This is a genomic window from Candidatus Liberimonas magnetica (assembly GCA_020523885.1).
GTDB lineage: Bacteria > Elusimicrobiota > Endomicrobiia > Endomicrobiales > JAFGIL01 > Liberimonas > Liberimonas magnetica.
Genome location: JAJAPY010000023.1, coordinates 1 through 53411, shown reverse-complemented (window position 1 = coordinate 53411; position 53411 = coordinate 1). Strand labels below are relative to the sequence as shown.

The 53411-nt window shown below is 37.0% G+C and carries 36 protein-coding genes and 5 tRNA genes; 14 read left to right on the top strand and 27 right to left on the bottom strand.

The features are described from left to right. The 14 genes from tuf to LHV68_12795 form a co-directional block, all read right to left on the bottom strand. Positions 1–137 (bottom strand): elongation factor Tu (gene tuf / locus LHV68_12860; protein ID MCB4792754.1); only part of this gene is annotated, 137 nt, incomplete at its 3' end. A gap of 110 nt (positions 138–247) precedes the next feature. Beyond that, a tRNA-Thr gene (locus tag LHV68_12855) sits at positions 248–319 on the bottom strand. Between the two features lie 63 nt (positions 320–382). After that, positions 383–453: transfer RNA gene (locus LHV68_12850), tRNA-Gly, on the bottom strand. A 92-nt stretch (positions 454–545) separates the two neighbouring features. Continuing rightward, positions 546–629, bottom strand: a tRNA-Tyr gene (locus LHV68_12845). A 627-nt stretch (positions 630–1256) separates the two neighbouring features. Beyond that, a tRNA-Thr gene (locus LHV68_12840) sits at positions 1257–1328 on the bottom strand. A gap of 269 nt (positions 1329–1597) precedes the next feature. Further along, positions 1598–2707, bottom strand: a complete 1110-nt coding sequence (locus LHV68_12835) for a hypothetical protein (GenBank protein ID MCB4792753.1) — start codon at positions 2705–2707, stop codon at positions 1598–1600. Between the two features lie 121 nt (positions 2708–2828). After that, positions 2829–3266 carry a hypothetical protein gene (locus tag LHV68_12830; GenBank protein ID MCB4792752.1) on the bottom strand — a complete coding sequence of 146 codons (438 nt, stop codon included), beginning with the start codon at positions 3264–3266 and terminating at the stop codon, positions 2829–2831. Positions 3267–3284: 18 nt separating this feature from the next. Beyond that, complete coding sequence (locus LHV68_12825) at positions 3285–3563, bottom strand: hypothetical protein (protein MCB4792751.1); 279 nt, start codon at positions 3561–3563, stop codon at positions 3285–3287. Between the two features lie 229 nt (positions 3564–3792). Further along, positions 3793–4014: a hypothetical protein gene (locus tag LHV68_12820; GenBank protein MCB4792750.1), complete on the bottom strand. Its 222-nt coding sequence runs from the start codon at positions 4012–4014 to the stop codon at positions 3793–3795. A gap of 12 nt (positions 4015–4026) precedes the next feature. Next, positions 4027–4629 carry a DUF6338 family protein gene (locus tag LHV68_12815; GenBank protein ID MCB4792749.1) on the bottom strand — a complete coding sequence of 201 codons (603 nt, stop codon included), beginning with the start codon at positions 4627–4629 and terminating at the stop codon, positions 4027–4029. 90 nt (positions 4630–4719) lie between these two features. Continuing rightward, complete coding sequence (locus LHV68_12810; protein ID MCB4792748.1) at positions 4720–5340, bottom strand: hypothetical protein; 621 nt, start codon at positions 5338–5340, stop codon at positions 4720–4722. A gap of 67 nt (positions 5341–5407) precedes the next feature. Beyond that, entirely contained in the window at positions 5408–5890 is a 483-nt protein-coding gene (locus tag LHV68_12805; protein ID MCB4792747.1) for a hypothetical protein, read from the bottom strand. Between the two features lie 70 nt (positions 5891–5960). After that, positions 5961–6434 carry a hypothetical protein gene (locus LHV68_12800; GenBank protein ID MCB4792746.1) on the bottom strand — a complete coding sequence of 158 codons (474 nt, stop codon included), beginning with the start codon at positions 6432–6434 and terminating at the stop codon, positions 5961–5963. An 80-nt stretch (positions 6435–6514) separates the two neighbouring features. Next, positions 6515–6748, bottom strand: coding sequence for a hypothetical protein (locus tag LHV68_12795; protein MCB4792745.1), 234 nt, complete (start codon positions 6746–6748; stop codon positions 6515–6517). Positions 6749–7188: 440 nt separating this feature from the next. Here LHV68_12795 and LHV68_12790 point away from each other — a divergent pair, with 440 nt between their 5' ends. Continuing rightward, entirely contained in the window at positions 7189–7485 is a 297-nt protein-coding gene (locus tag LHV68_12790) for a hypothetical protein (GenBank protein ID MCB4792744.1), read from the top strand. A gap of 229 nt (positions 7486–7714) precedes the next feature. Here the strand turns inward: LHV68_12790 and LHV68_12785 are convergent, their stop codons facing one another. The 11 genes from LHV68_12785 to LHV68_12735 all read right to left on the bottom strand — a co-directional run bounded on the left by LHV68_12785 (position 7715) and on the right by LHV68_12735 (position 16607). Further along, positions 7715–7894 carry a hypothetical protein gene (locus LHV68_12785; protein ID MCB4792743.1) on the bottom strand — a complete coding sequence of 60 codons (180 nt, stop codon included), beginning with the start codon at positions 7892–7894 and terminating at the stop codon, positions 7715–7717. A gap of 1 nt (position 7895) precedes the next feature. After that, on the bottom strand, positions 7896–8366 hold the full coding sequence (locus LHV68_12780) for a PIN domain-containing protein (GenBank protein MCB4792742.1): 471 nt from the start codon (positions 8364–8366) through the stop codon (positions 7896–7898). A gap of 296 nt (positions 8367–8662) precedes the next feature. Further along, the gene (locus tag LHV68_12775) at positions 8663–10165 is read right to left on the bottom strand and encodes a glycosyltransferase family 39 protein (protein MCB4792741.1); all 1503 of its coding nucleotides are present in this window, start codon (positions 10163–10165) and stop codon (positions 8663–8665) included. Further along, the gene (rlmB, locus tag LHV68_12770; protein ID MCB4792740.1) at positions 10137–10862 is read right to left on the bottom strand and encodes a 23S rRNA (guanosine(2251)-2'-O)-methyltransferase RlmB; all 726 of its coding nucleotides are present in this window, start codon (positions 10860–10862) and stop codon (positions 10137–10139) included. The genes LHV68_12775 and rlmB overlap by 29 nt, the downstream gene beginning before the upstream one ends. Continuing rightward, positions 10855–12270: a cysteine--tRNA ligase gene (gene cysS / locus LHV68_12765; GenBank protein MCB4792739.1), complete on the bottom strand. Its 1416-nt coding sequence runs from the start codon at positions 12268–12270 to the stop codon at positions 10855–10857. Before cysS ends, rlmB begins: the two co-directional genes overlap by 8 nt. A 5-nt stretch (positions 12271–12275) precedes the next feature. Then, a complete protein-coding gene (locus tag LHV68_12760; GenBank protein MCB4792738.1) occupies positions 12276–12863 on the bottom strand; it encodes a hypothetical protein in 588 nt (195 codons plus the stop codon). 13 nt (positions 12864–12876) lie between these two features. Further along, entirely contained in the window at positions 12877–13344 is a 468-nt protein-coding gene (ispF, locus tag LHV68_12755) for a 2-C-methyl-D-erythritol 2,4-cyclodiphosphate synthase (protein ID MCB4792737.1), read from the bottom strand. Between the two features lie 8 nt (positions 13345–13352). Beyond that, complete coding sequence (gene ispD / locus LHV68_12750; GenBank protein ID MCB4792736.1) at positions 13353–14024, bottom strand: 2-C-methyl-D-erythritol 4-phosphate cytidylyltransferase; 672 nt, start codon at positions 14022–14024, stop codon at positions 13353–13355. A gap of 38 nt (positions 14025–14062) precedes the next feature. After that, complete coding sequence (locus LHV68_12745; GenBank protein ID MCB4792735.1) at positions 14063–15058, bottom strand: hypothetical protein; 996 nt, start codon at positions 15056–15058, stop codon at positions 14063–14065. A gap of 222 nt (positions 15059–15280) precedes the next feature. Continuing rightward, positions 15281–16108 carry a shikimate dehydrogenase gene (locus LHV68_12740; GenBank protein MCB4792734.1) on the bottom strand — a complete coding sequence of 276 codons (828 nt, stop codon included), beginning with the start codon at positions 16106–16108 and terminating at the stop codon, positions 15281–15283. Then, a complete protein-coding gene (locus LHV68_12735) occupies positions 16089–16607 on the bottom strand; it encodes a tetratricopeptide repeat protein (protein MCB4792733.1) in 519 nt (172 codons plus the stop codon). The genes LHV68_12740 and LHV68_12735 overlap by 20 nt, the downstream gene beginning before the upstream one ends. A 351-nt stretch (positions 16608–16958) precedes the next feature. Here LHV68_12735 and tpiA point away from each other — a divergent pair, with 351 nt between their 5' ends. The 10 genes from tpiA (at position 16959) to LHV68_12685 (ending at position 28225) form a co-directional block, all read left to right on the top strand. Then, a complete protein-coding gene (gene tpiA, locus LHV68_12730) occupies positions 16959–17717 on the top strand; it encodes a triose-phosphate isomerase (protein ID MCB4792732.1) in 759 nt (252 codons plus the stop codon). A 78-nt stretch (positions 17718–17795) separates the two neighbouring features. Next, a complete protein-coding gene (locus LHV68_12725) occupies positions 17796–18218 on the top strand; it encodes a hypothetical protein (protein ID MCB4792731.1) in 423 nt (140 codons plus the stop codon). A gap of 67 nt (positions 18219–18285) precedes the next feature. Continuing rightward, positions 18286–18933 (top strand): deoxyribose-phosphate aldolase, encoded by a 648-nt coding sequence (deoC, locus tag LHV68_12720; GenBank protein MCB4792730.1) that lies wholly within the window; start codon positions 18286–18288, stop codon positions 18931–18933. Positions 18934–18942: 9 nt separating this feature from the next. Beyond that, the gene (locus LHV68_12715; protein MCB4792729.1) at positions 18943–20025 is read left to right on the top strand and encodes a glycosyltransferase family 4 protein; all 1083 of its coding nucleotides are present in this window, start codon (positions 18943–18945) and stop codon (positions 20023–20025) included. 158 nt (positions 20026–20183) lie between these two features. Beyond that, on the top strand, positions 20184–21935 hold the full coding sequence (gene dnaA, locus LHV68_12710) for a chromosomal replication initiator protein DnaA (GenBank protein MCB4792728.1): 1752 nt from the start codon (positions 20184–20186) through the stop codon (positions 21933–21935). Positions 21936–22028: 93 nt separating this feature from the next. Next, positions 22029–24998, top strand: coding sequence for a GAF domain-containing protein (locus LHV68_12705; protein MCB4792727.1), 2970 nt, complete (start codon positions 22029–22031; stop codon positions 24996–24998). 59 nt (positions 24999–25057) lie between these two features. Continuing rightward, the gene (locus LHV68_12700; GenBank protein MCB4792726.1) at positions 25058–26053 is read left to right on the top strand and encodes a HEAT repeat domain-containing protein; all 996 of its coding nucleotides are present in this window, start codon (positions 25058–25060) and stop codon (positions 26051–26053) included. Positions 26054–26326: 273 nt separating this feature from the next. Next, a complete protein-coding gene (locus tag LHV68_12695; GenBank protein ID MCB4792725.1) occupies positions 26327–26626 on the top strand; it encodes a YbaB/EbfC family nucleoid-associated protein in 300 nt (99 codons plus the stop codon). A gap of 74 nt (positions 26627–26700) precedes the next feature. Next, positions 26701–27168 (top strand): cyclic nucleotide-binding domain-containing protein, encoded by a 468-nt coding sequence (locus LHV68_12690; GenBank protein ID MCB4792724.1) that lies wholly within the window; start codon positions 26701–26703, stop codon positions 27166–27168. Positions 27169–27178: 10 nt separating this feature from the next. Further along, on the top strand, positions 27179–28225 hold the full coding sequence (locus LHV68_12685; GenBank protein MCB4792723.1) for an AI-2E family transporter: 1047 nt from the start codon (positions 27179–27181) through the stop codon (positions 28223–28225). Between the two features lie 143 nt (positions 28226–28368). On the opposite strand, the gene LHV68_12680 is transcribed toward LHV68_12685, so the two are convergent. Both LHV68_12680 and LHV68_12675 read right to left on the bottom strand, forming a co-directional pair. Further along, positions 28369–29028: an N-glycosylase/DNA lyase gene (locus LHV68_12680; protein ID MCB4792722.1), complete on the bottom strand. Its 660-nt coding sequence runs from the start codon at positions 29026–29028 to the stop codon at positions 28369–28371. Positions 29029–29049: 21 nt separating this feature from the next. Next, on the bottom strand, positions 29050–30156 hold the full coding sequence (locus tag LHV68_12675; protein MCB4792721.1) for an outer membrane protein assembly factor: 1107 nt from the start codon (positions 30154–30156) through the stop codon (positions 29050–29052). Positions 30157–30246: 90 nt separating this feature from the next. On the opposite strand from LHV68_12675, the gene LHV68_12670 reads away from it, so the two are divergent. The 3 genes from LHV68_12670 to LHV68_12660 form a co-directional block, all read left to right on the top strand. Continuing rightward, positions 30247–30320, top strand: a tRNA-Arg gene (locus LHV68_12670). A gap of 252 nt (positions 30321–30572) precedes the next feature. Next, on the top strand, positions 30573–31118 hold the full coding sequence (locus LHV68_12665; protein ID MCB4792720.1) for a hypothetical protein: 546 nt from the start codon (positions 30573–30575) through the stop codon (positions 31116–31118). 25 nt (positions 31119–31143) lie between these two features. Then, positions 31144–53411 (top strand): 6-phosphofructokinase (locus LHV68_12660; GenBank protein ID MCB4792719.1); only part of this gene is annotated, 22268 nt, incomplete at its 3' end.

The following is a 53411-nucleotide window of genomic DNA, read 5'->3' as shown; positions in this document are numbered from 1 at the left end:
CTTATATAGCTTGCCAGCCCCTTGCTTTCCAATACCTTTGTTATCGCTGCTGTCAGCGTAGTTTTGCCGTGGTCTACGTGCCCGATCGTACCAATGTTTACATGCGGTTTTGTCCTGTCAAATTTTGCTTTTGCCATGCTATCCTCCAAAGTCGTAACCCGCTTTTCGTAACCTGTAACCCGCAAGGGCGGGTTTTGGGTCACTGGTTACGGATTACGTTTTATACTTTCCTCTCTATAATTTTATAAGCCGAGGATGGGAATTGAACCCACGACCACTCCCTTACCAAGGGAGTGCTCTACCCCTGAGCTACCTCGGCAATAACATCAGCAGATAGTTTTATGATGTTACTATGAACTAAGCACTTTGTACTGTAGTTATCAGCGGGAGACGGGAATCGAACCCGCATAACTAGCTTGGAAGGCTAGCGCACTACCACTGTGCTACTCCCGCATTTACAGTGACCAGTGAGCAGTAAACAGTTACCGAAAATCATGACTTTGTTGTTATGGTCACTGGTCATTGGTAACTGTTCACTGTAAAAGTGGACGGAGATGGATTTGAACCACCGAAGGGCGTAGCCCGCCAGATTTACAGTCTGGTGCAATAGACCGCTCTGCCATCCGTCCATCTTCGCTAAAGCTACGATGGACACGTACCACCCTTTAGCGAATACAGATATTAAATATTTTAATGATAGTCCTCCGTAGCTTTTAAGCGAAGGAGGGCCATCCGTCCAAAAATTAATAAAAAAGAACAAGTAAAATAAGGATAAATCTGGCTGGCAGCCCGTCCGCCTAGATTCAGTGGCGGATGCAATAGACCGCTCTGCCATTCGTCTTATATTATACATAATATGCGTATAATATTAACGTAATAGATTTGCTATTATATATTAATAATTTAAAAAAGTCAATTGATTTATAAATAAAATTTTGGCTTGGTAAAATCTGTAAGAATGGCTTAAAATTTGATAGGTTTTAGCGTAATAAGAAAGAAAATTTATTTATAAAGCTTTCTTTTGATTTTTTTTTCAATATTTATACGGCTTTTTCAACTATATTTGATTCATTGGTGTAAAAAAAAGCCGACGAGAGGATTTGTTGAGCACATATTCAATAATTAAATTGCCTTTTGCGAAATCCTCCGAAGCCTTGCTCGTCAACCGAAGCTTTAGGGAAGGCTGGGCGTAGGAGGAATACCTGGGGCAGGAAACAAGGAAAGGGTTGAAAAAATGATAGGATATAATAAATATTAGCCGACGAGAGGATTTGAACCTCCGACCTACCGCTTACAAGGCGGTTGCTCTACCACTGAGCTACATCGGCATTTTGCGAGAATGTTTTTATGGGTATTATATTTACGTCGACAAACAGCTAAAAGGCCGCAATAATTGGAAACTTATGACAACTCCTGAAAACTCAAAAATAACCGTTATTTTGCTATGACATCGGACAAATGTCGGACACTTTATGCTTGCTAATTCGGACACATTATACTTATTAATATAGCCCAAAGCAAGAGTTATTTGTAAAATAATACATTTACAGACTGCTTTTTTAAGATTTTGACAAAATATAGATATTGTCGCATTCGTTTAAAGTATGGAATTTGGATCATCCATAATAGGATAAAATCTATACTTAAAATAAGAGATAATATCATCTTCTTTTATTAAATCCAATCGTTTTTCATTAATAAGATAGTAAAAATGTTCTGATCGTTTATTCTTCTTCCCATTTTTCAGAAAATATTTTGCAATATACTCTAATTTATGAATAGGGATATCAAGAATAGTTCCAGAAACATGACATTTTAAATTTAATAATTTTAAATTCAGTCTGTCCATGTTTGTTTCATCATAAGCAAACCCTAAAAAACATAGGTATTGTGCATCTGTTAAAATTTCCTCCGACAATACTGGAGTCTTTGAATCTCTTTCTTCTCCAATAACCTTAATTCTATTCAATAATAATCTATCTGCTTCGCTTGAGTAATTTTTTAGCGTGTCATCCGAAACTTTTCCATATTGCCAAGCATGCGTATCATTATTAAAAATAAACCTTAAGTCATCTTCTTCTTTAAAATCTCCACTAAAATCATAGTATGGTTCATTTCCAACATAAAAAATTGGAGCTATACATCCATATACATGAGAATAGTTTATGTGCTTAAAAAATAAATATATGTCAAAATCTGATGCTCCATATGTATTCTTAAGATGATTATAAGTAAAACACTCAAAAGATCTATCATAATTAAAAGTTACAATTGTTACATTGTTTTTAAACAAATCCTTGAAAGATTTCATTGCCAATATATTGTTAAAAAAATATCCGTACCATTTTTTATTTTCATCTTTATTATCCTTATTTCTTGGTAAAGACAATTCTTCAATTCCGCCGATTTTTGTCCCGGCATCTCTGTACTCTTTTTTTAGAAAATATCTAATTATCGCTGCCTTGCCATATTTAATGAAAGACTGATTATCTTTGTTTTGCATTAAAAAATAATCTATAGATGAAGGATATGCATATCTCAGAGTTTTCCTAAATACATTAATATTAACATCACCTAAATCAAGAATTGGATATACATTTATAATGTTTTTATCTACTAAAGCATCCAACAATTCTGCACCTGAAGGATAGCCATACGGCATACTTGCACCGGCACCTAAAACAAATATTGTTTTCTTTTCAATCACCTTAGTTCCTTTTTTATGAAATAATGTATCTATAGACTGCTTCTCTAAAATTTTGACTATTTATAGATATAGTCAAAATCTCGCTTAACTATCTTACTGCCGCCCCTTTTTGGTCACAGATTCAATAAACGCTTAAAATAAACAATATGCCAGCAGTTATTGGCATTACAATTTTAATAATGTGAATAAATAATCCTAAATTATTTATACAATTATTATAAGGCCAGGGGGAACTTAGTTTTTCAGCTGCTTCAAATTCTTTTGCCCATCGATCCTTATCACCATCTATATAGTTTATTCTTTTGTTATATAGTAAAGTCATCGCGCCCGTCAACAATAAATTAAGCCCAAGGAATCCAATTGAAATTAATACTGACCATTTTGCATTTTCGTTAGAAATAATATCAGATGTTTCCTTATAAACTGCCCAATTCGCTGCAATTATTGCAAAAATAGTTTGTATACTGTAGGATGATATGCCTTGGGACCAAGAATTGAACCCATCAAATATTTCTTTTGCTGCTTCTCCTTCATTTGTAAACCTACGTTTAATTGACATTTTTCATACCTCACAGGATTATGGGCGTCCACCACCACTACCGTCCCCTTTATGTTTTCCTTTCCTTAACTGTTTTCCTCTCCTTACCATCTTTGCTCTAGACACATCGCCTGCTTTATCCACAAAATAGAGATAACCATCAGCTTTTTTGACTCCAACTCTCGCAACCTTAGTTGGCTTTCCACCCTTCTTTCCGCCTCTTACCATTTTCGCTTTGGAAACATCACCTTGTTTATCAATAAAGTAAAGAAAACCATCTTCTCTTTTCACACCAGCTTTTGCAACTTTTTCTGCCATAATCAGCCTCCAATATTTAACTATCTAGATTTAGGGGACAGCTTAACGTTTTAACCGACCCGCTATCTCTGTTTGAGTCTATCTATAGACTGCTTCTCTAAGAACACGTCAATTTATAGAATATGACTCAATCTTTGCTTATATTAAGTATTGTCCTCAGAATTCTACAACATCCGAAATCAGAGAATTTGTCGGAGTCAAATTCCACTAGATTGATTTGTTAGAATAATTATTTCTTTTTATCTTTTGAAGTATTATTTGCTTCACTATTAGTTGTAGTATCGGAACCAGCACCAGAATTATCTGAACTACTTTCACCTGAACCACCTTCAGGTATTAAAGTTATAGGTTTCTCTGCTACGATAGGCTGGTAACCTTCTGTAATTGGTTGATATCCACCTTTTTTCCTTATTTCAGGGGTCTTTGAATCGCCATCTTTTGGTTTGCACATTTTTTTTCTCCTTTATTTATAATTAGGGTCTTCAAAAAATTCTATTAATTCATAATCATTATTTTTTACTAATAAGCCTTTCGAAGATGTAATAATTCCCTTGAATTTACCCGTCTCATCAACTTTAACAACTTTTTCTATATAAATGTCTCCTTCTTTTGGATAAGAAGTTGCATATGAATCTGTCCCAAAATATCCACCAATTTTCTTGCCATTTTTACGATGTATTAACACAAATACAGGTATTCTTTTTTGAAAGAAATAATCCCATGCCGTTGGATATGGTAACTGTAAGTATTTTGCAAATATCTTGTTTTTCATTATTTGCACCCAAAGAAAAGGCCATAGGATTGGAAAGATAATTATGGTGGAAATAAAAAGAATTGAATACCAAACTGGATAAAGGTTGATAAATGTGCCTCTATTAATTGGAATCAATATAGGTAGGCATAAACCAAAATTTATGGAACTGTAAAATAATGCTTCAACAACAGAATTTTTCCAATCTATATCCTTTGCAGGCATAAAGAGTCGATAAATGTGCATAGATATTAGACCAGGAAAAACTAGTAAAACAAACAACATCATGTTGTTAATATTTGGAGCAATCTCCATTCGTCTCTCCTTTTAATATACTTTTCTAACATCCAAAATCAGCTACCCAACCCATAGGGGAGGGTCAGTTGAATTGACTTTTTAGAGGTTTTATTTTAGTTCAAGATTGTCGATATTCTCTATTAAGTATTTTGAATGCTTTGCAGTGTCCAAATAAGTATTTTTTAAATTTATATTTACTATTTTGTGGTTATCAGGACTTAGAGAATTAAAAGTTAAGAAAAATAGCTTTCTGCTGTACAAAATATCTTCATTAATTATATTTAAATCTGATCTAATTTCAGAAATTGATAATTGAGATTTAGAGCTAAATAATAACAAGTATGATGTTTTAGATTCAAGGAATGGTAAAAAATATGTTTTTAAGTATAAATTCGTACCGTCTTGAGTTTTTTCAATTGCATCTTGAAGCATTTTATCATCTAATTCTAACATTTTCTTTATATCTTCTGATATTTTACTGGTAGGATATGCGCCATGATAATTATCCATATGATGTTTTATCCATATTAAAATTGGTTTATCCAAGGAGCCATAATTTAACATAATTTGGAAATAATTCATTACTAATCTAATTGAAACTTCTTTTAATTCTGAGATAATTGAATTTTTTATATCATTTTTATGATACCTTTTACTAATTGAGTTTATAATCTGTGGCCCTAGTAAACCAAACAACCAACCTAAAATTAAATATAATATATTTTCCATTTTATTCCTCTAACATCCGAAATCAGCTGCGCCGCAGGGGATGGTCAGCTGCATTGTGTTAGGCATTTTATTCAAAAATGATGGGAGCTGCATCATTTAATTCCTGACCTATCGCCATGTATTCTTTGACGGTCATCTGATAAATCTTTTCTTTCTGCTGAAACAATTCCCAAGTCATTGGATTTCTTGGTCCGCCCCTGCTTCCGTCATTCAATAAACGTTGCCGATCAATTAGCGCAGCGACAGTTTTGCGGACAGCATCCACATAGCGTGATAGAATGTCAAAATAATGTTTTTCATCTTTCGATAATGATGAGTAGTTTGACTGCCGGAAAACCTCTACCTTCTGATCAATGGTATCCCATAACGGCAGAAGTCTTTCAGAATCTTCAAGCAGTTTCGACATAGGTACACCCCACCCGAAGAGGTTTTTCAGAAAACTCTTGAAGGTGGCAGCATCCCGAAAAATTGCGTTATGAATAGCGATATAGACCGTTAATCCATTGTTTACGGTTATTGCGATGTCTTTAATTTCTTCTTTGTAATTCATTTAGTTTCTGCCTAACATCCGAAATCAGCTACCGTGCGAAGCACAGTCAGCTGTATTACGTTATTCGGCTTTATTTTAGGTAGTTTTCAATTTTATCCCACCCACCTCTGTGGGTAGAAACATGAGTATATTTTAGATTTGGAACGTCACCCTTAGAGACATCGTAATTATGTCCATGTCTAAGTTTATAGCCATCCATATATTCTTTGTAATAATGACGAGTTAATTTTGTGATTTCCGCTCCGGTAAAAACATGGTATTCGGGTACAAGATTTGCGTCATTAGGCAATCTAACCAATACCCAAAATATTCCTATCTTTTCATTTTCTTCAGACATTGCGCGGTGACCCACTGGCCATTGTGATTTTTCTGTTGCCTTTACTTCTATTTTTGCAAGTTTATTTCCTGACCTAGAAAACACATATATATCTGCACTTTTCGACGGACCATAAGTAATAGATGCGGCAAGACGTCTTCTATTCAGCTCGCCCGCAACTAAGAATTCTCCTGCGAGATTAATAAATGATTTTTCTTCCTGACTCATAATTTATCTCCTTTGTTGCCTTTCCGAACATCCGAAATCAGCTACCCAACCCATAGGGGAGGGTCAGCTGTATTGATTTGCTAATATTTCTTTTTTAATAAATCTGAAATGAGTCCAAGTAAATCGGCTACAAAACCAATTATGATTCCGATAACAACTGCTTTGTATGTGATAGACCAATTAAATTTGTTGAACATAGCAATTATTATACCCAGAACCAGGCCGATAGTTGCACCACCCCATACTGCATTTTGTTTTCTAAATAAAGATAGAATTATTGAAATCGTCGCTATTATTGTTAATATTTTCCACACAAAATATATCTTTTTTGCGTTAATTATGTATCTATAGACTTAAGACTTATTCTTCTTAATAATGTGACAAATTATAGCATTGTGGCCTAAGTATGTCAAAAATGTAATTAACATATAAGTTAACGTTTTGACAATTGCAGTTTACTTTCACTCTTTGGACATTCATAACCTGCCAACTACACTCCGAAATGATCAGAAATCCAATCACCATTTATCTCGAAAATTGTTGAACTCAGGTGCGGAGTCGGCTCAAAAAGGCATTGTAAGCCTCTGTCACTTTCGGAAACCGCAAAGATACTTAAAAATATCTCAAAAGAAGGTGTAAGAAAGATTTTACAGAAAACATTAAATTATCTCAAATCGGCTTAGTTGCCGATTTGAGATATGCTGTTTACTATATTGGTGAAGCAGGTCACTAAATCGAAGGAGGGCTAAAGGCTATGAAGAAAGGATTCATTATCAAAGATTACTGTAAATATGTAATGCCATGCTTTGGCGGATATGGTGTTGTAATGCACGAGATATCCGGTACTAATAATGACTGTGAGCCGGTTGCTTTAGATCATACTTTCGGCCAGGATGAAAGTATAGACCAGTCAATTAAACTAGGGACTATTGAACAGGCACACAAGATATTCCTTCACAAAAAAGAACCGGAACGCAGTAACGATTACAGCTTTTTTATAGCATCAAAACAAGCATTTCGAAAGACCAGAAACAGTGCCTGGCTTCTCTAACTTCACTAACTATTTTATTCTGGATTCCCGATTACAAATTTCGGGAATGACATCCTTTTTGCGATTAATTGTATCTATAGACTTAAGACTTATTCTTCTTAATAATGTGACAAATTATAGCATTGTGGCTTAATTATATGTTCCAAAAACCACTATATGGATAAAATAAAAGAGCTGTTTGTAAAAAACGGCTCTTTTATACATCCCAAATTAACGATGAAAATGAAATTTAGGCAGCTTTATGCTTTTTAGTCTTAAATTTAATGCCATATTTTTTTATTGCTTCCTGAGCTTCTTTATGTATTTTAGCTATCTTTTCTTCAATGCTTAAATTCTTCTCTTCTTCGTGAAGTTTTAAACGTATTTCATGTATCTCTCTCATAGATTCCGGCTCTTTATACTTATACATGTTAATCTACCTCCTGCGGTGTAATTATCTCTATAGCTTTATATCCCATCAGTTCATTAACAGCTATGACTCCCTTTCGTGTTTTTAATTTAACCATATGTTCAAAATTCCAGCTAACTATTACGTCAAGGTCATTAATTGATGCTATGGCTATATGAATTGCATCTTCCTGATACTTTTTGGGTATAAGCCCTTCTTCAATATACTTCTCTGCTAACATTTCAATTTCTTTAACTATAACCAATGACTCAAGGTTTAAGTCGTTTATAAGATTTATTAATGCAGTTCTTTTTAGTTCCGGTGCTCTGATCACCTCGCGCATAACCAGTTCAGATATATATCCATCATAAATGTCCTGCTTAATTTTTTGCAGAAGCTTTTCTGTTGCTGTCTTGGCGTTTTCATCACCGGTCCTATCGCTTAAAGCGAAGTTAAAAACAGACGTGTCTAAATATAGTTTTAGTTTCTTCAAATAATTCTCCTGAAAATTTATATCTTATGTTCATAATTATACTTTGAAAAGAAGCAAAAAGCAAGATGTAAAAATATGAAAAAGGAAATCTTTTAAATTGAATTACATCGGCATACTTCCAAACTCTTGCCCGCCAAATTTTGCGGCGGAAGCTGAATAGGCACTAATGCAAAATATATAGCAGTTTTTCTGAATAATTGTCAAATTTTAAACAAAATACATTATTTATCCAACGGTCTTGAAAATATAGGTTTACCAGTACATTAAGGCGGGATCCTCCGTTTGGCTCAATGTTTTTATTTTGTTTTTGACCTAAAAAGCCATATTTCGGACTTAAAGAATTTTCTGTATTCAAGTAGTTTAAAGTGATCCTTAAGTGAATTCAACAGATTTAAATCAATTGGTTTGTCAACTCTAAATAACCAGACATATTCTATTTTCTTTTCAGATATAATTTTGCTGATTTTTTCATAAGAGGGGTCATTTTCGTTCGTCCATTCAATTGTTTCTTTGGATAAATCAGAGTTTCTAAAGTAATAATTAAACAGAAACGGTGACCAACTATACCTTATTACCAAAGAGTTCTTGTAGGCATGAATATTTTCCATTAAAAATTGCGCAGATTGTCGCCATTGGGGTCTGTTAGGATATGTATAGTAACCCTTTATGAAGATGAGTTGATAAAGGAATAAACAAATCAATGCTGTCTGAAATATTATATTTATTTTTATGTTTTTTATAAATGTAGTGATTGAACGCGCAAATAGCAGGTATATGCCAGGCAGGGATATTATTAGAAGGCTGTAAGTAAATAAAGGGGATGTTATCTCGGATTTTGCATAAATAATTGAAAAGGGCAAGCCAGCCCATAAGAAAAGAAAAAAATCAGTGCTCAGAAAAAAATCTTCTATTTTTGTTTTTTTTATTCTGAAAATGATTTTAATAAAAAAGAATAAATATATCGGCAGTATAAACATTAAGACTTTAGTAGAGTTGTTAAAGGCAGCTCTGAGGAATAGAAAATAATCAAGAAACACAGGATCATAAAGATCGCTTATATATGTTAAATTGTGCCTCAATTGAAACAACATGTACGGCAGCCAAAATAGGTATGCTAATAGTACGCAAGAATATGTTTTTAATATAAATTTTATATTACTTACTTGTTTAAAATAAAGCAAAACCATAAATCCCTGGAGTAATATGAAAAACAGTCCAAAATAATGCAAATAGGAAGTTATTATAGAGCTTAAAACATAACATACAGCTATAGTATATAAAGATCTTGTTTTCTCAAAGGTACTTTTTATCAGCAGGACCCCGAAATAAGATGACACTAGGCTAAAAAGCAAAAGCAGGGAATACGCCCGTGCTTCCTGGCTATAATATATCGGTAAATGTAAAAAAGCTATTAAGGCTGATGCTAAGAGCCCTTCTTTATATGAATAAAGTTTACTGCCCAAAAGGAACATGATCAGTATTGAAATGCTTCCTGCAACAGCAGAGGGCAGCCGTAAGGCTTTTTCTGAGTCTCCCAATACTTTTTCAGTAAAATAAACTATTACGTGGTATCCCGGGGGGTAAACATCGGAATTGATAACATCGGTAAAAACTTTTGAAAGGGTTTGTTTATTGCTCATATACCAGGATGTGATCTCATCGTTTTTTAACGACTGGAAATCGAGTTTATAAAACCTCACGGCAGTCCCTGCCAATAGAACGGTTATTAAAACAGCCCATAAGAAGTTTTTAGAGTTAAACAGGTTTGGATTAATTATTCCTGGATTTGGAAATTTCATATAAAATTACGGCAGAAGCACAGGACGCATTCAGAGATGAGATGATTTTATTCTGAGGGATAGAGATCAGTATGTCGCATCGTTCTTTTATTAAATGCCTTAAGCCGGTTCCTTCACTCCCGATCACAAGTGCCATAGGGAAAAGAAATTCAGTTTCCCGGATAGACTTATTATTGTTTTCTGCGCCTGTAATCCAGAATCCTTCTTTTTTTAGGGTATTTAAAGTGTCAGCGATATTTGTGACCCGGGCTACCGGTATGTGCTGGATTGCCCCGGCAGAAGTCCTGCTTACGGTTTCTGTCAGGTTGGCGGAATGCCATTTTCCTATTACCACACCGTCTGCTCCGAATGCTACGGCATTTCTTATTATCGCGCCGAGGTTATGAGGGTCTTCAATGCTGTCTAAAATTACTATTAAAGGTTTTTTTATATCTTTTACTTTTTCTATTAAAGAATATATGTCTAAGTATTCTGCTGGTGAAATTTCGGCTATTATTCCCTGGGTTTTTTCAGATGATAAAGAATCTATCTTTTCAGGAGGCACATGATGGACAGGAATCTTCATTTCCCTTGCAAGTTTTACGATATCCTTTAATAAAGATCCGTGTGCCTGGGTCGAAATAAGAATTTTGTTTATTGTCTTTTGAGATTTTAAGGCCTCAAAAACCGGGTTTCTGCCTGAAATTATTTCACTCATTGGCTTTATCTGCTCGAACAAAGATTGGACTGTCCGGAGATGCGGAAGAAATAGATTTGCCTTCAGGCGTATCTATGACAAAAACAGCCCCCATTTCAAGGAGTTCTTTTTTCTGTTTGTCCGCTTCGGCCCAGTTTTTCTCAAGCCTGGCTTTTTCTCTTTTTTCTATTTTTTCTTTTACTTCTCTGGTATAGCCGTTATTTTGAATTTTAATGCCCAAGGAAGGCTCTATCATTTTAACAAAAGTATTGTGAGCTTTTGATATCCAGAGAATGTCTGCTTTATAAAGGTTATTTAATATTGAGTTTTTCAAAATGTGCATGACAGACAGCGCTTTTTCGGTGTTAAAATCATCGTCTAAACAAGAGTAAAACTCTGAAAGCACATCTTCAAGATAACCAGCCTTAAGGTCGATATTTTTTATCTTTATTTTATTGTAAGTGGAGTCAAGCTCGTCAAGAGTAGCCTTTGCCTGTTTTAGGGCTTCCTCGGAAAAATCAAGCGGCATCCTGTAGTGCTGGGAAAGAAGAAAATACCTGACGACCCTGGGTTCATATTTTTTAAATATATCTTTCAAGGTAAAGAAATTCCCCAGGGATTTTGACATCTTTTCTTTGTTTATTGTGACAAAACCGTTATGTATCCAGTATCTTGCAAAAGGTTTGCCTGTCGCTGCTTCACTCTGGGCCAGCTCATTTTCGTGATGCGGGAAAATAAGGTCCTGGCCGCCTCCGTGTATATCAAAGGTTTCGCCCAAAATATTCGTTGACATGACCGAACACTCTATATGCCAGCCTGGCCTTCCCTTGCCCCAAGGGCTGTCCCAGGATACTTCTTCGGGTTCGTCCTGTTTTGTTTTTTTCCACAGAGCAAAATCAAGAGGGTTGTTTTTTTTCTCGTCAACTTCTACCCTGGCGCCGCTCTTTAGCTCATCAAGGTTTCTTTTTGAGAGTTTTCCGTATGCAGGGAATTTGTTTATAGAAAAATAGACACCGTCTTCGGTAATATAAGCATAATCCTTATCTATCAAAAGTTTTACAAATTCAACTATCTGAGGAATATTACGGGTTACCCGGGGGTATTCTGCTGCCCGTTTTATGTTTAGTTTGTCCATCTCTAAAAAGTAGCTGTCAATATATTTTTGCGCCAGCGCTGAAGGCAGTATATCGGTTTCTTTAGCGCGGTTGATTATCTTGTCATCTACGTCCGTGAAGTTCTGAATATGTTTTACTTCAAACCCTGTGTTTTCAAAATGCCTTCTTATTATATCAAAAGTGACGTAAGCCCGTGCATGGCCCAGGTGTACTTCATCATAAGGTGTGACTCCGCAGACATACATCCTGACAAGCTTGTCTTTTAAGGGCATGAACTCTTCTTTTTTTCTGGATAAGGTATTGTATGTTAAGATAGGCATTATTTTTCTGTATTATAGTACTTGTCAACCAGGTTAAGGTTTTGTTCGATAGGAGTAAAATAGGTTATCTGCCCTGCCTTTTCATCATATATTTCTATACTGGCCTCGTAATTTTGAGTATAATTATTTATTTCTGCATACTTTGCTATTTCCGGATAAGCCCTGAAAATACCGAGGATTAGGGAAAGCTGATTTTTGTAAGGAAAACTTGTTTTTATACAAGAAAGAGGGAAAATCTCCTGGATATAAAATTCCTGTTTTATCTGTTCTATCTTATCGGAATCTTTGTCGTCTATAAGTGCACCGGCTATCGACCTTAATTCATTCTTGGGGACTTTTTGCGGGTTATCGAAATACATCCCGAATTCTTTTGATGCGGGAATATTGTTTGCATAAAGCCACCTGGATACTTTCCCGCAGGAGTCTCCGGCCTGCCTGTAGTCGCCTTTTATTTTTTCATATACGAGCCAGTAATGGCCGGATTTATCGACCCCTATAGCCAGCGTATCAAAGAAACCCATATACCAAAGAAACCCTGCAATTGGGATAGAGATAATTAAGAAAAGAAAAAAAATAATTTTTATCATAAATTTCCTCTACTCACAGTATACTAACCACGGTTATTGCAGCTATGCCCTCTCCTCTTCCAATAAATCCTATTTTTTCGTTTGTAGTAGCTTTTAAACCGATGCGCGAAACCGGTATTCTTAGGGTTTTAGAGAGGTTTTTTTTAATTTTTTCTACACAAGGGCTTATTTTGGGTTTTTGAGCTATTATCGTAATATCTATGTTATTTACCTTCTTTTTTTGTTTTTTGAGCAGTGATAATACCTTTTCAAGAAGAATAAAACTTGATATGTTTCTCAGTCTCGGGTCCGTGTTCGGGAAATAATGGCCAATATCCTTAAGGCCGCATGCGCCAAGTATTGCGTCCATGAGGGAATGTGTCAAGACATCTGCGTCGCTGTGCCCCAAAAGGCCCAAAGGGCTTTTTAATGTTATGCCCCCGAGTACCAGCGGCTTTTTTTTCGTGAACCTGTGCACATCATAGCCTAATCCGATATACATAAGCTTTCCTATAATAAATTATTTCCTACAAAGAGTTTACAAAGTAGCAGGTCTTTGGGTTTTGTGATCTTTATATTCGAGGGCCTGTCCTTCACGATTTTAACTCTGTATCCGGATGATTCCACGATCTGGGAATCGTCCGTGACATTTTTTGAATTTAATCTTGAATAAGCCCTCTCAATGACCTCTCTTTTGAAGACCTGAGGTGTTTGAGCCCTCCAGACCAGGTCGCGGGAGATAGTTTTTTTAACGGCCAAAGATTTGTCGCACAGCTTTACAGTATCGGTTATATCAAGTGCCGCAATGGCAGCACCGTATTTTTTTGCGGCATTTAAGCAGTTTCTGATCGTATCGGTCGATATAAGGGGCCTTGCCCCGTCATGAATAGCAACGATATCGATATTTCTATTTAGTGCTTTCAGCCCGTTTTTAACAGAATCAAAACGTTCTTTTCCGCCGGCTATAAGTGTGAAGCCGTACTTCTTTTCGTGTTTTTTTAGAATTCTTACAGCATCCTGAGGTACAACAAGTATTATTTGTTTAACTTCTTTTATCTTCAAGAATGCGATAACACTCCATAGAAAAACAGGCAGTTTATTCAATAATAAAAACTGTTTTGGCTTTTTGGAGCCGAATCTTTTGCTTAAACCTGCTGCAGCTATTATGACAGCAGCTTTCATTTCCTATTCCCTTTCAACCCAATCCCGGAGCTTGGGTTTTAATCATTGTTATGGTCCTGTAAAAACCTTGTAAAGACCATCCTGCCTGATGACGTCTGCAAAATAGAATTTACTATCACTTCTATTCTTTTACCCACGTATTTACGGCCGTCTTCGACTACTACCATGGTGCCGTCATCGAGGTAACCTATTCCCTGGCTGCGTTCTTTACCTTCTTTTACCACAAAAAGCGGCATTTTTTCTCCTGGTAAATAGATCGGCTTAAGGGCATTAGATAAGTCGTTTATGTTTAAAACCACTACACCCTGCAATGCCGCAACTTTATTTAAATTAAAATCCGTAGTGATTATCTTTGCTTCTAGGTCTTTTGCTAATTGCAGGAGTTTTTGGTCGACACCGGTTAGGTCAGGAAAATCTTTATCAACGATTTTTATGGTCACAGTCTCGTCCTTCTGGAGCTGTGCTATGATGTCAAGGCCTCTTCTTGCGCGGTTTCTTTTGTGGGTATCGCTAGAATCCGCCAAGGCCTGTAATTCCTGGAGCACAAACCTTGGAACAAGGAAAGCTCCGGATAAAAACTTGGTTTCAGTTATATCCGTAATCCTGCCGTCGATCAATGTGCTGGTATCCAATATTACTAATTCATTGATCCTTTTATGTTTTCTTTTCCTTAAGATATCCTGGTCTAACAGGTCTAACTCTGATTTTTTCTTTACTGCTATTACAAGGCCAAAATAGGCAAAGATTATCTTGATCAAAAGCGAATAATTCTTTAACCATTCATAAAGCTGGGTATTATCCGTCAAATAGACGATATAATCAAGTAATTTGGCTCCGATCAAGCCAAAAATGATCCCGAGTATCCCCGCGATAATAGTATCTAACGGGATCGCCTGAATAATGATCTCGCCCACAACAAAAATCGATGCGATTGAAAATCCAATAATTATACCCTCAAAATTCTGGGAAATGTAAAAATAACTTACGATCGGGCTTGTAATTAAAATCAAACCTCTGATAATCCATATGAGCAATGTTATCACCTCCGTTGTCGCGTCCCCGCCCTGGGCGGGGACTTACCCTCTCCCGCTCTGCGGGAGAGGGATTGTTCCAGCTCGATAGGAAACTGCTCGCTGGAACGCTCCCCGATGGAAACCAAGTTTCCCTTCGGCGTTCAGAAAGCCACGCATTGCGTGACTTTCTTCACTGAACCCTTCTAAGTTGAAATTTAAATTGTCGTGCCCTTTCGGGCTGAATTATTTATTTAAAGCTTTTAATAGAGCTTTTTCCATAACTTTCACCGGGGCTTTTTTGCCGGTCCACAGTTCAAAGGCAAGAGCGCCTTGATTAAGGAGCATGCCGATCCCGCTGCAATGCCTGGCTTTGACCTTTTTAGCGAATTCCAGGAGCTTTGTCTTACGGTTATATATAACGTCATAAACAAAGGTTTTTTTATTTAAATTTTCGATATTAACTGGCGATGGGTCATTGTCGTGCATCCCTAGGGGAGTAGCGTTTACCAATAAACTCGTTTCTTTTATCCTTTTTTGCCACTTAATAAACGGCTCAAACCTGGAATTTTTCACAGACCTTACCAGTTTTTTTGCCCTAGCTTCATCTTTATCGGTTATGTATATAATTTTTGCTCCGGCATGGCTTAAAACAGAGGCTATAGCACGGCCTGCGCCGCCTGCGCCTACTAAAATTGCTGTTTTATTTCTAGGATTTATTTCATGGTTAATCAGATCTTTTAAGAAACCAAGACCGTCAGTATTATAGCCTGTAAGAATGCCGTTTTTGTTGACAAGAGTATTGACGCTCCCTATCTTCTTGGCTAAAAAGTCGATTTTGTCCAGGAATTTAAGTGCATTTTCCTTATGAGGGATAGTAAGGTTTACCCCTGCTATATTCAACACACGGATAGCATGTATCGCTTCTTTTAATTCCTCTGGTTTTATTTCAAAAGGCAAATAAAAAAAATCAAGGTTCAAATACTTGAATGCCGTATTATGCATTAGAGGAGATAAGGTGTGTTTTATAGGATAACCGAAAATGCCTGTTAGTCTAGTTTGACTTGTTTTCATTATTAGCCTTTAATTTTTGCAGTTTTATTTTAACTACCTGGTCATCAGGATCTAATTGGAGCAATTTATCAAATAATGCTTTTGCCTTATCTTTTTCTCCCATTTCCATATATGTAAAAGCCATGCATTTCAGCACATTCTGCTGGTCATCGGACAGAGGAAGTATCTTAATGTACCTTTCAATGGCACTCTTATACCTTCCTGCATAGTAATCCTGAGTTGCTATATACATCGAATATTTTATCGGTTCAATGAACCAAATTTTTTTATTCTGGTTCTCAAAAAAAGATGCTAAACTAGTAAGCCCCATATATAAAGAAATAAAGGCCACACAAAATAACAGGATAGCTAATTTCTTTCTTTCTAGTAAAACTGTCTTGTCATTAAAAAATATATCTCTGGCTATTCTGTTTATTGCCAAAACAAGGTTTGGTTTATATAGGTAAATTAATCCTAAAAACAGGAAAAAAATACCAAAAATCAATTTTAAAAAAATCATAATTTATCAATGAATATTTAGCAAAAAAAAACTTAAAAGTCAATTTTTCTTGATTTGTTGATAAAAAAGTGATAAAATAACAAAAATAACAGCATGGAATGGTTTCTTCCTATGCCATCTTCCACAAAGTTCCGCCCAAAAGGCGGAACGCGACAAGAATAAGGAAGTTTACAAATTAGAAGGGTTCAGTGAAGATAAGAAGTTTATCTTCTTATCTGAACGTAGAAGGGAAACATAGTTTCCCTCTAGGAGCGTTCCTGCGAAAAAGTTACCTTTCGAGCAGGAACAATCCCGCCGAGAGGCGGGTAAGTTCCGCCCAAAAGGCGGAACGCGACATAAAGGAGAATTAACTTGAATAAACGCAAGCCCTTATTAGCCGGAAACTGGAAAATGCACAAGAACGTAGCTGAAGCTTTGGAACTGGTAACAGGCCTAAAGAACAATTTGTCGGATGTGAAAGACAGGGATATACTTGTCTGTCCTGCCTTTACTGCGCTAAATTCGGTATCAAAAGTTTTAAAAGGATCAAATATAAACCTTGGTGCACAGAATGTACACTGGGAAGCCAAAGGAGCTTTTACGGGGGAGATAGCTGTACCGATGCTTCTGGATGCCGAATGTAAATATGTTATTATAGGGCATTCTGAACGGCGCCAGTATTTTGGCGAAACCGATGAAACCGTGAACAAAAGGATCAAAGCGGTTTTTACAGCAGGTCTTATTCCTATCGCATGTATAGGAGAGACTTTAGAAGAAAGAGAAAAAAACATTACTTTTAATGTCATTGAACGCCAAATGAAGAACGGCCTTAAAGGATTGACCCAAGAACAAGCTGATATTTTAGTAATAGCCTATGAACCGGTATGGGCAATAGGAACAGGAAAGACAGCTTCTCCGCAACAAGCTGAGGAAGTGCATGCTTATATAAGAAAACTGTACAAAGAAATGTACGGGCAGGATTCTTCGGATAAAATAAGGATACTTTACGGCGGATCGGTAAAACCGGATAACACAGCTGAATTAATGAAACAGCCTAATATTGACGGAGCCCTTGTGGGCGGAGCAAGTTTAGAGATAGAGTCTTTTACAAAAATCGTAAAATACAAATAAGATTGTTGAAAAACCCCAACAATCTCTGAGTGTTGAGGACTTTTCCAAGAGTCCCAAATAATCTTTAAGTAGAGATCTATGAGAAAAAACCAAATTATAACTTTTTTGGTTTTGCTGTTTTGTTCGGCTTTTCTTTATGCCGGCGACCTCGGTCTAAAAGAGGTGTTTGCGTTACTCAAGGAAGGAAAAGTCGAGGAATCTGTATCAAAACTGGAAAAGATCGCGGGCGAAATACCAGCCCGCTTTAAGTTTTGGGTTGAGCATTTGGAAAGAAACGGTTATTTCGAAAAATATGATCATCCAATAACAAAAGAATCATTGGAAAAAGCCTTGAAAGATAACCAAAATTTAGTGCCAGCCTATTATTATCTTGCAATGCTTTTTGAAAAAGAAGAAATGAATACTAAGGCATTGAACATGTGGAAAAAAGTATTGGAGTTGTCGGAAGATAAGGACCAGAAGGTCCTGGCTGAAAAGCACATAAAACAACTTTCCAAATAAATAAATATAGTAAAAAAATCAAAACCCAAGTCTTAATTACCACATTAGAAATCCTATAAAAAATTGTATGAAAAAAGAAAATATCGCTCAGTTCATAGATTACACTTTGTTAAGGCCGGATGCAACAAAAAAAGAAATAAAAAAACTCTGCAAAGATGCTCTGGCATATAATTTTTCCAGCGTTTGTGTGAACCCCTGCCATGTAAACTATTGCAAAAAGCTCCTTGGGAAAAATAATGTAAAAGTCTGTTCTGTAATAGGTTTTCCGTTTGGAGCTTCTACGACAGAAATAAAGGTCTGTGAAGCTTTAGATGCCGTAAAGAACGGTGCCGATGAGCTTGACATGGTAATAAATATCGGAGCCTTGAAGTCAGGTGATATGAGATTTGTTTTAAATGATATAAAAGCTGTAAGAAAAGCCGCAGGAAGCAGGGTGCTTAAAGTAATCATAGAGACTTGCTATTTGACAAAGAAAGAAAAAATAACAGTTGCTAAACTGATAAAAAGAGCAAAAGCTGATTTTATTAAAACTTCTACAGGATTTGGGCCGTCAGGTGCCAACTTGGGAGATATAAAACTGATTAGAAAGACCATAGGTTCTGATATCGGGATTAAAGCGGCAGGCGGGATTAGAACATCGTTCGATGCGCTCAAGTTTATTAATGCCGGTGCAACCCGGCTAGGAACATCCCGTAATTTGGTCAAAGGATCCTAAAGGATTTTTATGAAAATCGGCATAGATGCAAGGATGATAGACAATTCCGGGATAGGGACTTATATAAAGCTATTGTTGAAACATATAAAGGATTTTGATAAGAACGAATATTTACTATTTGGCGACCCTGCAAAGTTAAATCATTTCGGGATAAAAACCATAGAAGCTAAATTTCCAATTTATAGCATTACAGAGCAATTAAAACTCCCGGGAATGATAGAAAACTCAAAGGTAGATATATTCCATGAACCCCATTATAACATACCTTATTTTTACAGCGGAAAGATGGTGGTATCTATCCATGATTTGATACATATCCTTTTTCCTCAATTTTTATCCTCCAGAGCTGCTTATTATTATGCAAAATTCTTTTTGGCTTCGGCATGCGAAAAGTCACAAAGGATAATGACGATATCTGAAAATACTAAAAATGATATTATAAAGCATTTCCGGGTAGAACCTTCAAAGATAAAAGTGATTTATATTGGAATAAACCCTGTTTTTAAGCCGTCTTTAGAATTGGCAAAAGAGGTTCGGGAAAAAATAGGAAAATATATCCTCTACGTGGGTGCGCTCAGGCCTCATAAGAATGTACATACTCTGGTAGAAGCATTTAATAGGCTAAAAAAGAAAAATGAAATATCTCATAAATTAGTATTAGTAGGGAACGGAAAAAAAGATTATATCGTAAAGATACAAAAAATGATAGCTGCTTATTCTATAGAAAACTCTGTCTTAATGCCGGAAGTCCTAAACCAGGAAGAATTACGGAAATATTACTGCGGCGCGGATGTCTTTGTATTCCCTTCGCTTTACGAAGGTTTTGGGCTGCCGCCACTTGAAGCCATGGCGTCCGGATGCCCTGTCATAACGTCAAACTCATCCTCTATGCCGGAAGTCGTAGGTGATGCAGGGATAATGACCGACGCGCAAGATATAGATAGGCTCTCAAATGCAATTTATAAGGTAATTTCCGATGAAGGTTTAAGGAAAAAAATGATAGAAAAAGGGATTGCCCGTTCAAAAATATTCTCATATGAGAAAACCGTACGAGAAACTGTTAATATTTATAATGACGTACTCGGAAAATAATCGTAAAAGCATACCTTTTAAATTGAAGAAAAGCTTAAAAATTCATTGATTTTTATTAATATCAATATTTTCGAATTTATTGACTTTTTATTAATATATAATTATAATACTCTAATATGAATTACATCCTGTAAGCTTGCCGTTTTAATTTAATACTTATGAACTTTAGAAAATGGGAATTGATTTATTTTCCAGATAATGAAGATAAAACCAGGTGGCAGCTGCGGCTGAATATCGATGAGTTTGATATCAATTCGTTAATCAGTAATTTCTCGTATAAAATAAGCAACCCTGTTTCTTTAAAATTTGATAGAGAATTTAATTTTCTGATTTATTTTTATGGGTTGAGAAAAAATGATTTTAAGAATTTAACTGAAACTTTAAGGAAGTTATGTCAGAATGGACAGATCATCGAGGCAACAAGCTGGGAAGATGATAATAACAAGATGAAAATTGAAAAGGAAGTAGATCCTGCTGTTGAAAACGAAAAAAATAGCCAACCGGCTCACACATTCGCTTTCGAGGCCATGAGTTTAAACCCATCCTATACTTTCGAACAATTCGTGATAGGCCCTAACAACCGTTTTACAGCGGCAGCAGCCCAGGCTGTAGCAGATAACCCGAGCAGGATTTATAACCCGTTTTTTGTTTACGGCGGAGTAGGCCTCGGAAAAACACACCTGATGCATGCAGTAGGCCATTATGTAAAAAAGAAAAACCCGGCGGCACGCATTATATATTCCACCACGGAACAGTTCATGAGCGATGTTATAAACGCTTTAAAGAATAATAATTTAAATGTGATGAGAGAGCATTACCGAAAAATTGACATATTGCTGATGGATGATATACAGTTTCTCGAAGAATCGGAATCCACCCAGGAAGAATTTTTCCACACTTTTAATATTTTGCATCAAAACGGGAAACAAATCATTATAACATCGGACAGGCCGCCGAAACAGTTCACTTCTTTGGAGGACAGGCTCAGGAGCCGTTTTGAATGGGGGTTGATCGCAGATATAAAATCTCCCAACCTTGAGACCAGGGTAGCGATTTTAAAAAAGAAAGGTGAGATCGAAAAGCTTGAGCTTGATGACAATATATTGCTTTATATAGCTTCAAAATTAAAATCAAACATCAGAGAATTAGAAGGCTTTTTAAAAAGGGTGAATGCCTATGCGTCATTAACGCACCAGGAAGTGAATATGGATCTGGTTAAATCTCTTATGGTGGAGCTTTTACCGGAAGAAGAAACTTCAAAGCAATTAGAAACCAGCCTGCAGCCTTCCAAGGTTTATGTACTGAAGTCTCCTCAGATACAGCATCAAGCACAAAATCAAGTGCAAACATCACCTATGCCGTCACCTATTCCGGTATCAAACGGGACTGATAGCCAGATAGCGGAAAAACCGGTTTTACCTTTATCGGATCAAGATGTTGTTTTAATATCGAAATCAGCGGCTCTTCCTCCCAAGGCTATCGCTTCAAAGACAGCTAAAGAACAAGAAGAGCAGGATACTGACTTAAAACCGGTCGAGGTGGCATTTTTCTATCCGGAAGGGAAAGAAAAAGAGTTGTCAAAAGGCAAGGAAAGATTCCGGGATATAATAAAAAAGCATAAATTAAAATTTAAATTGGAAGGCATACTAGAACGGTCATATTTATTTTCTGAAAAAATAGATTATAATTTTTTTGTCAGCCCGTGTAAAGAAAAAGATATAAAAATAGCTATAATAATCGGCCCTCCACCTGAAACAAATATTGAGCCTGAAGATTTTTTGAATATGATTGCTTCGGTTATGGATGAGAACCAGATATCTTTGCAATTGATTCCCTGGATAGATATTAATAAAGATTACAGGTATCTGAACCTATCTTTAGATATCACTTTATTAAAACAGCATTCATAAAAAGTCTATAATAAGTCATGTGTTTTGGGTTTTGAGTCTAAGACTCACGGTTCATAACTCTCATAATACAAGAAAGGTGTGTGAATAAATAAAATGAAAAAGCTTATATTTAAGTATATCGTATCTTTTTTCCTTATAATTTTTACTGCAAGTATAATTTGCCTTGTATCCGCGTATTTGTGGATAAGGTCGTCTTTCCCCACCGATTTTAAGCCCTCTTTTGAATCCAGGATTGGCATATTGTCCCAAGCCCTGTCGGGTAACGTAAGTTCTAAAAAAATATTAAATATACTTGAGGATATTTCGGTAATTCCGGGTATTGTCAATGCCATAATTGTAGATAAAAATGATACGGTAATATTACTTCATGGACAGCAGAAGAGGCAATTTCTTCTTGATATGATCAGTTTTAAACTGCCTTTAAAAATAAACAATCAGATATTGGGATATCTAAAGCTCTGGCCTAAACCTGAATCGATACTGAAGTGGTTGTTTTTAAATAAAAATCAGCATTTTTTAATTGGCTTATTCCTGTTCTGGTGGGTTTTGTCGATTTTCGGTATTTATTTATATCTTGACAAAAATATTTTTAGCCCGCTTAAAGAATTAAAGTATTTTGTTGATCAGATTGAGAAAGATAAATTTACAATGCTTAAATTAAAAACTAATCACAGTATATGGCAGGAGATATCGAGAAAACTAAATAACATAAATGATAAATTTGCTGAAAATTCGGACACTTTGCGGATGCTTTTTTCTGCGTCAAAAATATTAACCTCCAGTATGGAAATAAACGAGATCTTTAATACTGTTCTGAATATAATACAGAAAAAATTTGAAAGTGTCTCATGTTCCGTGTTAATGCTGGAAGACGATGGTTTTTTAAGAATCAAAAATCAGCGCGGGATATCTCCTGACATAGTCCATAATATACGTCTGAACCCTGGGGAAGATTTTGCTGGAAAATCTTTTAATGAATGCCAGCCGATCATAATAAACGATATAGCCAAGAAAAATTCTGCAGTAACTCTAATGCTGAATGAAAAAGAAGGGCTGGAATCTTTTGTCTTTATCCCGTTAGTTATCGATTCGAAGTGTGAGGGGCTTCTAAATGCAAATAGCTACGAAAAGAATTATTTTACGCCCGATAAGATGAAGACGCTGTCTACGTTGGCTGAATACCTGTCTATAGGCCTGTGCAATGCCAGGTTATATGAAAGGATACAGGAATATAACCGCAGGCTGGGCATAGAAGTATCTTCAACTACCAGAGAATTAATACAGACGAACTCCCGGCTTATTCAAAAAGCAAAAGAAATGAAAGCTCTTTCGGATATTTTAACCGCATCTGCTTCAAAATCCAGTTTCTCTGAGATATTAACCGTAGTTGTAAAAAATATAAAAGAACTGCTTTCTGTACAGGCTTGCGGTTTTTTTCTTTACTCAAATGATACTGAAGAAATGATACCATACCCTCCGTTTTTCGGCATACAGAGCCAGGATTTTTCAAGTTTACGTTTAAAAATAAATGATATCACTGTGTTTAAATCGATTATTACTGAAAATAAAAGCCATATCTTCAATACAATGGCCAAAGATGCCCTTCCATTTTTATCCAATATATTTGATATACAGTCTTTGGTCCTGGTCCCGTTGTCATCGGGGGAAAAGATCCTGGGAGTGATCGCTGTAGCAAATAAAATAGAGGGGGCTTTCGGCAGAGAGGACTTGCGTATCTTGGAACTGATCTCTGACAGGATTTCAAGTATCATTGAAAACTTAAAGCTATACCAGGAATTAGAACACAGGGTGCATGATTTAACAACTTTACAAGAGATATCATCTGCAATATCGAGCGAACCTGAACTGGAAAAAACATTAAGGACAATAGTCTATACTGCCACAAAAGCATTTAATGCGGACCTCTGTGACCTATCCTTGTATAAAGAAGATACAAGAGAACTTATCAGCCAGCCCGGAGGTTATTTTACGGTAGGACAGGATGCGATAGAAACAAAAGTGAAGGTAGATGATCCTAATTCTTTTTTAGCCGAGGTTTTCCGTGAAGGGTCATCGTTCATGAGCCCCGATGCTTCGATCGACCCTCAAATAAAAAATCAGGTTCTCAGGCTGCTTGATATCCGTTCTCTTATTCTAGTGCTTTTAAAAGCGGAAAACAGGGTCATTGGTATTTTAAGGATAGGTAAACACCAGGCAAATTCGTACAAAAAGGACCATTTAATCTTAGCAGAATTAATTGCCCATCAAGCGGCCATAATCATTGAGAATGCACGGTTATATGATTCTTTACGCGATACAAAGAATGAGCTTGAAAGGCTTGACCGGGTAAAAAATGAATTTATCTCTGTAATTTCTCATGAGATCAAAACGCCTATCAGTGCTATTAAAGGTTTTGTTAAAGTTGTATTAAACGGCAATACAGGAAAACTTAATTCACAACAGGAAAAATTTCTCAAAATCGCAGACCAGTCTATAGACCGTCTTATAACGCTGGTCTCTGAATTAATGGATATTTCACAAATTGAATCAGGAAAGATTAAGTTGAATATTCGCCCGGTAGATGCTGTGGAACTTATACATACTGTTATAGAGAATATACCGCCTGCAATGTTCGGAAAGAAAATTGATATCAGCCTTGAATTGCCGGAAAACATGCCGTTTGTCCTTGCCGATGCCAAGCGATTATATCAGATTTTTGACAATTTGATGGTAAATAGTATAAAATTTACTCCCAGCGGAGGAAAGATCGTTATCCATGCTACGGATCAGGGCGACCATGTACTGTTCGGAGTAAAAGATACAGGTATTGGCATACCTGAAAAAGACCGTAAAAAAGTGTTCGATAAATTCTATAGAGTTGAATCAACTGTTAACAAAACTGTTTCCGGTGCAGGGTTAGGCCTTGCTATAGTAAAATCCATAATTGAAATACATGGCGGGAACATTTGGGTAGATTCTGAACCTAAGCGCGGTGCAAATTTTCAATTTATCATCCCTGTGGCTAAGAATACGGCAAATAAATATAATTTAGGAGGGAAATGATTTAAACAACTGTAAAACTAACAACACACAACTAATAACTCAAAGGGGAGGATAAGAAGATGAAGAGAATTTTGATTTTGGCAATGTGTATGACAATAAGTACTTTTGTAAAGGCAGAAACGGCTTCCAATGCAAATGCTGCGAAAGAAGCAGTTAGCGACCCTTATACCGAAAGCATCGCTCAATTAAAAAATAAAAATGCTTCCATCAGGAGACAGGCTACTGAAAAATTAAGCATGCTTAGGGATCCAAGGGCGATAGAGCCGTTAAGAGGTGTCCTCAAAGACAGCGATCAATTTGTAAAGATAGCTGCTATAGAAGCTCTCGGCCTGATGAGAGCAGGAAATGTAACAGACGATTTGATCAATATCCTGTCTAATGACCCTCAAGATGCTGTCAGGCAAAGCGCTGCTGTAGCCTTAAATTATATCGGTGATCCAAAGTCTGTGCCCGCACTTCATATGGCGCTCAAAGATAAATTTAAAGGTGTGCAATATGCAGCTGTAAATGCCATCGGTACTCTAAGGGACCCGTCATCCGTGGCCGTGCTTATGGAGAATTTAAAATCTCAGGACCCGGGCATGAAACGTTCGTGCCTTTTTGCATTAGGAAGGATAGAAGACCCGAAAAGCCTACCTGCCGTCAGGGAAGTCATGAATGAAAATGATCCTAATATGAGAGCTGAAGCAATAAGGATATGCGGAAACTTAAGAGATAAAGAAAGCGAGAGTCTGTTTAATAAATTCTTAAAAGATGAAAATATTAAAGTACGGTTGTCTGCTGCTGGTGCTTTAACTATGATAAATTCGAAAGCAGGTTTAAACGCTGCATTGGACGCAATGAATGCCCAGGACCCTTCTATAAGGATAGCCGGAGCAGCGATATTAGGTGACATCGGAGGAGCAAAAGCAAAACCTGCTCTTGATAAAGCCATGAAAGACACTGACCCTAACGTGAAACAAGCAGCTGAAGCAGCTTTAATGAAGATAAAAATTCGTGAACCTAAAGTTGAACAGCCGGTAAAACCTGTGAATAAAATTAAAAAGAAGCAATAAGTTCTTTATCTCGATGTATCCCGCCGTGGCGGGATGTCACATTATTACATGCGACATGAAAACTCCCGACTTTTGTCGGGAGATACCCGGCCTTCGTAGCCATAAAGGCTACTACGGCGGAGTAGGCAATGCATAATGATGTAGTCCCTAAATGGATTCCATCAAACTAAATAAATGAAGTCACAGTAGGCCGCGTTATTAAAGAAGCCTCAGGCTGAAGCCGGAGGAGCGTCACTCAAGGGAGCCTGCGGCTCCTGCCGAAGGAGTCCCATAATGGATATGTTTAAAATGATAAAAGAAGCAGCAGCAATGAAAAGCAAGTTAAGCGAAATGGAAAAGTCTCTTAAAGAAAAGATAATCGATACGGAAGAAAACGGAATTAAGGTTAAAATAAATGCAAAATCGGAAATACTGGATATAAAATTGTCGCAGGACGCAGTAAATCAGGGAATAGAAAAACTGGAGAAAGATATTTTAAGCGCATTAAAGAAAGCAACAAAAGAAGCACAAGCTGCAATGATGGAAGAAGCAAAAAGCCTGACCGGCGGCATGAAAATTCCAGGTTTGATGTAAACTCTTTTAAAAAATATTGTCGGAATAAAAGGGAAATTCTAAAAATGGATTAATGATCTTTAGCGGGATAAATTATGGCTATGAGCTTAAAGAAGATATTAAGAAAAATATTTATTGATGAGGAGTATTTAAAAAAGCGCGACTTCTTAAAATCAGTCTCTCTTTTCTCTGATCTGAACAAAAAAGCTTTGAATGAGATACTGGAAATATCTTTTGAAAGGAGTTATTTGTCCGATGAGGTAATATTTGAAGAAGGAGACCTGGGCAGAGCCCTGTATATTGTAAAATCAGGCGAAGTTGCTGTATATCAGAACAGGGAAAAGATATATACGTTCCACCCTGGTAATTTTTTCGGCGAGATTGCTCTTAGTAAAGAGGTCCCGAGGACAGCCACTGTAAAAGCAGTAACGGATTGTACGCTTATCCTTATTTATAAAGTCAAATTCGACGCAATCCTTGAGATAGACCCTTCTATCGGAATAAAAATGAAGGAAATAATTGACACACGTTTTAATAAGACAAACGACGCTGCAAAAAGTTGAAGGGGAAAATATGCTAGAAAGAAAAATATTTAAAGTTGCATTTCTAATTTTAGCGGCATGTTTTGTGTTATGGTTTATATATTTCATAAGAGATATGTTAATGCCGTTTATACTTTCTGCTCTTTTTACATATATTCTTTCCCCGTATATAACAAAACTTCAGGCAATGGGGCTTAAACGCTCGATATCTGTTTGCATCCTGTATACGTTATTTCTTTTTGTATTCGTAGGCAGTTTAATTCTTTTCCTGCCCAAGATAATTAATGAAGTCACTGTTTTAAATAACAACCTTCCGCAGCAATTCGAAAAATTCCAGGTCGTTATGAAGGGCCTTCAAGATAACCTGGAACAAAAATATCCTATTCTGAAGGATAAAGCAGTAATAGAAACCGGTATTCAAAAAGCAAATGAATTTTTATTATCACAAGTAAAGGAAGCACCTACGATAATAATGAATCTTTTTTCCGTTTTTTCTTTATTGGTCTTGATACCGATATTGATATTTTTCATGTTATTGAGCGGCAACGTGATAATGCAAAGGATATTTAATGCGATACCGAGTGAATTTACGGAAACAAGCCTCGGTCTTATCTTTGAAATAGATGAAATACTTGGCCAATTTATCAGAAGTCAGATTTTAGAGTCGATTTTTGTTGGCATACTTAGTATAGCAGGATATTTTATATTGGGCATAGATTATGCATTGATATTGGGTATAGTATCGGGCCTTTCAAATTTTATTCCCTATGTTGGCCCTGCGATTGCTATTCTCCCGGTTTTAATAATCGGTTTTATGAAATTCGGAACGATGTCTATAATTATTAATATTTTGATATTGTTTACTATAATAAGATTTCTTGATGATAATGTAATAAAGACTATTTTAATGAAAAGAACCGTAAATGTCGGGCCTATTTTAATGATCTTTTCAGTTATGGCGGGCGCTGAACTTTATGGTATGGTCGGCATGTTGTTGGCTGTACCTGTGGCCGCGATAATAAAAACAGTGGTTTCTGTGCTTATGGGCAAGCATCCTATAACACGTGATATAGGATGAGTTCCCATAAAACGATAATTGAAGCTGGCTGTGAGAGTGAACTTTCTCTTATAATAAACCTTCCTGTAGTTCCGGTGTTTAATATGAGTATCCAAACTTTAATAACTCTGAACACATTTTTAATTCTGCTGGTTGGGTGTCGTTCATTTGAATATTTCGCCTGCTTCTTTATACCAGAGAAGCAGGTCGAGGTGGTTCATAGGTATCTTAGATTTTTTTGAGAACGCAAGCATCTTGTTTTCGATGTCAAGGTATAGTTGTTCAGTCAGGCTTTTAGGGGTGCTGTCTATAACATTCAGCGCTTTCAGGTTTTTTAATATGTGCCTGTCTAAAATAGCGAGGTTTTCGCCAAGCCCCAGGTTCCTTAAAAAATGACTAGCCTCTTTGTAGCCAAGGCCTTTTACGTTTTTTACAAGCCATTGTCTTGCCTCTAAAATATCTTTAAAACTTTCAATTTTTCTTTTTATGGCGTTTTTACATGATTTGTCCAGCAACTTCCTAGCTTCAAGGACGTATCCTGCTTTGTTGTTCTTAAACCTTACCCCAAGATGCCCTATCATTGTAGCTATTCTATTCTTTTTCCCCTTATATAATAAGTTTTGTTTTGACAGGGTCTGAACCGCAGCCCAACAGGTTTTCGCTTTTGATTGGGGGGTAAAAAGACAAAAAACAAGCTCGGGAAAAATATGCCGGTCGCTGGCTTTTTCCCAGACTTCTATAAAATCCAGAAGCCTTTTATCCAGCTCATCTTTTTTAAGTTTCCATAACCTTGTTAATTCGTTAAGTTTAGTTTTGTCGTACATTGTTAGATAGAATATAAAGATTTATTTTAAAAAGGGTTTTTTTATCTTGTTCTTCCTTTCATAGCTTATTGTGGATATTTCCATGTAAATGGTAGGTGCTCTGGAATCAATGGCTTTGTTCACAGAAAATGCAAATGCAGTATTTAAAGCCTGAAAGAATTTTATAGTACAGCTAAAACCTATCCCAAAGCTTGCCTTTGTATCGCTGTATCTTTCAAAAATGTATTTATCCCCTATCCGGGCTGCTTCACTAAAAATATCTATAGTAAGTATCTTGAAAGTTGAATCAAGGATATCCTTTTCTATAGGTTTTGAAAGCGGGATATGGTACCCGGTTTTCCAATAAATAAGGCTGTCGCCGAGAAATTCTCGGAATTTATAGCCGCGCATCAGGTCGATCCCTCCTATGGCATAGACCGATGTCAGAGGCCTTCTTATTTCGGATAGAGGATATCCAAAGACAATATCAGAGCGTATGAAATGGTTTTTTACCGGATAGGAAAAAAAAGAAAACTCGGTGTCGAAACTCGTGTAGTCGTAGTCGCTCCCCAGCCTATCGAAGGATTTCGTTATTTGTATATATGTTTTGCTTCCTTTTGAAAGAGGCAGGGTTTCCTCAAGAGTATTGCGCAAAAAGCCCAAACTAACAGCTGCGTTTTTGCCGCGGTCAAGAGTAAGAAGCGAATCTACTCCTGCCGTATAGGTTTCTTCGAACTTAACAGCGGTCGTGACCTCGCTGTTTTTTGACGTGTTTATGCCGAGATAGGGCATAATATATCTGTTCCTCTGGATATATTTAGCATCTGAATAAAATGTTTCAAAAAGTATTTTATCAGAAAGCCCGAATCCGAAAAAAAATAGTTTAATATGATACCTGTAATCAAGATTGGAAAATATGTAATTATCCAGGTAATCATACCTTGAAGAAAAATTAAAATCATTGCTTGAGATTGTCTGTTGGAAAGAAAGGTCAATAACACCATTAGGAAGAGATATCTCGGAATCCGGTGAGAAAGACAAGGACATTTCTTTAAGCTTGGCTTCGGATATGTCTGCTTTTAAATTGATAACAGAGACAAAAAATGCAACTACTATTAAAAATATATTTTTAAAAATAATCTTCTTCATTTCTCTAATTGTATATTGACAGACTGCTTTATGTTGTTCAACTCCTTGACTAGCCTAGTCAAGTTTGTTAAAATCAAATACCAAATTTGCGGGCTTGTAGCTCAACTGGATAGAGCGGCAGACTTCGAATCTGCAGGTTGTGGGTTCGATCCCCATCAAGCCCTTAAAAAAGAATTAACTGGCAATTATTTTAACATATATTTCTGTCAAATCAAAATATCCAGAAAATACTCATACATTACCCCTTCGCAAAGAATTCCATCTTTGGGGATATAATTCCAGCCTTAGCATTGCATACCGGACAGTTTCTGCCCATAGCCAGACATAGTAAGGAAACACCCTTGAAATCCCAAAATTTCACACATTATTTGCAAAAAATTCTTGGAATTTTCATATCTATCTGTTATAATATTGATGTGAATATATATAAATATAAAATATTTGTCTTTATAATTATTTTGATTTTAGTATTTAATAGTATTATTCGAATATCCGATTTTGAAACTACTGTCACTGCGTCATTACCTGTAATTCAATCATCTATTTTTCAGATAGAATCATGCACCAGGCAGCCTTTAAAAATAATAGCTGACTCAATAAAAGACATTCCTTTTTCTCCTGAGTATAAGCAACCGAAAAAAAATCAAAACAAAAATAAAGATTCTCAAAGAAACAGTTCTTTTTCCTTTTCCAACCAAAAGGAAGGAGTGAGTTTAAATCTTAAGATAGACAAAAACGAAAGATCGCAGATGAATAATCTACAAACGATGATTTCTGATATTAAGATCCTAAATGCCGGCCCGCCCCGCGATTGGCCGCCGGGATTGTTCTATGTCTTTTTATTGATGTACCTTGTTTTATTAAGCAAGAGTAATCTGCCTTGGGAGATAACTGTCAAGTTGTTCAGTACAGCCCAGTTCCGCCTTTGCGGGATTGGGTTTTTTTATTTGTACGTAAGATAGCATTACTAGAAAAAAGAAGTTAAACATGATGAAAAAACTAGTTTCAATAATTATTCTAACAAGCTTCCTGGTATCGTTCGTATTCAACGACGCCCTCCATGCAGTTTTAGATGTAAAGGTTATATCCAAGCAACCTTTGCCGGTGCTGGAAGATTTTATTATCCCTCAAACCTCCGGAAGGGTTACTGACAGCAAATTCTTTGACAGCAAGCAAATAATCGTAAACATTCAGGATCTGCATTGCCATTCAGAAGTTCAGAGGAATATTTCAAAAATATTATCTGCGTTAGATACTAAATATGGATTAGAAAACGTCTATGTGGAAGGCGGTTATGGCGATATTAACACCTCCTGGATTTGCAATGTAAAAGATAAAGACCTCAAGAAAGAGATCATAGAAAAGCTGGTCAACCAGGGGCGGCTGACAGGCAGTGAATACTATTCAGTCCTTTCGGACAGGCCCAATTTATTAAAAGGCATAGAAGACGAAGCTGTTCATAAATCAAATATAATAAGACTGGGAAAAATCCTTAATAAAAAAGCATACTATGAAGACAAGATTAAAGAATTTGACCTTGATCTTATGTTTATGAAAGCTAAATACTTCAGCTCAAATAACAATAGCTTTAATAAATTAATAGAAAAACATAAGGCAAGGGCCATAGCAACTGATGAATATTATAAAAAATTGAGCGGCTATATTAAAAAAATCACTGAAAATCCAAATAGTTATAACAATATTTTTAGCCTTAGTTTAAACAATTATCCTAACATCAATGCATACCTTGAATTAAGCAGATGTGCCAAAGAACTAAAGTACAAAAGAATCTCCAGCCAAATGCAGAATTTCATACAACTGATTAAATCTAAGCTTCCTTATTCCACCTATGCCGCAATTATTCAAAAAACTGACAATTTTTCAAAAACCGACGAACTTTATTTATACCTTGGCAAGATAGCAAAAAGTTCAGGATTCTCGGGCCGGAGCTCGAAAAACCAGTTCTCGGACCTTTACAAATTCCTTGATTACGCAGAAAAAAGACAGACCTTAAATCCCATCAAACTTATAGAAGAAGAGAAACGGTTAGTTGAAGAAATAAGAATAGGTTTTTCAAAAGACACAAGCGAGATTGATATTTCGTTCCTGTGTGATTTTTATATATATTTTAAAGATTATTTATCGAATACTCTTTCTGCGGAAGATTATGAATACTTTAAACAAAGGTTCGGCAAGTTTAAACAAGTTTGGGGCAGATATGCACTCAGTGGCAGGCTTACGGAGCTCTCAGATGATTTTAAACTGCTTGATGAATTTTATAAAACAAATTGTGAAAGAAATGACTGCTTCCTAAAGAATATCAAAGAACTTGAGCCTCAAAACCAGAACTTTGAGGAAGTAAATATAACTACAAGCACCAAACCTTCGGCGGGCACAAAAATTTCCGAAACATTGAAGAATTCAAAAATCATAGTAATCGTGACCGGCGGATTTCATACAGAAGGCCTAAAAAAGATATTTCAAGAAAAGAAAATGTCATACATCGCTATAACCCCTAATGTAACACAGGATACAAGAATTTCAAGCCTTGAATATGCGGAATTGGCAAAAAAACAGGCGCAAAACTTAAGTGTGCAGTCAACGGGTTTTGGTTCGCTTACTAACAGCTCTAAACCTGGACCGGGGAACTCAACCCTGGCTTTAGTGTTAGGTTCCATGGGTGCAAAGATAATTGAAGTTAGTAAAGATAAAGAAAATAAAATAGAAAAAGTAGTTGTTGAAATCAATGAAGAAAGAATTGAATTAAAACCAGGTGAAAATAAAGAATTTAATATTTCAGACGCGCTAAGTGAGATTGAAAAACGGGTAACGATAATTGAGGATGCAGAATATGCCGCAGCCGAGTTTAGGAAAATCATTGAAGCCTTTGACAGCTTTACCAACCCGCTTGCTGCGACAGAATTGATATTTGGGTTAATAAAAGTTTTTGCAGAATACGGCTCTAAAAAAGATCTATTCGGCAGCGACGGGATAATATTTGCAATTGCGAGCAATAAAAAAGTTTTGGAAGCCCTAGAAAAAAATCAACATATAACTGCGGAAGTCCTTGGCGGTTTTCCTGAAATACTACAGCAGCTAGCTGCAAATAAAGCAATAGACGAAGAAAATCTCTTAAAGAAAGCAAAAACTCCTCTTCTTGTGGCAATTGTAAAAGCTATAAATAGTTCAGAAATCAGCCAAAAGTTACTGAACTTAGTGAAGCCTGACACCAACGCTATAGAAGGAACTGCTGAAAAAATAAGAAAAATTGATGCAAAGATAGCGGCTATGGTGCCTAAAGTGAATACTGAGCTCGGTCTTATCGAATCCGGCCAGAAATCGTTCTATGCGCAAGGAATGACTGCTAAAACACATGTCAGGATAACAGTAAATGAAGTCAGCGGTGAAAATGGGAATTATGCGTTCTTGTCTGCACGCACTAATCCGTCCAACCTTGACAGGCTCAGCGAGGGGGAGCGCCATAGCATTGAAGCGATAAAGAACGGCGTTATAATACTTGTACCTGAAAAACCGGCACCTCTTAAGGAAGTACTTATTGAAGGTTTGAGAAGGTTTAGAGATAATGGTTATGTAAACATTCAGGTAGCAGGCGGATACCGTTTCAGCGATTTTGAAGAACCCGGTACGCTCTTTGGACATCTGGCAGAAATAGATGATGAAATAAAAGGCATGTTGGATAATCCTGACATGTCCCGTCTTATTAAATTAGCCTTTGCAAAGGCAGTAAAACTTGCCGAATATGATGGAGATCTTGCAGCTGTATTAGCCACCTTGCCGAAAAGCAAGATAGAAGCTCTTGCTGATGCCAGGTCGAACAAAAACGATATACAATTTTCTGATGAGACAGAACTCACTCAACTTTACAGCGATGAAGAACTGGCGCAGGGAGGGGTATTCTGGGAAAGAGACAGGACAATACCTCTTAAGAAAGGATCATTCAGCAATGGTTTTGCATGGCTGATAGCGTTCCTGATGCCCGGCTTAGCTAAGAAATATCTTGCAAATCAAGCAAGTAGAATCGAGCTGGAAACTGCGAATGAAGAACTGCCGGCAGATATAGTCATTAAACAACTGAGGCTTCCTTTCATATCAGACAATGCTGTACGGGCTAGGCTTGCCGGGATAAAAATAGAAAAAGGAGGACGGGTACTATCTTATAAAGAACTGCCTGAAGAGCCGGGAAAATTCCTGCGGTCTGATTTGTTTGACGCTAGGCCAAAAACTGAGGTCAGCGAAGAAGAACTCAATGGAGCCTTAGCTCAAGGCGAAACACTCTTAAGAAACGGAGAACATGATGCAGCTATAGAAAAGTTTGAATTTGTTCTGGCCGGAACTGCCAGGCTTCTTGAAAAAAAAGATATGCCTGAAGAGACAGTAAAACGGTTAGAAGAATTGCAGGACAAAATATTAGGCCAAACCATAGCTATGGGTTTAAGCGGCGGTGATTGTGCGGGTTTAAATGCAGCGCTTGCATCAGTTACGAAAACCTGTGCGGTAAAAGGGGTTTTGGTTGCCTTTGTGGAGAACGGGTTTTCAGGGCTTGCTTCGGACAAACGAGCATTCATCAGGAAAATCCATTTTGTCAGGCTTTCAGATACGGATAAACTGCCTTATTGGGCAAGTTTTGTAGGCGGCTCCTCCCGCACGAATGTTGTGGACAAAAAGAAACCGGAGAACACGGACAAGATAGTAGCAAACAGCAGCCGGTTCTACGGGCATATAATGATAGGGGGCGATGACCACTCAAAACAGGCGGGGATCCTTGGGGGCCTTCTAAAAGACAAGGGAATTCCTGTAATAGCGATACCCAAGTCGGTTGACATGGATTTTGGTACACAGATGCTGGGGCCTAACACCATGATAGAAGATGCAAGAAAGAGGTTCTATGAGCAGGCAGCGTCAGCTGCTGAAGCGGGGATAATTTTTATAGAAGAAAAGATGGGAAGGAATTCGGGGCACCTTGCGCTGCACACAGCGTATGTAGAACCGTCCGGATTAGAAACCCTTTCGCAAAAAGAGAAAGACGAAATAAGAAAGGCGGAAAAAGGGGTAATGATACTTATCCCTGAAAAACCCGCATTTTTCAGGGATGTCTTGATAGCGGCCTTAACAAAATTCAGGGATACGGGGTTTCTTGCTGTTGAAATGTCTGAAGGCTTTATCTTCAAGGATTGTAACGAGAATAATCAAAAGGCCAGAGCAACGCTGTTTTATAGTTTGTTGGACCTGGAGCCGTCCTTAAAGGCGAAATTTGCCAAACCGGTAAAAGTTGATAACCATGGAAATCCGCAGTTGAGCGGCATACATCTTTATTTAAAAGAAGCGGTAATTCATGCTGAAGAACTTGCAGGAAATGATGCGGAATTAAAAGAATTACTTAATACATTTTCACCGGAGATGAAAGACAAATTAAAAATGACAAAAGGCGTTGATTATGGTTTCACAGGCAGGGGCCTGTCGCCGAACGAAAATGACAGGCTGCTCGGTGAAAAATTCGGAGAAGAAGCAGCAAAACTTGCCCTGAATAAAGAAACACAATTTGAGACCAGCGTCATTGTGACTATGGGTAGAAAAGCTGACCCTAAAATAGGAGAAGTTATTAAGAAACCTGTTGACGAAGTTGCAGTAAAACTATTCGTTACAAAGGAATACAGCAATGAAGAATTGGAAAAAGCAGGTGTGTTTATAAAAGATACCTTAGAAATTAGACGCCGTTATATCGAAGCGGTTGCAGGCCAAGTTTTAGACCTTATGCCTGCGGTTCGGGCGTCACAGGTAACAGCAGTTGCGCTTGCCCGAGGGGTGCTGGAAGAAGCTGTAAGTATAATGGAGAAAGCAGGTTTAAAAGAACCTGTTACATATAAAGTTGAAGATATCGGGAAACTTGATTCAAAACTTGCCGATGATATAGCGTATTATAACGCTTTGTGCCCTGCTGGTAAAACAAAGCTTGAAAGCATAACTGTGGTTGAGTCAAACGCCGGATATATAGCGTCCGAATCTGGACTTGGTTTTACCAGTATGGAAAACCTTGCTTTTGATAATAAAACTGCAAATATAAAAACGTCCAATAACAGGGATAATACAAAAACGCTTGCAAACCGTATAAGACACGAATTTAACGATAACCTGGCAATAAATGTTGCCGGCTCAATCCAGAATAAGGCATTAGAGTATTTTCTTGCAAAGACCCACAAAGCCCGCGATAACTTAAGCGATGCCTGGCTCCAGTGCATGACAGATATTGTACAAAAAGCGCATAGTTACAAAGCAATAGCTAAAACACCTGAAGAACAAAAAGCAGTTGACCAGCTTATAGATTTCGCGAAAACAGATGCACGCCAGATAAAAAAATCATACAAATCTCTCGCCCAAATTCTTACTGAACTTATAATATCATTCCTGAAAAACAACAAGATAGCAATTCCTGCGGATATTTCAGCTGGATTATCCGGTAAAATAAGAAATTATTTTAATAACTTAACTTTATCTAATGAATCCATTAACGCTAAGAATATGGGAATTAGCGTTGCTGCTGTTATTGCAAAAGTTGCGGGCAATCTTACAAAAGAGCAAGAAGCTGTTATAGCTAAAAAAATATCAGAATTAGTAATTCAAAATAATATAAAAGAAAATGTGCCAAATCTTTTAAGAGAAATTTTGCCTGAATATGGGGTTGATGTTCAATATATAATTAATGCAGCAAATAAAGAGGTCGAAAGAGTTGAAGAGTCGTATATTCAAACTCTTGTAAGCGAAGAAACTTTTAGATTAATACAAAAGTACAGTAAATTGGACGGCGGCAGTTCCGTCGCGGGAAAAATCTATAAAAACGCATATTTGTCCGTAGGCTTATGTGGGGAAATTTGGGTTGCTGATGTTCTAAGGAGGCAATACCTCACCGAAGTCTCGGCTGTTGGGGTTCAAGTAGAAGATTTATGTGAAATAGATGTTTTAACTGAAAATGCCATAGTAGAAGTAAAAAACTATGGCAAAAACGTGTACCTAAGAGATTATTCCGAGCTTTTGTCTAATATCGGTTATGCGGACGGTTTAAAGTATAAGAAAGTTAGAAAAGCACTTGAGCTTATGACAAGTGATGTTTCTGTCAATGAGCAAAATAGCAGAAGTTATAAACTTCTGCATGTTTGGGGCAAAGAGAGGCTTTTAAGAATCAAAGAAAATGAAGAGCCTCTTCCAATGGTGCTGGCAATAACATTAGAGGCATTTACTTGGAAAAAAGACGGCCGGGCAACGATACAGAACATGCTTGATCGTTTGAATGCCGTAAAAAACAACCCCGCCCAATTTTTCAAGGTATGTGAGGATATTTACAGCATAAGCCCTGAAATATATTACTGGATAACAGCTGCTATACCGGAACTAAAGCAAACCATGCTTCAGTGGCTTGTAGAAACAGGCCATACGGGCCCTCCCCGTATTTTGACAGAGCTGGCATCTTTGCACGGTACAGAATTCAGTGATGATGTAATGTTATTCCCATGTTACGAACCTACCAATCCCAAAGTACACCCCTTAATTTTTAACGGAAGAAAAATAGATGCCGCTGTCATGCTTTCTGCAGTAAGCACCGAAATAAAACAGCTTGCGCTCGCAAGGACTGTTCCTTCTGTCCGGCCAGCAACGGAAGAGGAAGCTGATGAAAACGGGCAAGTGCATGCCAATGGTGTTGAATTAAAAGACCTGACCCTGAATTCCGAACTGACAAATGGTATAAATTGGCTGGGTATTAACAAGGAAATCCTTGAAATGATAGTAGGTAATATCTTTTGGTCGTACGGTTTTTATTATGGAATTAGTGAACAGATTACAGCAGTTGAAATTGCCCGGGAAATATTGGAAAAAGCAGAAAGTATAATGAAAGAAAATGGGTTTAAACAACCTGTAGTTGATGATATTCAAGAATTTAACTCTAAATTTGCAGAAGATGTTGCATATTATAATACACTCTGCCCGGCTGGCAAGATAAAACTTGAAAGCTTAGAGGTGCTTGAAGCAAAAGCAGAATATATAGCGTCTGAAGACGGGCTTGGGTTTTCAAGCATGGATAAGCTTTATTTTGATAATAAAACTTTAAAGATAAAAACAGCTGATAATAAAGATAGGCAAAATACAATTGCACACCGTGTGAGGCACGAATTCAGCGAGAATCTTGCAATTAATGTTGCCGGTTCAATACAAAATAGAGCGTTAGAACATTTCTTAACCAAAATCCACAGAGCACGCGATAATTTAGGCAATACCTGGCACTTGTGCCAGATAGACATTGCAGAACAGCCGGATGAATACAGGGCTTTAGTTTCACCGGATTCAGCACCGGAAGAGCTAAAAGCAGTTGAACGGCTCATAGCTTTTGCAAAAAAAGATTCAGCTCAGATAAAAGAAGCATACGAATCCCTTCCTGCAATTCTCAATCGCCTTATACATTCATATCTCACTGATAAAAGAATACTATCTTTTCTACATGATGATCTTAACCTGATACATAATACGATAAAAAACTATATTTCATCTAAAGCTGAATTAAAAAGTAAAAAAGCTGTTACGAATGAACTGATAGATGAAATCTTCCGCCTGTTACCTGAAGTCAAAAATGATAATTTTAGCGCTTGTTTGGCAGAGATTTACGATACTCTTGCTTCAGATTATCGTTTTAGAAGTTTGGGATTGAGAAAAGGTATTAATGCAGGGCGTAGAGTAAAAGCATTGATAACAATATTAAAATCCAATCCAAACGCACTTGTAGAAAAAATCAAACAGTTATCTCAAAGTAATACTGTTTCGAGTTCTATATTAGAAGGGCTCAGTAAGCTCCAGGTATATGCTCTTGATGGAATTTTTCATGAGATTTTCCAAAAAGATAACTTGAGTTCTCAAGAAATAATTGAAATTTTACACACAAAAATGTCAGGGCATCCTTTGCTGGAGAGTTTAGAGGATTTTATCAGGTCTAACCAGGTAACCTTTACAAGAATAGTCCCGACTCAAGGCATTTTCCATGCAAAAACATTTTCAATACCTGTAAAGCTGGCCACTGTTATCAAAAAATGGGATGTGGATGCATTAGAAAAAGAGTCAGTTGCTCTTGAAGAAACTGATATGGTGGTTATTAACCTTGGAGGAATGCTGTTAACGCCAAAAACAGCATCCTATGTAGGTTCAAAGGAATGGTTTAAACGGCTTTCACGGATTAAGAGCCATGAAATGGCTCTGCGGGAAAGGATGTTTCTTACCGGCAGGCTCCTGCGGCATGATTTTTATGAATTGGCTGATGAAAAAGCAATCCTGTTATTAAGAGAAATAAAGAAAAGAAACCCCGATATAAAGATTTATGTCGCTACATCCAATCAGGAAGAATTAAGGACAGATATTGAAACAATTTTGTCAAACCTAGGTCTCAAGGTAGGCAGCCAGATAGATGGGATTATCTATGCAGGAAATTCCGGAGGGTTCTCGCGTGGTGTTGCAAATTTTATCGGCCAGGAAGAGGCTAAAGCGCACAGGCCGCTTAAAATATTTTATGTGGATGATTCAGGAGAAAACATAGCGCGCTTAATGTCTCAGCAGAAGTTCACAAATTTTTTAACCAGGAGCTTCTTCTGGATAGGGAAAACTTATCCTGCTGTTGTAAAGGACTATGCGCCTTATTTGGCAAATACCAAGGAACTGATAGCTAAAAAACAATACGGCTCTGCAGCGGAGAACGTGATTAACGCACTGGAAATTATCGCGTTAGATGCTGAAGAAGGAAAGCCACTCGGAAGCGATGAACTCGATTCTGCTGCAAACCAAATTTATCCTTTCTTTTCAGATCTCTTAATGGCCCTTTCTCAAGCCCTAGAAGATGGAAACTACAGCCAGGCTTCCGAGCTGGCCTTATCCATATTCGATATTATTGATTCGTCATCTAATGTATTTAAAGATAAATTTTTCATTTTTGGAAACAATCTTGTCAGGGCGCTGGAGTACTCATTTAAGGATAATGGAAATATAAATATACTGAAAATACTTTTTAATATTATGGACCACGCAAATACTCTTATTGAACATAAATATGGAATTTTGGATAAGAACAAGCAGCGCGAAGTAATTATGAAGCAGATTCAGTTGCTGCACCTAATTGTCGAAAAAATCGATCAATTAAGGCTCTCTTCACGCTATCTTGGGTATGCTGTAATCCCGGACGGCAAGGGAAGCTGGGATATCCATAAAATAGGTTTTGCAGGAAAGTGGATTGTTGATACAAGACAGATAAGACCTGATGACATCGATACAGGTTTTAAACTAAGAGTGCTTGCTTCATTTGCAGAGTCTTTGAAAGCCGAGACTCCTCATATCGATGAAAATGGCGTACCTGAAAGATCTGAAAAATACAGGATAGTGCGTATAGTTAAGGATTTTTCAAAGATTAAAAAAGATAAAGTGGTTTACTGGTCCAACCTTGTGTGTGCTGTTAAAGAAGACGACGAGCTTTCCGGAGGGCTTGTATATTATGTAACTGAGGAGTTTGCAACAATGGGCCCCGAGGATCAGAAAAAAGCTTTGCAAGGGGTTGTGCTTCCTGTTGATAAAGCGTATTTTGATAAGGAAACCCCTGTTGTAGAAACAGATAAAGCTTCTGTTTGTTTCCTGACCCTAAACCCAACTTCTGCTTATGGACAGATGCTGCTCTCCCAGGGGTTAGAGGAGGCAGGCATCAAGACAGAGACGTTCAGGGCAGTATCTCAAAATACATTCTCAGCCCATAGCGGCGGCAAAGAACGTATTAAGAAGGAAACAGGATATTCCGAAGATGAAATCCTTGAGAAAATGGCACCTTACAATGTCGTTGGCGTTTCTCTGACAGATAGTGATTTTTCCATTGCAGCCGATTGGATCCATCAAATTAGAAGTAAATATCCTAATAAAATCATTGCAGTGGGCGGGCCTGCAGCAAATAAAGTACCTGATTCCCTTCTTGTTAATCTGGATAAACAGATTGGTCCGTGGGGAGTAAACATAGTGTTTCGCGGGAGCGATATTGACAGGTTTGTATATTTAATTTCAAGGCTTGGAAAATCCGCTACTCAAAGAAACATTTGTGAAAAAGCTGCTGCCCTGTCATTCCTGGAACAAGGTGTGATTGTTAAAGGAGATTACGACCATGTTATGTTAGTCAACGGGATAGACAGAGTGCAGTCCCGCTATGTGGCGCTGCCCAGGATTGATACTTGGGCTGAATGTTCTTATACAATGGCATCGTATGGATGCCCTAAGAAATGCGCGTTCTGCAACCAGCCGCAGGGCAGGAAGTTTTTGCCAGTAAATATGAATGATTTTGTCTTTCATCATATCCAGCGCAGAAAATTTCTTATGGCAGAAAGAGAAAGACTGATAAAATCCGGAGACTTGTCGCGGGATGAAGATCTCTTTGAACTGAGGCACAGGAACGGCCGGCTGCAGATGGACGTTTCCCTTTATGATGATAATTTTCTTATAGGTAGAACACCGAATTTTACAATGTTGTTTCTTAAGCTCTTAAAAGCAATTAATAAAATGAGCGATGATGAAATAAATAACCTGACGCTTGATGATATAAAAAGTATAGGTGAAGCTGCTTTAAAAGAAAAAATGGAGGAAGGAAAAATAGAATATCCTTCGAGACCATCCGTATTTCATGTAGCTATTAAACAAACATCTATTGACTCTTTTCTTAAAGGAGATGTACAAGTTGGGAAGGTAAGGGAGATTGACTGGAAACTGATACAGGCCATGTTGGAGGCAGGGGTTACGGAAATTGCAAATTTTGGCTTAGACGGGTTAAGCGATACGGTCCTGTGGCAGAACCGAAAAGGGTATTTCTGGGCTGAAGTTAATAAGGTATTTGGCAAGTTAAGAGAAATGAATATAGCGTTTGGATATAATATTATATTTACAAATCCAAGGATTACAAAATTCCAGGTAGTGGAAAGTCTGTTGAACTTCGCTGCTTTAATCCAAAAGGGATATCATTCTACCAATCAAAACCTTCATACCTGGGCAGAATATGGTACCCAAATCACTAATAGCGTGATTATGAAAGATGCCCCTGACTGGCAGTGGAACGAATCGTCGTTCTATAATATGGGAGGACATATAAGAGCGGGGCCCTGGCTTATTCCAAAGGCTTCGGAATACGCATTTTTTGAACCTTTCCCTATTTACGGAGAAAACGAGAACTTTACAGTAAAATACCTTTTAGGCGAAGACTATTTAACTCAAGATACTTCTCACAAGATTCTTGCCCAATTCCCTCAGGAGCTTTCAGAGCTCCAGAAATCATTAACAGAAGACGACCCGCTTTATTATACAAAAATGGAGATTATTAGAAATATCACAGGTATTACCGGTGCTGCTTTCAAGACTAAAGAGGCTATAGCCAAATTAGTAGATACAAGAACACCGCTACAAAAATATATATCTGATAACAGGGAAAGAACCTTCAAGTCTGTTTTAGAACAATTAGTTAAAGAAAAAAGGATGGAACATTTACTGGATGTCTTTAAAAACAGGTATCCTGAATCAGAAATAACAAAACGTTTTGTTGATTTATATCAGGAATTATCAGATCAAGGAGAGATAGATTTTGAAAACATTCAATATAAAAAGTATGGGTTAGAAGTTTATTACATATTGCTTGTATGCTATTACGTGGTTATGTTCGGCGAATTCTTTGAAAGAATATTAAAAATGAGATTAAGAGATAGAGATATGGCTTTTCCGGAAAACAAATATAATATACATTTTAATGATAAATATAGTGCTGATACAATTATTAAGATTTTAAAAACCGGAACCGGATATCTGAAAACTCTTACCTGTTCAAACCCATATCTTGAAGACTCATATCCTGGTGAAAATACCACATTAGTAGTAATAAGTAATAAAGCCCTTAATCCTATAGCCAAGGATGGCAGGCTCAATATTGATTGGCAAGGCCACTGGTTTAGCAGTGTCCATGTTGATGAGATGCTGAAAAATACAGATATTGCACAAATATTTTTATCTGAAAAGATATATAAAGAAGTCTGTGCAAAAACAAATGACCCTGATGTTTTAAGCAGGATAACCGTGTTAAATCCTTCACAAAATGTTGTAGAGCAGTTAGAGAAATGTGGTTATCCTGTTGCTGCGAAGGAAGAATTCGGAGACATGGTATTATTTCATATCCTCGACCTGATTATGGGAAAGCCAGTTGAAAAAGAAGAAAATGTGCATAATAATCAGACTATACTGGAAAAGATAGTTAATGCTATAGGTATTTTGAATATGGGCATAATTCCTAAGTTATTCATGGGATTTGATCCACAAGAATTGGCTGCAATATTAAATTCTTCGAACCCATGGTTGGCAAGTATGTTTTTAGATGATATGTTTAACTATCTTATAAATCTAGATACTGAAATTGATATTAACTTCGCTTTGGAAATATACAACAGTCTTAATGATAAACTAAAAGATGAAGTTGTAAAGGCATTAGGTATCTCAGTAAAATATTCAAAGTCTAAAACCGAAAAAGAAGAAATAGAAAAATTTTTAATAAAGATTCCTGGTTATGAAGAAAAGCTGAGAGTAAAAGAAACTTTAAGAAATTCCATCTTGGCAGCAAAAGATAATTCTGATGAATTATTCACATTGTTAGACGGAGTCAAAGGTTCAATATTAGATGAGTCTGATATTGAATTCTTAAAAGGCATTATTCTTAATTCTCATGATAAGAAAATTGTAGACTGGTTATTGTTTGTAATATTGAACATTTTAAAGGGGAGTGAATACGATAGAATTGAACTCTTGAAGTCTTTGTTGGCTTCTGAGAATTTGCTTGTTCAAACTTCCGCTCTGATTCAATGTAAATCAAGAAATATAGAGCCTGTACTTCCAATGCTAAAGCATCCCAATCCTTTAATCAGGATAGAAGCTCTCAGAACTATAGAAAACATGGAAGTTCATTTAATACCATACAAGAAATGTATTCCAATACTTTCTGAAATAGCTCTATCAGATATTGATAAATCAGTAAGAATGGAAGCCGCTTATGTTGTTAAGATTATGGAAGAGTATGTGGAACGTGATAATGAAAGAAAATTTACCTATTCCTATACCGCTACTATGCCTGATACATACGGGCTTGTAGCTGGCATTGCAAATATATTCCGCAAGGATAAGGACAAGCTTAAAGGACAGTGGTGGAAAGATGGAGAGGAAGCCGGCAGTTTAAAACATAAGACCTTAAAATACATAGCTGAAAGAATAGTAGCACCTTCGCCGTTTGCTTTCTGGGAAAACATCCCGCTGGCAATAAACCCGAGCTGGTTTGCGAATTTGCACGAACAATATACGCTTGAAGAAAAAGAAACAATAGCCATGGCAGGCAAAGAAGGTGTAAAGTCAGCTCTTAGAACAACTTTCTGGGTTGCATTCATATCCATCCTCAGCACATCTTTATTGCAAATCAATCCCCTGTGGAACATACCTGTAATATTACTAGCCTACTACCTTGCGGTCTGTAACTTCCATGACTTTTACAATGCTTCCCCGCAAGGACAGGCGCTTCCGATGACTTTGGCTGATTCTGATATATCTGATATAGGTGAAATATTGAAACTGCTTAAAGGAAACAAACCTTATTCTAAAGTTAGATTGTGCCGAAGATTAGTTAAAAATAAATTTACGCCAAAAGAATTGGTAGATCAATTATTAATTCTTCTAAATGACCCGAATAAAGATGTCCGTAAACAGGCTGTTTTGGCATTAGGTTATTCAGATGACTATAGAGTTGTAAATGCCCTTATGAAAGCATCTGAGAACAGGTATTGGGAAGTAAATTTGCCTTGTATAACTTCAATATCAAGGTTAACTCCGCTGGCTGTAAAGTCCCAAAGCAGGGACGCTAATAGAGCACTGTTAGATTTTTATTCGGGCCTGCTTAAAAACAAGTCTTATGAAATAAGAGAACAAGCTATAAAAGGCTTATCTGCTTTTATCGACAATATAGACCTGACATTCCTCTCGCCTGAGCTTGCCAGTGCGTTTACCAAAGATTTATTAAATTGTTTTATGGAAATTAGCTTAATAGCTCTAAAGAAATCTTGGGCTATGGACCTTTTATCTATGATAGGCAGGATAGGGGATAGAAGTATAATAGAGCAGTTAATAAGTTTTACACTAGTAAATAATCTTAACGAAGATGTAATAAGATCTGCAGCAGTTACAGCATGTAAAATCGATAGACAACAGGCTGTTGATCTTTATCTTTCATATCTAAGGATTGATAATAAACAAGTTAAGAAATGGAGTGTCTTAGCATTAAACGCTATAGAAAAGGAATTTGGAAGCGGTGCATCAAAAGAACATATTTTATCTGAATATCTAAAAGGAGATTATGACCATTCTCTAGACGCTGATATAGTTTTAATCTTAAAAAACAGTCCTAATAAGCTTTCTACTTCCGAATATCTAATAAAAATTCTAAAGAACAATTCAGACCCGAAGGTGAGGGAATCTGCTATAGAAGCATTAGGCGGAATATGTAATGTTGAAACATTGAGGCCCTTGATTGAAACGGCAGCCGGGGATTTTAATATACAAGTTAGAAAAAAGGCGATAGGAGCTGTCTTAGCTGTCTTAGGCGATAAATCCAATGATAATGAACTCTTAAAGAAAGAACTTGAGAGATGCAGTAAGGAAATGATAAGAGTGGTCTTTAGTAAAATTGCTAAAGAAGATGATTTATCTTTCATATTGTTAGATACGGATGAAAAAGTAAAGGTAATCGAAGTTTTAGTTTCCTTGATTGAAAATGAGGATTTTAATACATCGGTATTTTTTGCTTTAAAAGAAATTCTTAAAAAAGTAGATAAAAAGAATATGGCTAAATACACTCAACCCATAAAAGATAAGATTGAATCTTCTCCGCAGATAAAAGAAGGTGAATTCAACCGTATTCTTGTTTTAGGCTATCCGGGCGATAAAGATTCTGTATCTTACTTGATACAGCTTTTAGATGATCCTATAAAAGCTCAATCTGCAGTAAAGGCGCTTGCCTTGACAGGTAGAGATTTTGGTCCTAAACCTAGAATTCTTAAACCCGTATTCAGCCGTCTTCTAAAGATGATAAATGACCCTGATGATATAACCCAGGTAAATGCATCCCTTGTGGTTACAAATTTAGCAGTGAGCGGGATTGTAAAAGTAGAAGAAAAAGAATTATTGCAGATTTGCAGGCACTGCCTTTCGCTAATACCTAAGATGGATGCAACTTTAAATTTAAAATATTTAAGCAGTTTTATCGGCAGAGTAGTTGAAATACTGTCCGAAGAAGAAGTAGAGATATTAATCGACACCGTATCTCGAAGACTAGCCGACCCCTCAATAGATAAAGATGAAAGCTGGTATCTGGGCGAAATACTTAGGACAATATCTGGTACTATTAAATATCCTTCGAAGAATGAGGCGGTCAATTCTCTACAATTATTCGGCAAATATTATGAAAAAGACGTAGATGATACAAAGGTCGCTTATGTCTTTTATAAAGCCCTACCAGTCCTGAAGAAAACCCTTGGTAAGGACAGAATAGATGTTCTTCCTAAACCTTTGGAACAGCTTATTAAACAGCTTGAAAGTCTTAAAAGGAACATATCCCTGGTTGACGATGCTGAAGATTTAATAGTTTTCCTAAATAAAAAATTCAATGATACCGTTAAAAATGAATTCTCAAAAAACAATGTTCCATTTAATGCAAGGCAAGCTGTTTTAGACCCGGTCGTCCGGTATGGATTGGCTTTGTCTGCAGCAAGGATGCTTAGGAGGTTTGATGTCCCCATAACCGATGACAGTATTGCACTTGCATCCCAGATTATCTCAAGGAATGTTATTAGTAACTGGAATATGGAAGTGGCCAACAATAAAACTTATGTATTGGGTTTCTTTAATGATGAAGATAAAAATAGGTTTAATGGGAATGAATTAGATACATTATTGATGAATGCAGGCGTTAGACCTATAGATAAAAAATATTCTCATGAAGCAGAGCCGGCAAAAGTGCTTCAGGAATTAGGCGGTTTTCTTAAAGAGAATCCAAAAGAAAATAAATTCATATGGTTTTATTGCCATGGTTCTGAAGATAACAAGCTGTATTTATCAAATGTTCCTGCAACTGCGATAAGCGTAGAGGCATTTGTTGATACCTTGGAAAATGCATATAAAAGCGGGGTTGACTTATCTAAGGTAAATATTGTTTTAGCCTGCTGTTTTTCACATAATTTTGCAGTTCAAGCATACAATAAACTTAAAAAAAGAGGTATTGATGTTTTGCCTACAATTGTCACCTTGGCTAATAAAGATGTGGTAGGATATTCGAAAACTAAATTATTTTTCTTCTGGGACGGAACTCAATTTGGTTATGCTTTAAAAAAGCATGTAAAACATAAAATAATTAAAGGTTCTGTAACCATAGGAAATATTATCTTATCAGGGAAATATACAGAGAGAGGAGACAGCAGTATTTTCCTTGCTGAAAATGTGGAGGAAATAAAAAAGAAATTCGATGATCTTAAGCTTCCTCCAAGAACTGAGAAAAAAGAGACAGGAGGTTTACAGCCCGAAGCCGATGTTGTAGAGACAACAACGGGCAATGATGACGGGAAACACATTCCACAGACAGAATTAAACGCTGAAGTGCCGATAGTAGAGGCATCGATGAAACTGGGCCGGATGGCGGTTACATCAGCCGTATCGGTTTTGTTTGGTTCTATCATAATTCTTTCCATATACGCCGCGGCTCTGTATCTTAAGATGCCTGTTGATATTAACTATTTATTGCTGTTACTTTTACCCGGGACGATGGGTTTTGGCCATGTAGCTTTTCTTGAATGGCTGACAAATGCTAAGTCGGTACGTGCAGGGCCAGTGCCTGATAGTTTTGAAGTATCTGGTATAAAGTTTATTCCCATGCCGCAGAAACAAGTAAGCCAGGCTTTCACACAAGACAGAGTTTTCTTTCAAGCACAAAAGCAGAAAACCATCCAAGTCAATCCCGGTGTATATTCATTCCTTACAGCTTTAAATTCAAATTTAGTAACCAAGCCATTTTTATATATATACCTTTATGCTGCAGGCACTCTGGGACATGAGGTTTATCACTTGACCCATCCAGCTGCAGGGGAAGCCCGAACATACACAATCGCCCAGCTTTTACCCGCCTTTTTAGGTACATGTATTGCAGCAAGCCTGTTCCTTTTAGGCATAGTTTCCGGTCCTGCGGCGATTCTAATAAGCCTGTTTTCAGTTCCCGTGCTAATAGCCATAACTGGCTATTTAATTGTTGCAGATGCCAAATTTAACCCTGTCAGCCGGTGGTACATCGGAATAGGAAAGTTTGAAATTGAACATTACAAAAAATTAATAGCTGAGAATAGTGCAAATACAAATGAAGACAGGGTAAATGAACTGTTAAATTTAAATATCAGCCCGGAGGAATTGGATTCTTTGTTTCTCAGGCCTTTTTCTCTAATTTTTAAGGACGATCCTGATTATGCATTTGTTTTTGATGAGCTTGATATTAAAGCTGTGATTGGGGGAGAAAAACCATTGGCGTTTTTTGAAGGAGCTTTTCCTGAAATGCAGGATTGGCTAGGAAAGAAAAGCAATATAGAATTAATGAAAAAAGCAGGAATAAATATAGCATATATGTCACATTATATTGATGAAAGTGGTTTAAGATATTACTTTTATTACAATTATAAAGCTATAAGAAGAATTATAAACGAGAACCTTGATTTAATTTCTGAAAATATCAGGAAAGATTTGGGGCTTAACACTGAATCTGTAATCACAGATGAACAGATAGATAAATTGGTTAGTTCATATTGTTCCCCTGACCGTTTCGGTAAAAATTGGCATATATGGCTGGGAACTGCACTGGGTTATGGAAGAAAAAATGCTGAGACGTTTTCTCGTTCCCCAAATAATAGTAAAGAAAATATTCAGGTTGATGAATTGATAAAGAAACTTAAAATCAGTAATGATGAAGGATTTTTAGCCCTGGGATTATTTGGTACAAGTTTAAAAGATATCGATGAGTCCTTAAGAGTTTCAATAGAAGCCGTTCTGAAACTGAAAAAAGGAGTTAATACGTACGATGAAGTAAAAAATAAATTAAGGGAAAAAGAATCAGTAAATAAACCTGGGTTGCAGGTTAATCCGGTTGGGGGAATATTAGGCGAACGACCGGAAAGCGTAATAAATAATGAAGTTGATCAGGCCACATTAGATGTTACATCGCCAGGTATGACCCCACATGTGGAAAGGACATTAAAATTAGGTATTGCCGTAAAAGAGAGGATTCAAAGTGAGCGGGAGCGGAAGGCAAAGAAACTTATTGAAAACAAACCGGATATAATGAAAGCGATAGAGCCGTTTGGAGAGATTACAGCCCACTATGGTTATTTACCATGGGCAGAGTTATATAACTCTGCAGGGGAAAATGCAGATGGTTTATTTAAATATGGGCTTCCAGTGGTATATAATTTGATAAAAGACAAAGAAAGCCTTGTTCGAGTAGGTAACAATTTAGTGGCATTAGGCAGGAATATTAGGTACTTACCTGAAGTAAAAGAATTAATAATGAGTGAAGAAGATTTATTATCTGTTGGATTAAATATCAGAGAAATATTTATTAAAAAGATTAAACAAGATAAACTTCTGAGTTTATATTTTACCGATGAAATAATTAATACAGGCAGAGCGATCAAAGTCATTGAGCAAGGAGGATTGTCGAATATATTACTGGATACTTCAGAGCCCGGAGTTTTTTATAAGGTTGATAAACCGGAATCGATGCCTTCATATAATAATGCCATACTGAGAGAGGCAGTAAACCTTATAGAATTATCAGATTTAGGGAAAAAGGGAATGTTGCCAGAGTTATTGAAAATAGGAGTAAACCGGAATGGGGAAGTATGGCTGAAACTTAAGGGTATAGAAAATGGGCAAGATATTAATTCGAAGTCATGGGAATCGCTTCCCTTTACCCAAAAGATTGATATATTGATAAAAGCAGCCAGAATCTTTCTTGAGATACATCTAATAGGAAGGCTGCATAATGATATTAAACCCGGGAATATTCTTTTTAACAAAAAAGGCGAAGTTATGGTAATAGACCTTGGGTCATCAACCCTTATAGGCAGAAGGCCGCCATCAATAACCAGGGGTTTTTCACCTGTCTTTGATCTCCCTTTTTTTATGTGTGATTCTGATGTTTATAGTTTTGGCAAGACCATTAAAAAAGCAATATCGGATAATGACATTCAAGATAATAATTTAGGCAGGATAATTGAAAATATGTCTCGGGAAAACAGACAATATCGTAGGCCTGGTGATATGAAAGGCGTGATAAGTATCCTTAAAGGTATTAAAAAAGATTTGGATAAAAGGAAAACAGGAACTAAAGCTGGCATGGCAGCTGAAGCGGCGATACTGCCTGAAAATTTAGATAAAGTCAACCGCTGGGCGAATAAAGAGAAGACAGCCTTTGATATAGCGATACGCCTTGCATTAATTGAGTTCTGGTTCTCGTTTACAAACAGTAAAGGATTTATTGCCGCACATACGAATGAGAATGGGATAGAAGGGGCAAAACTAGTTGTAAAAGCCCAGAAAGTAGGAACCTATACGGGTCTATCAGTCGGAATAATCGCTGGATTGATAGGTTTTATTTTATCGGGTTTCAATGCGAACCTGATTACTTTTGTGGCAGGCCTTTCGGCAATTATAATAATAGCCCTCTTAGGCCGTGCAGCAGGCAACATAAGGACACATATTGTTGTAGATTATAATTACATAAAATCATCAGGGCTAATTAAGGCTGTCAGGGAATTCGGTGCAGCAACTATTGATGAAAACGGGGAAGTGTCTACCAAAGATGTTAGGTTGCAAGACCTGACCCCAAGCACAGATAGTCAAAGTGCTGAGCAGCTATTAACTGCGAGGCACGCTGCCGAAATAGATGTTTTGCGTAAAATATTATCTGAAACCGGGATGCCTGATGAAACTATAAAAAGCTCTGCTGTAAGCTTATCGTTGGAAATCCTGGCCACACAAGTCGAAGCTGTTTATTATACGACATTGCCTAAAAAAGATAAGGATGAATTTAAAAAGGCCCATCCGGAAAGAGCGGAATTCCTTGAAAGTATCAGGCAGCAATATGAAAAAGAACTGGAAAATATGTACCAAAAAGAGGTTAACAGGCTGGAGGGCAGGGAAACTGAAATCAGCCGGTCTTATTCCCAGTCAATTGATAAAATATTGGCAGGTATTGATACTTCCGGCCTTAATAAAGACATCGTTCAAAAAGCAAAACAAATAGCTGCATATTCGCTTAAACTGTCGGTTCCGCTTGAATACCTGCATACTACGGGCGTAGATTCAAGGTCCGTTATAGACCAGGATACCGGATTAAACGAATATGGAAATAGCCCAATACCAAATGATGTGAAACAAGTCAGCAATTCTACAAGTTCAAACCCTACGGAAAGGCAGTTCAATGACATAGAAAACAAACGCCAGAAATTCGTAGCTAAAGCTGTAGCCCTGGGCCTTGAAGGCAAAAGCGATAAGGAAATTGAAAATGCGGTTAATTCAGAGTTTGTAAAATTGCTGGATAGTATAAGAGGCGAAATACTTAGTCTTTTAGGGCTTGATAACAATAAGATAAAGGTATTGACGGCAAGTTCTGCGACTGATGTTGAATTTCTTGTCCTCTTATGCGCTTTTGCGGTCTTTGGCCCTGATGCGAAGATTTACAACGAAGTCTCAATACCTGCTCAGGTAGGCAGCGGCACTCTGCTTGCTGCTCTGGCAAAACATTTTGACGCAAAAGGTATAACTCCCTTTAGAAAAGGAGTTAAACAAGGGGAACTTTTAGAAGGTTTTAAAGAAGGCCAGATAGAACCGATAGTGATTGATTTCGGGGAAGAGGCGGTTGACAAACAAGTAAAAGAAAATATAAATAAAAATCTTATAGAAAATAAAGAAAGCAAAGTAATAATCCATCTAGTGGCAAGCACAAAAAGCGGTGCCAATGCCGTATCCCTGCAAACTGCAAAGGATTTGATGAATAAATATAATAAGCCGGGTAAACCGAGGGTCCTGGTGGCTGTTGACTGTGCGCAGATGCGCGGCGAAGCCAGTTCTCCTGAAATGATCCGCAAATATTTGGACAATGGTTTTATTGTTTTTATATCAGGCTCGAAGTTTTTCGGCGCTTTCCCTTTCTGCGGAGCGGTGCTGCTCCCGGAAGGGGTGTCAGAAGAACTGGCAAAAATAGAATCTAAAAACATACCAAAGGGCCTTAGGGATTATTTTAGTTCATTTGATTTCCCAGCATGTTTCAGTAACATCAGCCAGGCTATGCCTATAATAATGAATGCCGGATTGGCCATGAGATGGCTGTCAGGCCTGTTCCATTGGTCAAGATATGCAAAAATACCAAAGGCCCTGCAAACTAAAATAGCACAACAACTTGTAAACGCCGTAAAAACCGAAGCTGAGAATATCGCACCTAATACCATATCCCTTGCAAATTTACCCATTTCAAGCATTGAAGACGGCCAAAACACCATAGTGTCTTTAATGGTCAAAAATGCCTCGGGAGTTATTTCATTAAAAGGCCTAAAAACGATTCGCTCCCTTTGCCAAAAAGATATCAATGATAAAATACCGTTATTAGATGAAGAAAATAAAACGATCGCTTCAGCAAAGATCCTCACCGCCAATCCTTATGAAGTAAGGCCCGGGGAAGCAGCTATAAGGATAGCCTTTGGTGCTGAGCATATAGCTGCTATTTATGAAAATACGGATTTTCAGAACGCCTTAAATGCCTTATTAAAAAAGCATAATGTTACCAATATAAACAAACTGCCGTCTGGCGCAAATATAAAACTTGATGCGATAATCCAAAATGCCTGCGCACAAACAGTTGCTGATACCCGGATACTCCTTAAAAAAATAGGCCTTATTTCAGGAAACATTGAATTAGATGTTCAAACAGCAAAACAAACTCTCGCTGCCGCGGCAGAACCCAAAGCAGCGATATTGCCGAAAAACCTTGGCAAGGTAAACCGGTGGGCAAATGAGGGGAAGGGTGCCTTAGGGATAGCGCTTCGGATAGGTTTTATAGAGTTCATAGATTCATTTAA

Coding starts and splice junctions, on each gene's coding strand:
- LHV68_12830 (MCB4792752.1), bottom strand. CDS start 3,266: ATGTCAATTAAACGTAGGTTTACAAATGAAGGAGAAGCAGCAAAAGAA.
- LHV68_12825 (MCB4792751.1), bottom strand. CDS start 3,563: ATGGCAGAAAAAGTTGCAAAAGCTGGTGTGAAAAGAGAAGATGGTTTT.
- LHV68_12820 (MCB4792750.1), bottom strand. CDS start 4,014: ATGTGCAAACCAAAAGATGGCGATTCAAAGACCCCTGAAATAAGGAAA.
- LHV68_12815 (MCB4792749.1), bottom strand. CDS start 4,629: ATGGAGATTGCTCCAAATATTAACAACATGATGTTGTTTGTTTTACTA.
- LHV68_12810 (MCB4792748.1), bottom strand. CDS start 5,340: ATGGAAAATATATTATATTTAATTTTAGGTTGGTTGTTTGGTTTACTA.
- LHV68_12805 (MCB4792747.1), bottom strand. CDS start 5,890: ATGAATTACAAAGAAGAAATTAAAGACATCGCAATAACCGTAAACAAT.
- LHV68_12800 (MCB4792746.1), bottom strand. CDS start 6,434: ATGAGTCAGGAAGAAAAATCATTTATTAATCTCGCAGGAGAATTCTTA.
- LHV68_12790 (MCB4792744.1), top strand. CDS start 7,189: ATGAAGAAAGGATTCATTATCAAAGATTACTGTAAATATGTAATGCCA.
- LHV68_12785 (MCB4792743.1), bottom strand. CDS start 7,894: ATGTATAAGTATAAAGAGCCGGAATCTATGAGAGAGATACATGAAATA.
- LHV68_12775 (MCB4792741.1), bottom strand. CDS start 10,165: ATGAAATTTCCAAATCCAGGAATAATTAATCCAAACCTGTTTAACTCT.
- rlmB (MCB4792740.1), bottom strand. CDS start 10,862: ATGAGTGAAATAATTTCAGGCAGAAACCCGGTTTTTGAGGCCTTAAAA.
- LHV68_12760 (MCB4792738.1), bottom strand. CDS start 12,863: ATGATAAAAATTATTTTTTTTCTTTTCTTAATTATCTCTATCCCAATT.
- ispF (MCB4792737.1), bottom strand. CDS start 13,344: ATGTATATCGGATTAGGCTATGATGTGCACAGGTTCACGAAAAAAAAG.
- ispD (MCB4792736.1), bottom strand. CDS start 14,024: ATGAAAGCTGCTGTCATAATAGCTGCAGCAGGTTTAAGCAAAAGATTC.
- LHV68_12740 (MCB4792734.1), bottom strand. CDS start 16,108: ATGAAAACAAGTCAAACTAGACTAACAGGCATTTTCGGTTATCCTATA.
- LHV68_12735 (MCB4792733.1), bottom strand. CDS start 16,607: ATGATTTTTTTAAAATTGATTTTTGGTATTTTTTTCCTGTTTTTAGGA.
- LHV68_12725 (MCB4792731.1), top strand. CDS start 17,796: ATGAGAAAAAACCAAATTATAACTTTTTTGGTTTTGCTGTTTTGTTCG.
- deoC (MCB4792730.1), top strand. CDS start 18,286: ATGAAAAAAGAAAATATCGCTCAGTTCATAGATTACACTTTGTTAAGG.
- LHV68_12715 (MCB4792729.1), top strand. CDS start 18,943: ATGAAAATCGGCATAGATGCAAGGATGATAGACAATTCCGGGATAGGG.
- dnaA (MCB4792728.1), top strand. CDS start 20,184: ATGAACTTTAGAAAATGGGAATTGATTTATTTTCCAGATAATGAAGAT.
- LHV68_12705 (MCB4792727.1), top strand. CDS start 22,029: ATGAAAAAGCTTATATTTAAGTATATCGTATCTTTTTTCCTTATAATT.
- LHV68_12700 (MCB4792726.1), top strand. CDS start 25,058: ATGAAGAGAATTTTGATTTTGGCAATGTGTATGACAATAAGTACTTTT.
- LHV68_12695 (MCB4792725.1), top strand. CDS start 26,327: ATGGATATGTTTAAAATGATAAAAGAAGCAGCAGCAATGAAAAGCAAG.
- LHV68_12690 (MCB4792724.1), top strand. CDS start 26,701: ATGGCTATGAGCTTAAAGAAGATATTAAGAAAAATATTTATTGATGAG.
- LHV68_12685 (MCB4792723.1), top strand. CDS start 27,179: ATGCTAGAAAGAAAAATATTTAAAGTTGCATTTCTAATTTTAGCGGCA.
- LHV68_12680 (MCB4792722.1), bottom strand. CDS start 29,028: ATGTACGACAAAACTAAACTTAACGAATTAACAAGGTTATGGAAACTT.
- LHV68_12675 (MCB4792721.1), bottom strand. CDS start 30,156: ATGAAGAAGATTATTTTTAAAAATATATTTTTAATAGTAGTTGCATTT.